Source organism: Sulfitobacter mediterraneus (assembly GCF_003054325.1).
In the GTDB taxonomy this organism is placed as follows: Bacteria; Pseudomonadota; Alphaproteobacteria; order Rhodobacterales; family Rhodobacteraceae; genus Sulfitobacter; species Sulfitobacter mediterraneus.
This window is the reverse complement of the sequence record NZ_QBKU01000004.1, coordinates 111,259-165,499: the sequence shown is the minus strand read 5'-3', so window position 1 is coordinate 165,499 and position 54,241 is coordinate 111,259. Positions and strand designations below refer to the sequence as shown.

Sequence of the window (54,241 nt, the reverse complement as noted above, 5' to 3'; positions counted from 1 at the left end):
CAAATCAAATCGCTTGAAGACCATCTGGGTGCCCCGGTGTTTCGCCGCCTCAATCGCGCGGTTGAGCTCACGGATGCAGGCCGAGCCCTTGCCCCAGATGCCCAAGCCGCCTTTGAGACCCTGACGGCGGGATGGCGGGTCGCCCTGCGCACCCAAGATCACCAAACCCTCACTGTGACCGCAGGCCCGGCCTTTACCGCCAAATGGCTGGCGCCGCGGCTTTATGAATTTGCCCAGGAACATCCGGAGATCGAACTGCGGTTTTCCGCCTCGCTCAGGATGATGGATTTCGCGCGTGACGATGTGGACGTGGCCATCCGGTTTGGACAAGGACCGGATGAGGGGCTGTACTCCCTTCCGTTGGCGGCAGAGTGGGTTGTTCCGGTGATGACGCCAGAGCTTGCCGCGCGACACCCCACAGCGCAAAGCCTGTCTGACGCGGTGCTGATCGTGGACAAGTCCATTGATTTTGTGCGCCCGGTGGTGAACTGGCAAACTTGGTTTGACGCGATGGGCGTTCCCATGACGCCCAATTACGGTCCGCAGTTTTCCCAAGCCGACCATGCCATTGACGCCGCCCTCGCCGGGGTTGGCGTGGCGCTGGGCCGGCGTGCCTTGGTGATCAAGGATCTGGCGGACGGGCGGCTGGTCGCCCCTTACCCCTTTGTTCTGCCCACAGGCGGACGGTTTCGCTTTATCTGCCCTTTGGGCGCAGAAACCCGTCCGCAAGTGCAGGCCTTTCAAAACTGGATATTGCAAGAGATCGAAAAAACCGCCCATATCGCGGATGCAATGACCGCGCTGGAGCCGCCAAACCAATGACCCGCCCTCAAGCCACTGCAATCGGCTTTGTCGCTGTTCTCCTTTGGGCGTTGCTGGCGCTGTTCACTGTAGGGTCGGCCCCCACGCCGCCATTTTTGCTCAATACGCTGTGCTTTGCCATCGGCGGCTCGCTGGGCCTAATCTGGGCCGCTGCCACGGGCGCGCTTCCGCGTCTGCGCGACGTTCCACTGCGCGTCTATGTTTTTGGCACGATAGGGCTTTTTGGCTACCACGCACTGTATTTTTCCGCCCTACGCCTTGCCCCTGCGGCTGAGGCGGGGCTAATCGCCTATCTGTGGCCCCTGCTGATCGTGATCTTTTCAGGCCTCCTGCCCGGAGAGACCTTGAAGAAAGGGCATATCATCGGCGCTTGTTTTGGCTTTGCGGGGGCTGCGTTGATCATCACGGGCGGCGGTGCGGGGTTCTCTGCCGCCTATGCGCCCGGATATGCACTGGCTGTGCTTTGTGCGCTCACTTGGTCCGGTTATTCGGTTTTGTCGCGCAAGGTTGGCACGGCGCCCACCGCATCTGTAGCGGTGTTTTGTCTGGCCAGTGCGGCCCTGTCCCTGCCCATGCATCTCATCTTTGAGGAAACGCTATTGCCGCAAACAACGCTCGGCTGGGCCGCCATAGCAGGCTTGGGGCTTGGCCCCGTAGGTCTGGCGTTTTTTGTCTGGGATATCGGGGTAAAACAAGGGGATATTCAACTGCTCGGCACCAGCTCTTACGCTGCGCCCCTGCTGTCCACCTTGGTGCTTGTGATCGCTGGTGTGGCCGCGCCCAGCTTTACCTTGCTCTGGGCGGCGGCCCTGATCACCGGCGGCGCCGCGATCGCAGCACGCGCCAGCCTTCGTCAATAAATTACAAAATCGTCAACTCGATAAGCGCGCAATTTCCTCTTTCAGGCGCAGCTTTTCCTTTTTCATCGTCGCAACTTCCAGATCATCAACTCCGGGGGCGCGTTGGGCGTTTTCGACAGCATCGCTCATCGCCTGGTGTTTCCGCTTCAGGGTCTCCAGATGTGCGTTAAGGGCCATGTATTCCTCCTTGATGAATGTTTAGATCTTGAGTGGACCACACTCCCGCAAACATGTCACGCCGCCCTGCAGCAAATCTGTTACATCGGTAAATTTCTGCTTAAGGGCATTCAAAAGCGCAGTGCAGCGCCGTTTCTTAAAACACCATCAATTTCAGGCGTATACCGCCTACCATCTTGGTCGTGATGCGCCCCTTCGTGCATGATCTTCGCCGCATGGAGACGAAACGCCGCACGGCCGTTTTTGCGGGCCCGTACGATCACCCTGTCAGGGTCGCGCCCCGCGCGGGCCGCCAGCGGCAAAACCTCAACAGACCCAAGATCATGCGGCATCGCCCGCAGCAGATCCGGCAGCCGCTCTATCCGGTGGACAAAATGCGCCTGCCCTTTGGGCGCCAGCCGTTTGGCGGCGGTTTTCACCCATTGCGCAAGCGGCGTGTCCTCGCCATGGGCGCTTTCCCGTGCCGGATCATCAGAGGCAACAGAGGCCGCGCGATCAAAATAGGGTGGATTGGCGAGCACATAGTCAAATTGCCTTTGCCGCAGGTGCAAAGGCATCTTGCGCAGGTCCGCCGTGACCACCTCAAGCGCATCACCGCCGTTGCGCAGGGCCAGTTCCGCAAAGGCCGGCTCTCGCTCGATTCCGGTCAGTCGCAGCGCAGGCACCCGCGCCCCAAGGCAAAGAATCGCCGCGCCAACACCGCAGCCAAGCTCAAGTACGCTTTGCCCTGCCTGCGCCGGAACAGTAGCGGCCAAAAGTACCGGATCAACGCCAGCACGGTATCCGTGACGCGGCTGATACAGATGCAGCAACCCGCCCAGAAAGGCATCACACGTCAGTTCGTTGTCGCAAAATCCCGTCACAAACCCAGCGGGATGTCGTTGTCCCGCAGCACCTGCACCGCATCCTCGTGAACATTGGGATGCACCATCAACCGGCGCGGAAAGATACCGATGCCACCTTCCAGCACGCTCATGTTTACGTCCATTTCAAAGCAGTCTATATCCTCGCCCTGAAGAAGGGCCGTGGCAAAGGCGATGACCGTCATGTCTGTGCTGCGCAAAAGTTCCTTCATACCAAAGATGTGGGACAGGCAGACCGGATTGTCGAGCCTTGGGTGGGATCATATTCATGAAAAACGGCAACGCATTGAAACCCCATGACCGCCTTGCGGCCTATCTGGCCGATGATATGGCCGCGGTTGGGGATTTGATCCGAGAACGGATGGCCTCGGAACATGCGCCGCGCATTCCCGAAGTGACCGCGCATTTGGTTGAGGCTGGTGGCAAACGTCTGCGCCCGATGATGACCCTCGCCTCGGCGCGGATGTGTGGCTATGACGGGCCCTATCATGTGCATCTGGCCGCCACGGTTGAATTTATTCACACCGCGACCCTGCTGCACGATGACGTGGTGGACGAAAGCGCACAGCGGCGCGGGCGGCCCACGGCGAACCTGCTCTGGGACAACCAATCATCGGTATTGGTTGGAGACTATCTGTTTGCCCGCAGTTTCCAGTTGATGACTGAACCTGGCTCCATGCCGGTGATGCGCATCCTGTCCAATGCTGCCGCCACGATTGCCGAAGGCGAAGTGTTGCAATTGACCGCCGCGCAAAACCTTGCAACGGGCGAAGACATTTACCTGCAAGTGGTGCGCGGCAAAACCGCCGCTTTGTTCTCTGCCGCGATGGAAGTCGGCGGGGTGATTGCCGGGGCCGATGATGCCACTGTAAAGGCCCTGTTTGACTATGGCGATGCGCTTGGCATCGCCTTTCAGATTGTCGATGACCTGCTGGATTACCGGGGTGAGCCGAACGCGACTGGTAAGAACATCGGGGATGATTTCCGCGAACGCAAACTGACGCTGCCGGTGATCAAAGCCGTGGCCAAAGCCGACGCCGAGGAACGCGCCTTTTGGGAGCGGACCATCGAAAAAGGCAAGCAGGAAGACGGTGATCTGGATCACGCCCTTACCCTGCTGGCCAAACATGACACCTTGAGCGCGACGCAGGCCGATGCGCTGGATTGGTCCAACAAGGCCAAAGCGGCGCTGGCCTCCCTGCCCGATCACGATGTCAAAGAAATGTTGGTCGATCTGGCCGATTACGTGGTCAGCCGCATCAGCTAAGCACGCAGGGGCGCACCCACCACTCGGGCTGCGCAGCTGCGATGGTTTGTGCCGCGCTTGCGGCATCTTGCGCTGTGTCCATCAATGCAAAACAGGTCGCGCCAGACCCCGACATCCGCGCCAGGCGGCACTCCGGCAAGCCCTTGAGCGCGGTTAAGACCGAAGTGATCACAGGCGCCACGGATTGTGCCGGGGCTTCAAGATCGTTGCGCTGGTCTTGCAAAAAAGCGACTACTTCCTCTGCCGTTGAGAAATCCATGGGATCGGCTGAAATCTCAGGATTGTCTTTTTGGGTCAACGCTTTGAATACGTCTGGCGTCGCGATCTCCACCCCCGGATTGACCAAAACAGCATGCAGCGCGGGCCAGCCAGATAGCGGCGTCAGAACCTCGCCGATCCCCTGCATCCGCTGCGCTTTGGCCGCTTTGCAAACCGGCACGTCCGCCCCCAGCGCCGCGCCGTCACCGGCATAACCGCAATGGCGCAGCACCGCCGCCGCATCGGAAGATCCCCCTCCAATACCGGCGCCATGGGGCAGATTTTTCTCCAACCGGATTGTGCCGCAAAACCCTGCCAGTTCTGACGCCTGCCAAACCAGATTGCGCCTGTCCACAGGCACCCCATCGGCAAATGGCCCGGTGACGGAAATCGCCATGTCTTTAGCCGGTGAAAACCAAAGCCTGTCGCCGACATCCGCAAACATCACAATGGAATCAAGCAGATGATACCCGTCACCCCGTTGGCCGGTCACATGCAGCGCAAGGTTGATCTTGGCCGGCGCGAATGCCTCAGATGTCATTGGCAACCTTGAGCGGGGGCGCGCCTTCTTCCTCCAGAACAACGTCAAGCCCAACCTCAAGCTTGCGCCGAATGCGGTCTGGATCCGCCTCTGTGTCGATGTCGTCTTCGTCTATGAACGACAAGGCCCTGCTCCACTGAAACTCCGCCTCGCGGAAACGGCCCACGGCCCAATAGACATCACCCAAGTGGTCATTTACGACTGGATCAATCGGGATCAATTCAACCGCGCGCTCCATCTGGCCGACAGCCTCATCATAGCGGCCAAGCCGGTAAAACACCCAGCCCAGCGAATCGACGATATAGCCACTGTCCGGGCTTGCTGCGACAGCCCGTTCGATCATATCCAGCGCCTCGTCCAGATTGCGCTGCTGCTCCACCATCGAATAGCCGAGATAGTTCAACACTTGCGGCTGTTCGGGATTGATCGCCAAAGCGGCACGGAAATCGGCCTCTGACGCGGCCTCATCCCCGATGCGTTCATAAGCAATGCCGCGAGAATAAAGCAGAACCCAACGAAGCCGGGCGGTGTCCGAGACACGTTCAATGGCACGGTCATAGGCCGCAATGGCACCTTTGAAATCGTCCTGCCCGCGCAGAACATCCCCCAATGTGGAATGCACAACCGCCAAATCCCCATGGCTGCGGGCTAATTGTTCCAAAACTTCGATGGCTTGATCCGCCTTGCCGGACCGGCGCAGCGCATCCGCGCGGCCCAATTCAGCCGCGTGATACGTCGGGCTGTCTGCGGGCACATCTTTGTATTCTTCGATCGCCAGATCCTGCTGCCCCAACCCTTCCAAAAGGTTGGCCGTCAGCAAAAGCGCATCCACATGATCGGGGCGCAAATAACGAGCCAGCCGTGTGTACAGCAGCACGTAATAATCCCCCGCCGCCTCACTTTTCAGGACCGCGGCAAAGGTAAAGAACACCTCGGCGATGCCGGATTTTGCACCGCGCACATGGCTGAAGGGCACGGCCTCTTTCGCATTGAGCGCGGCAATCAATACATCCAGCTCAGGGTCCGTACTGCCGCCAAAGCTGGCCTCAATCACTTGCAAGGCATCACTATGGCGGTCCAGCTGCGCCAAAATTTCCGCGTGGGCCATCACGCCGCGGCGGGTTTGACCTGCGGCCCCGGCAACCTGATCACCAAAGATCTTTTCCGCGCCTTCAAAATCACCGACACTCGCAAGGGCCAAGGCCTTGTGATACATCACAAACCCTTGCATGCCGGCCTCTTTGCTGAGCGTGTCAAAGGCGGCCATTGCGGCGCGTACATCGCCTGTGCCCATCAGCGCCCAAGCCTTGACCAAACCATCCACCCAAGGGCCAATGCCGCTGCTGTCGTCTTCGCTGCTTAGGATCGCTTTGTAGTCTTCGGCCTGCGCGTGTCCGGCGGTCAGCAACATCCGCGCGACCTGACTGCGTTGCTTTTTCGCTTCAAGAACACGGGCCAACGGCAAGGCGCGTTCAACTTCTCCCAACGAAAGATAGGACAATGCCGCGCTTTCCATCAATTCGACGTTCTGCGAATCCCGTGCCAAGGCTTGGGCGTAATATCGCGCGGCCTCTGAATAATCGCTGTTTACCGCCGCATGACGGCCTGCCAGATAGGGACCAGCAACGGATTGAGCCTGCACCGGCGCATTTGCCATTCCCGCCAGCGCCAGAACGGCGGCCATTCCCAAAGCTTTGCGCATCATCACTGATCGTCCTCATCGCGTTTTTTCAAAGGCTATCAGACCAGCGGCCAAGCGCAATGGTGGCAAAGGCAGCTCAAGGGGTTGTGAGGGCCTGTCGGCGGAAGCCTGCAATAAAAAAGGCGGGGTTTCCCCCGCCTTTGGTTTGTTTGCGCTGACCGGCTGATCACATGTTTGGATAGTTCGGCCCATCGCCGCCTTGCGGCGTTGTCCAGGTGATGTTCTGGCTCGGGTCTTTGATGTCGCAGGTTTTGCAATGCACACAGTTCTGGAAATTGATCTGGAACTTGGGCGCACTGCCCGGCTCTTCGACAAATTCGTAAACGCCTGCCGGGCAATAGCGGGCCGACGGGCCGGCAAATTTGGCAAGGTTCACGTCTACCGGCACAGAGGCATCTTTCAGCTTCAGGTGCGCGGGCTGGCTTTCCTCGTGATTGGTAAAGGAGAACGCCACATTGGTCAGACGATCAAAGCTGAGCGTGCCATCGGGTTTGGGATAGTCGATCGGCTTGTGCTTGTCCGCAGGTTCCGTCGCTTCAGCATCGGATTTGCCGTGCTTGAGCGTGCCCAGCAAGGAGAAACCGAAGGTGTTGCACCACATGTCAAAGCCGCCAACAGCCAGACCGCCCAACAAACCAAAGCGGCTGTTGAGAGGTGCCACATTGCGCACTTTCTTGAGATCTTTGCCAACCGGGCCAGAACGCAGGGCGCTATCGTATTCATCCAGCGTATCACCGGCGCGGCCGGCCTGAATGGCGGCATAGGCAGCTTCAGCTGCTTGGCGGCCCGAGTGCATGGCATTGTGGTTGCCCTTGATGCGCGGCAGGTTCACCAGCCCCACGGAACACCCCAAAAGCGCGCCACCGGGGAAGGCCGCCTTGGCCATAGATTGTGTGCCGCCCTTGGTCACGGCGCGTGCGCCATAGGCCACACGTTTGCCGCCCTTCAGCAGTTCGGCAACCATCGGATGATGCTTGAAACGCTGGAATTCCATGTAAGGGAACAAATGCGGGTTCTTGTAGTTGAGATCGACGATCATCCCCACATAAACCTGATTGTTATCAAGGTGGTAAATGAAAGTACCGCCTGTGTTCTTGGTGCCCAGCGGCCAACCCATAGTATGGGTCACTTCGCCTTCGTTGTGTTTGTCCGGGTCGATTTCCCAGATCTCTTTCATGCCAAGGCCGAATTTTTGCGGATCGCTGTCATTGTCGAGACCGTATTTGGCGATCACTTCCTTGGACAGGCTTCCGCGTACGCCTTCGGACAGGAATACATATTTGCCGTGCAGTTCCATCCCTGGCTCTGTGTTGGGCCCGATGGTGCCATCTGCCTCAAGGCCAAAGACACCGGCCACCACGCCTTTCACTTCACCGTTGTCGCCAAACACCAGCTCGGAGCAAGACATGCCGGGGAAAATTTCCACGCCCATTTCTTCGGCTTGCTCGGCCATCCAGCGGCAGACGTTGCCCATGGAAACAATGTAGTTGCCGTGGTTGTTCATCAATGGCGGCATGATGAAATTTGGCAGGCGCATCTGGCCCGCCTCGCCCATCACATAAAAGTTGTCCTCTTTCACCGGAACGGTGATTGGCGCGCCTTTCTCTTTCCAGTCGGGGATCAACGCATCCAGACCGCTGGGATCAAGGACCGCACCCGACAGGATATGCGCGCCCACTTCGGAGCCTTTTTCCAGCACAACAACGTTGCAATCCGGGTCCAACTGCTTGAGCCGGATCGCGGCTGACAGGCCCGCAGGCCCCGCACCAACGATCACAACATCGTATTCCATTGCTTCGCGTTCAATTTCAGCCATTGCAAAGGCCTCCCTCAGGGCAAAATCGGTTTGAAGTTGGCTAAACTACGCCAAGCGTCATTGCAATCGGGACGATACGTTAATTGCTGCATTCGCAGCATGTTTGCACGATTTGTTCGTCGCCAATGCAGAAATGACCCCAAACAAAGGCCAAAAACGACCTGCCAACGGCACTGGAAATGGGCATCACTGCGTCACGCTTCAGGGCTATCGCCCATCAAATAACGCGGGCCGGGCCCTTTTTCGGCGGCGCGATCCACCGGATTGTACATGGCGCAAACATCAAGGCTGAGGCAGCCGCAACCAATGCAGCCGTCCAGATTCTCGCGCAGTTTTGTTAGGGTCTCAATCCGCTGGTCCAATGCATCGCGAAAACTTTCGCTGATCCGCGCCCAATCCGCCTTGGTGGGCGGTCGCTTGCCCGGCAATTGATCCAGCTCTGCCTTGATCTGCGGCAGGGTGAAACCAAACTGCTGAGCGATCATGATGAAACTGAGCTTGCGCAGATCCGCCCGTTCAAAGCGCCGCTGACCGCCCGCGTTGCGCCAAGGTTTAATCAGGCCCTGCGCCTCGTAATAGCGGATGGCCGACACTGCCAGCCCGGTCCGCCCTGCCAGTGCCCCAATCGAAAGCCCATCATTTACCGCCATATCGCCTCCCGAAAAAAATGCTTGATCTAAAGTTAGGTTTAGAAATTATACCAAGAGGCAGTCAAGCAAAACCAAAGAGGAAAAGACATGCCTGCACTTTTGGAACACACCAATTTCACCGTGGCCGACCCCCATAAGACCGCTGCCTGGATGGAGGCGCTGTTTGGATGGAAAATCCGCTGGCAGGGCGATTCCCTTGGCGGGGGTCTTTCTATTCACGTGGGCACCGATGCGCAGTACCTCGCGCTTTATACCCCACGTGCGCCGATGGATGCCAAGACCAACACCTACACGCAGGTCGGCGGCCTCAATCACATCGCTGTGGTGGTGGAAGACATCGACGCCACCGAAGCGGCCGTGATCGCCCATGGTTTCAAAACCGGCAATCACGCCGATTATGAACCCGGCCGGCGGTTTTACTTCCACGATGATGACGACATCGAATACGAAGTTGTTCAATACGATTGACGGCTGATCCCTGCCAATTGCACCGTCCATCCCTCTTGCAATCCAACGTCAATTTGGGTCAGGTAATGGTCAACTAATTTTGAAAACGGCCGCCCCCGTGGTTTTGCGGGTGCGGCCCTCATTACGTGGACAGACCACCCATGGATAAGATCCCCATGACCCGTGCGGGCCACACCGCATTGGAAACAGAGCTCAAGCAGCTCAAGACAGAAGAACGCCCTGCGATTATCAAGGCGATTGCCGAGGCCCGAGAACATGGGGACCTGTCCGAAAATGCCGAGTATCACTCGGCCAAGGAAAAACAATCCTTCATCGAAGGTCGTATCAAAGAGTTGGAAGGTGTGATTTCGCTGGCCGATGTGATTGACCCGGCCAAATTGTCCGGCGCGATCAAGTTTGGCGCGCGGGTCACTTTGGTGGACGAAGATACCGATGAGGAAAAAACCTATCAGATCGTTGGCGAATATGAGGCCAAGATCGAAGATGGCCTGCTGAACATCAAATCCCCCATTGCCCGCGCGTTGATCGGCAAGGAAGAAGGGGATTCGGTCGAAGTACGCACACCGGGGGGCGAGAAATCCTATGAGGTTCTCAAAATCGTCTTTGCCTGATCGGGACGACCGGCATGGCTGAACAACCCGAAATCGAAGCAGCAGCTGACAACGCGGCCCCGGCCCGCCCGACACCGCTTGGCATCTATGACAAGCCCAAACCGCAAACCGTAACCGGCATTGAGGTTGTGGCGATTGCACTCAGCGTGCTGTGGCTGCTTGGTGCTGTGGTGTTTTTTGTTGTCTTGCCGCAAGACCCGCAAGGCGCGGGTGGCGGCAGTGCTGATGGGCTGCGTTTTCTGATGACGATGCTGGCGGTGTTTATGCCCGTTGCCATGATCTGGGTCGCGGCGACCGCCGCGCGGGCCAGCCGGGTCATGCGCGAAGAGAGTCAACGTTTGCAGACGGCAATTGACGGCATTCGGCAGGCGTACATCGCCCAACAGCAAGGGCATGGGCTGCAATCCGGTTCCTCCTCCGTGGCCCGCAAGCTGGATGAAATCGCAACCACCGCCCGCAAGACCGAAACCGCACTGGCCACCTTTCAATCGCGCCGCGAGGAACAGGCCCGCAAAGCCCCGCAGGTGGCGGCGGTGCCAGCGGATGATCAGCCCACCTTGGCCCTTGGCACACAGGCGGCAGACCTCGCGCCGATGCTGTCCAATGACGATTTCATTCGCGCCCTGAACTTCCCTGAAACCGCCGAGGATGAAGTTGGGTTTGCCGCACTGCGCCGCGCGCTCAAGGACCGGTCCGCCGCCCAACTGGTACAGGCCGCCCAGGACGTGCTGACGCTGATGTCCCAAGACGGCATCTACATGGATGATCTGCGCCCCGACCGCGCCCGCCCCGAGATCTGGCGGCAATTTGGTCAAGGCGCACGTGGCCGTCCCATTGCACCGCTTGGCGGTATCAGAGACCGCTCATCGCTTGCGCTGACCAATGCACGGATGAAACAAGACCCGATCTTCCGCGACGCCGCGCACCACTTTTTGCGCCGCTTTGACAAGACATTTGCAGAATTCGAAGAACGCGCCAGTGATGGTGAAATATCTGCGCTGGCTGACACGCGCACCGCCCGCGCGTTTATGTTGCTGGGTCGCTGCGCCGGTACGTTTGACTAGGTCAAATGGGGCGGAAAGTATCCTCTCCGCCCAATCTGTTATTCAGGTTTTTGGTAGGTCAAACGAATTTCCACCTGACCTGAGGGCGGATGCACGGCCTCCTGATCCCCGGTAAATCCGTAGGCTTTGTAAAAGCGCCGGCCAATCGGGTTGTCTTTGAACACTCCCAGCGTCACCGCACCGCCACGCAGCGCGACCGCGTGATCCATCAGCGAACGGCCCAATCCGCGCCCGTGATGGTCTGGGTCCACAAAGAACCCGCCAACCTCATCCCCCAGCAAGGCGATGAAGCCGGTGATGTTTCCGTCCTCTTCCGTGACCCATGTTTCGGCATGAACCAGATAAATGTTTCTGGTGTTGTCCGCCTCGCTTTGCAAAAACGCATCGCTGAGAAACGGATGGGCAAGGTGGCTGGCCCGCAGCCAAACGTCGATAATGGCTTCGGTGTCTTCGGTTTTGAATTTTCTGATCATTGTCAGAGCATGCTTTCTTTGATCGAACAGCCCGATTTGGCACTGTTCGTTGTCTTGATTGAATATGGTTATTGCGCAAAGAACCCTGCCGCCAAGGCGGTCAAATCAACGGTTGTCTGCACAAGGGCCGCACAGTGCAGCCCGCAACGATCAGGACATCAAAGCTCCATTTTGATGGATCTAGTATGACAGCCTCGCCGCAGTTCCCCAAGGGGTGGGCAAGCGGCCATCAAGGCGCGATGCAAAACCGCATCACCCGGCAAGGCCAAAACTGCCAAACGGTATATAGCGAACCATATCGCCCGGTTTGATTTCGGCAGCAGGTTCCGGCAATTCCACCAGACCTTCGGCCCAACTCAACCCGCTGATCCGCCCTGACCCTTCGGAGGCAAACACCTCTGCCTGGCCATTTCGCAAGCGTGCGCGAAGGTATTCCCGCCGACCTGCTTTCTTGGATTTGGCAAAGGCGGCGGGCACCTCAAACCCCTGCGGATCAGACCAGCCAGCCCCGGCCAGAACCGCCATAGCGGGCCGCGCAAAGATCAACGCGCAGACCAATGCTGCCACGGGATTGCCGGGCAGCCCAAAAACCGGCACGCCCTGCCACAAACCCAATGCCAAAGGCCGCCCCGGTTTGATCGCCATACGCCATAGTGCCATGGAACCTGCCTCTTCCAACAGGGCCGAAACGTGGTCTTCGTCCCCTGCCGAAGCACCCCCACTGGTCAGAATGACATCCACGTCTTGCGCCGCATTGTCCAGCCGCCCACGCAAGGTTTCACGGTTATCCGGCACCCGGCCCAGATCCACCGGCACATGGCCAAACTGTTCTGCCAACGCCAGCAACATCGGCCGATTTGCGTCATAGATCTGCCCGTCCCGCGCAGCCTCACCCGGCTCAACCAGTTCATCCCCTGTGGAGATCACACCAACCTTCAGCCGTCTGCGCACCGCGACGTCAGACACACCCGTTGCCGCCAAAAGCGCCAGATCAGCAGGCGTGATCTTGCGCCCTGCCGTGACGATCTCTTGCCCCGCGACCACATCCTCGCCTGCCTTGCGGGTGTTTGCCCCGGCCTTTACCCGGCCGGAAAACCGGACCGACCCATCCGTCAACACCACATCTTCCTGCAAAATCACGGTATCGACACCATCTGGCAGCGCCGCACCTGTCAGCACCCGGATCGCCTGCCCTTCAGGCACCGCACCCGGCGCATCGCCCGCCGCCGCACGCCCCGCTACCAAAGGCAACTCATGCGTGCCTGCGCCGCGTCCTCCGGCAAAGCCATATCCATCCACTGCGGTGTTGGGCAGCGGCGGATTGGCCCGCGCCGCGTTCACCGCCAGCGCGGCAATCCGGCCCGTTGCCTCAACAAGCGGCACTGTCTCGGTCCGTGTCACCGCTGACAGCCGCTGTCTCAACAGGTCATGCGCCTCGCTGACCGGCGTCCAATGCACGCCGGGCGGCAATGCAAAACAATCGTTCCGCAAGGGGGGCGGCGCATCTGCCCGCAATTCATCCTCATGTCCCAAACCGAAAATCCACCCTTCTTCTGGCGCATCCACATCAAGCATTGCGGCAAGCCTGTCAGCTGGCAATTGCGCCACCTGCCGCGCGATTTCTTGCACTTGCCATGCGTCTTTGATCATACCCTCAGGCGCGGGTCCGGCAGTAAGGGATGGCCAAATCTCAACGAATGCGATGGGCGCAGTCAGCGCCTGAAAAGGCCAGACCGCGACCTCAAACTTGCGCCGCAGCCGTGCCAATACCGGCAGGCCCATCATCACCTGTCCGCCAACCGCGCCTGCACCGCCCATCTGCCAACAGGTAAACGCACCTTTGGCCAGATCCTCGCACCGCCGTTTTTCGGAGAACGGATTGGCATAACCATCCTTGTTGCGCGGCAGCCCGTCAATATCGCGCGACAGCGTGTTGAACCAAAACGGCCCCTGCCCCGACCCAAGGCCAAGGTTGATTTCGGCGGCCAGATCAAAACGGTTGTTGGCCTTTGGATCATCCTCAATCCGGGCCTCGAACCAATCCCACAAGTCCAGCGGATCAGATGACCCGCACAGCGCCTCGGCAAAGCCAGCCGGATAACCGAACGGGAAATCAAAGCCGACCAGAACGCGCCGTCCCTCTGCACGTTCAGCCGTCAGAAACGCCTCCAACCAACCCTCCGCCTCTTGCCGATTGCGCTGGTAGACAGGCTCCTCAGCCGCTGCGCCCTGCTGCACTCCGATCCAAATCGCGTCCTTCGTCGGGCGCGGCCCACGGTCGTTTCCGGCCGACCAATCGACCATCACAACCGCGTCGAACAAGGTCAAAGCCCGACCTCGGATAAAATGAAATCGGCAATGGACGCGGTGTCATTCAGATCAAACACCGGCCGATCCAGATCTAGCGGCACATCCGCCGCCACCGCCCGGACCGTTGGATCGCCGGGGGCAATCAAAGGGTTGCCCGTCACCGCCCTATGCGCCTCGACCTTGGGATGGTCGTCGCGTTTGTATCCTTCGATCAACACCAGATCGACCGGGCTGAGGCGGGTCAGCAACTCTGTCAAGGACGGCTCTTTGGCGCCGCGCAATTCATGCATCAAGGCAAAGCGGTTGCCAGAGGCCAGCAACACTTCTGACGCGCCTGCCGTGCGGTGGCGAAAGCTGTCTTTGCCGGGGTGGTCCACATCAAAACTGTGATGCGCATGTTTTACCGTCGACACGGTGATGCCGCGCCCGGTGATCTCTGTCACCAGCCGTTCCATCAGGCCGGTTTTGCCTGCGTTTTTCCAACCGACAACGCCAAATAATCTCACAACATTTCCTCCGCCCGCGCCAGATCATCGGGTGTGTTCACATTAAAGAAAGCCGCTTCGTCCGGGAACAACGCCTCGCGTCCGCCATGTTGGTCTGTCCACATCACAACCTTGCGCAAACCGCCTTGCAACGCCGCCCGCAGATCATCGCGCAGCGCCACAGGCCATAAGCCAAACGTAGGATGCCGCGCCTGTCCGCGCTTGGCATCTGGTGTTGCGGCCAAGACCAAGGGATGCGCCATGCCTTCACTGTGCAACAAAAGTTGCGGCACCAGATCGCAAGGGAAAAACGGCGTATCAGCGGCGGCGGTTACGATGGCATCTGCCCCCTGATCCGCCGCCCAATCCAACCCGGCCAGCACGCCAGCGAGCGGTCCGGCAAACCCTGCAATGCTGTCTGGCAACACCGGCAAATCAAACCCCGAAAACCGCGCGGCCTCGCCATTGGCGTTCAGGGCCATCCCGCCCACCTGCGGCTCCAGCCGGTCGATCACCCGCGACAGCAGGCTTTGCCCGCCCAGCGCTAGCAACCCTTTGTCGCCGCCGCCCATGCGCGTGGCCTGCCCGCCCGCGAGGATCACGCCCAATGGCTGCTTCATCCCTTGCCCCCCTTGCGGCCTGATTTACGCGGCTCTTCAGCCACCTGCGCGGGGTCCGCATCGCGGATCAGTCGGGCCTCGCCGCTGAGACAGACAAAGCGCTTGCCTTTCATCCGGCCAATCAGAGTCAGCCCGATCTGCTGTGCGATCTCGACGCCCCAAGCGGTAAAGCCTGAACGTGATACCAGCACCGGAATGCCCATCATCGCGGTTTTGATCACCATCTCAGAGGTCAACCGCCCGGTGGTATACAGGACCTTGTCATCTGCCTTGACCCCTTCGGACATCATCCAGCCTGCGATCTTGTCCACCGCATTGTGGCGACCAACGTCTTCCATATAAACCAATGGCTTATCCTCTTGGCACAGCACTGTCCCATGGATCGCGCCTGCCTCAAGGTACAGCGATGGTGTGCGATTGATCTTGGCCGACAGAGTATAGAGCCATGAGCTGCGCACCTGCGAATCTGCCAGCACGACCTCGTCCAGCCCCTCCATCATATCGCCAAAAACCGTGCCAACGGCACAGCCGCTGGTGCGGGTCTTGCGGCGCATTTTGTCTTCGTAATCCGTGGCGCGGGCGGTGCGAACAACCACCGTTTCAAGCTCCTCGTCATAATCAACGCGGGTGATCTCTTCATCCGGGCGCAGCATGTGTTGGTTGCGCAAAAACCCCAGCGCCAGATATTCGGGATAATCCCCGATGGTCATCGCCGTTACGATTTCCTGACTGTTGAGATAGATCGTAAGCGGGCGTTCCTCGACCACACGAATGGTCGTTTCATTGCCATTGTGATCCTTGCCCGTCACAGGCCGGGTCAGCCGCGCCGCCGCTGGATCTGGTGCAATCAGATATTCGGTCACATCTGGGTCTTGTGCCAATTGTATCCCCCCACCAATGGCGCTAGTCATGGCCGGTAAGTTAGGGATTTCCCATGGCCACCACCACCGCAAAATCAACCTATTTGAAGGGGATCGTTGACAGCTCTCCGTTCATTCTGGTGATCATTCCCTTTGCCTCGTTGTTTGGCCTTGTGGCAACAGAGGCCGGCCTCAGCGTGATCGAAACCCTGACCTTTTCGATTGTGGTGATCGCAGGCGCGGCGCAATTTACCGCGTTGCAACTGATGCAGGAACAGGCGCCGACCCTTGTGGTGATCATCTCATCGCTGGCGGTGAACCTGCGCATGGCGATGTATTCTGCGGCACTGACCCCCTACATCGGCGCGGCCCCGCTGTGGCAACGGGCGCTGGCCGCCTATTTGACCGTCGATCAATCCTATGTGGTCTCGGTCGCCGAATATGAACGCCGCCCCGAGATGTCTATCCCGATGCGGATGGCCTACTTCTTTGGCGTGGTCACACCAATTGTGCCGCTTTGGTACGGGTTTACCTTTGTTGGTGCCTACCTCGGCGCATGGTTTCCCGATGGCTGGGCGCTGGATTTTGCGATTCCGATCACGTTTCTGGCAATGATCGCGCCGATGTTTCGCACGTTGGCCCATGTGGTTGCCGCATTGGTGGCCGTAGTGGTCAGCCTGTTGGCCGCTGGCATCCCTTATTCGCTGGGCCTGATGGTGGCTGGCATTGTCGGGATGATGGCCGGAGCGCAAACGGAGCTTTGGCAGGAACGCAAACGGGGGCGGGCAGAATGATCGACAAAACCACCCTTTGGATCGTGATCATCGCCCTTGGTATCGGCAGTTTTTTCCTGCGCTTTGTCTTTACAGGTTTGGTTGGATCACGGGCCATGCCCGATTGGTTGCTGCGGCACTTGCGTTATACCGCTGTTGCCATTTTGCCCGCCCTTGTCGCGCCGCAGGTGATCTGGCCGCAAGCCACGGGCGGCGAGACAGAGCCGGCCCGCCTTGCGGCGGCCTGTGTCACGCTGTTGGTCGGGCTGCTCAGCAAGAACGTGATCGCGGCGATCCTGTCAGGCGCATTCACGTTGTATGGGCTGTTGTATCTGCTGGGGTGAGGCCGCTTATTGCGCCAACTGGCCAGCCCTCACCGCATCGATCACATCGCCTGCGTCATTTTCATAAAGACGCGTCGTGCGCACTCCGGGAAAGCTTTCGATCTGTTCCATCAGCTTGACCGGATAAAACGTCTGTTTCACGCCCTCAAACCCGTCAATCTGGCTGAGGATCCCGGTCGTCGCATTGGCGCAGAACGCCCCCGGCACCGCGCCATTGGCCTGCACCAGACGCAAGGCTTTTTCCGCCTGTTCCGGCGTGACGACAAATTCCTGACTGACCACGTGATAGGTGCTGCGGGCGTGCGCCGATTTATAAGCCTGAAGCCAACCGGGCGTCACACCGTAAAGCACATCACCCCGTTCGGTGACACGCGGATCACGGAACGATCCTGCCGGATCAAAGATCACACGCTGTGATCCATTGACCATCAACGCGGTGTGTCCGCCACTGCCGGTGCGGTTGTTGACCATAGTGAAGACGGTCAGGGTCTTTGGCCCCGGCGCCTGATAGGCCGCTGCTTGCACGGCTTCGATCGGGCTGTCGGGGCTGGTGTCTGCGGCACATCCCGCCAACAAGGCGACCAGTGCCAGACCGGCAAAATAACGTGTCACAGAAACACCTTTGAGTTTGGCAACCGCCTTAGCGGATAAAGATCGCCATCAGCACCAGTAGAACCAAAATCACAATCACGGATTTGGTTGTAAAAGACATGAAGCCAGCAAAGGTCTTTTCCTGCGCTTCGTAGTTCATGCTGCCATGTTCGTGTTCGGCCATTTTGCGGTCCTCGGTAAATTGGTTTGCGGGTTTGCTATCCTAATTGCACGGCGCTGTCACGCGGTCAAAGCATCAGATCGTCACATCTATGCGCTTACCCCGCTAGGCCGGATCATCGCCGGATTTTTCCAAATCTTCGACCAGCCGGAAACCAATCCGGTTCGGGGCCGCGTTCTGCACCATTTTGGGCAGCGCCCGCAGGACAACATTCAACTGGCTCACATGTTGGATCAGCTGCGTCCGTCCGCCGGATTGATCTGCCCCATAGAACGTCACGATATCGGGGTCAAAATATCCCATCCCCTCGATCCGCAGCACTCCGGCTTCGGTGCCGGTAAAGCCCATGGCGACCTCGTGTTCATTGTCGAGCTGTTCCTCAAAATTTTTGAGATAGAGCACCACACGTTCATAGGCCCATTGCGCAGGCGATTTCTGCGTCACCGGCTTGTCTTTGACGCTTTGCGGGATTTCCTGATCGCAGGCATTGCGGCTGGACGGATCGGAATGCACCTCATGCACACGCGGCATGGCATCCGCCTCAAAGGCTTCGGCGGCGGTCCTGATCTCATCATCCATTGGCAATTTCTAGTCCTCGCGTTGATACACCCATGCACCGTCCGCCTCACGTTTGTCGCGTGTGGCAAGGCCGGTTTGGTAAAGGTGGCTCAAATGCGCGACGGACTCAACCAAGGCCAAGCCATATTCCGCCTCACCTATCGATCTTTTGAACAGCGGCGGGAAACATTCAGAGGCCGCTTTGGGCGTTTCGATAAACGCCAGCAGACGGTCGAGCGCACCATGGTGATTCTCAATCAGCTGCGACATCCGTTTGGGCAATCCCGTAAACGGCAGTTTGTGCCCGCCCAGCACCAGATGATCAGGCCGGGCCATCGGCGCCAACCGCTCGCAAGCCTCAAGCCATTCGCCAATGGGGTCCGCCATAGGTTCGGTCGGGTAGACGCCGACATTGGGGCTGATCGATGGCAGGATCTGATCGCCCGCAATCACCAGATTGTCATCGCGGCTCCAGAATGTGGCGTGTTCGGGGGCGTGGCCGTTACCCATATGCACGTCCCAAACGCGCCCGCCCATGGTGATCGTGTCATCCTGTTTGATCCGCGTATAGCCAAGCGGCAAGGGCGCGACGATATCGGCAAAGTTGAACGGTCGGTCCGTCCGGCGTTTTTCATAGATCTCGTTGTCCATGCCCGACTGGCGGTAAAAGCTCAGCGTTTCGGCAGGGGCGACCTCTTGTTCATCCAACGTCAGCATCCGCGCCGTCAGCCATGCAGTGCGCGTTGTCACCAATTCGGCACCAAATTCGGTCTGAAACCATCCCGCAAGACCCACGTGATCGGGGTGATGGTGGGTCACCACAACCCGCGAGACCGGCTTACCGCCCAGCGGGCCGTCCATGGCTTCTTGCCAGATCGCCTTGGACTTTTTCGATGAAAATCCGGTGTCGATGATGGTCCAGCTGTCACCCTCATCCAGCGCGTAGATGTTCACATGGTCCAGCTTCATCGGCAATGGCATGCGCAGCCACAATACCCCCGGCGCAACCTCGATCGCTTCGGTGCCGTGGGCGGGCGGCGTGTCCCAAGGATAGCGGATACCTTCGGGTGCAAAATCAGCCATTATGCAATCAACTCTTCTGTTGTGAGGGCAAATAAGTCTTTGTCGCCTGCCTGTGCATGCGCCAAAAGGCCCTGATGTTCCGGCAATAGCCGTTGAATATAGAAACGCGCCAGCTTTTCCCGTGGGCCGCCTTTGTCTGCCTTGGCCGACAGCAAATGCAGGTGCCCGCCCAAAACCCGCGCAAAGGCCCGCAGATACGGCACCGCCCCGGCAAACCGTGCATTCATATCGCTCTGTGCCACCATCCAGTCGGTCGCCTCGCGCAGGGTCTCACAGGATTGCCAAACCGCATCGGCCATATTCGGGAAATGCAACCTTGCGCCTTCAATCTCGGCTTCGATTTCATCGAGCAGCCGGTTCGCCGCCTCGCCTCCGTCCATCATTTTGCGTCCCACAAGATCCATCGCCTGGATGCCGTTGGTACCTTCATAGATCGCCGTCACGCGCACATCGCGGCTGTATTGCGCCGCGCCGGTCTCTTCGATGACGCCCATGCCGCCATGCACCTGCATTCCGGTTTGCGCGACCTCGATCCCGACATCGGACCCAAATGCCTTGGCAATCGGGGTCAAAAACGCCGCGCGCGCGGTCCAGTCCGCAGCGCCGGTGGCGCTGCCCATATCAGTCGCATGGGCGCAAGACAGCGCAATCGCCCGCGCCGCATAGGTGTCGGCCTTCATGGTCATCAGCATTCGACGCACATCTGCATGCTCTGCAATTGTGCCCGTGCCACCCGCGCCCGCCCGCCCCTGTTTGCGTTCCATTGCATAGGCCATCGCCTGCTGGCAGGCCGCTTCGGCCACGCCAATCCCCTGCCCGCCAACGCCAAGCCGCGCATTGTTCATCATGGTAAACATCGCGGCCATCCCGCCATGCTCCGGTCCAACCAGCCAACCGGTTGCACCATCATATTGCATCACCGCGGTTGGCGATCCATGCAGGCCCATCTTGTGCTCCAAACTGACCACCGAGAGCGTGTTGCGCGTGCCCGGATCGCCGTTGTCGTCCGGCAAATACTTCGGCACCAGAAACAGACTGATCCCCTTGGTGCCTGCCGGGGCATCCGGCAAACGCGCCAACACTAGATGGCAGATATTGGCGGCAAAATCGTTGTCGCCCCATGAAATGTAAATCTTTTGCCCGGTGATCGCATAGCTGCCATCGCCGTTGTCAATCGCCTTGGACGACAATGCCCCCACATCTGATCCGGCCTGCGGTTCGGTCAGGTTCATCGTCCCTGTCCATTCGCCGCTGATCAGCTTGGGCAGATACAGCGCCTTGATCGCATCCGAGGCATGATGCTCCAACGCCTCAATCTGGCCCTGAGACATCAAAGGGGCCAGTTGCAGTGACAGGCACGCGCCGCTCATCATCTCGTTAACTACGTAGGTCAGGCTCATCGGCAGGCCCATCCCGCCATAGTCCGGGTCCGCTGACATCCCGATCCAGCCCCCATCGGCAATCGCCTTGAACCCCTCGGCATAGCCTGGCGAGGTCCGAACCACGCCGTTGTCCAACCGCGCGGGATGCAGATCGCCGGCCCTTTGCAACGGGGCCAACACCGCGTCACACATCTTGCCGGCCTCAGACAGGATCGCCTTGGACATATCTTGGGTGGCATCGGCAAATCGCGTCGTCTCACTGAGCGCGGAAAAATCAATCACCTGCCCCAGAAGGAAGTCAAAGTCATCGACAGCGGCACGATATGGCATGGGCAATACTCCTGTTAGGGCGTGCAGGCGCTTGGCAAACACGATCCTGCCCTGCTAAGGGCTGCTGGTATTGAGATCAGCATGAAACGGCAACCGCAGTCCCGCAACCTGAACGCGGCGTCACGGACAGAGATGGACATGGACACAAAAATCCTCTCCGCCACGCAGGATGGCATCGCCAGTGCAGCCGCGTTGCTGCGCCAAGGGAGTTTGGTCGCCTTCCCGACAGAGACGGTTTACGGCCTTGGTGCAGATGCCACCAATGGGCAGGCGGTAGCGGGGATTTACGAGGCAAAAGGCCGGCCCAGCTTCAATCCACTGATCGTCCATCTGGCGGATGCAGCGATGGCGCAGGACTACGCAGAATGGTCCGATGCCGCCGAAATACTGGCGAGCGCCTTTTGGCCCGGCCCGCTGACTTTGGTTTTGCCGCTGCGCGATGATCAGGGGTTGTCGCCTTTGGTGACGGCTGGCTTGGACAGCGTTGCCCTGCGCGTGCCGATGCACCCCGCCGCGCGGCGTCTGCTGGCCGAATTTGGCGGGCCGGTAGCCGCCCCGTCTGCCAATCCATCAGGCCGGATCAGCGCCACAACCGCCGATCATGTCAAAGCCGGGCTTGCCGGGCGGATTACGGCGGTACTGGACGATGGTCCCTGTACCGTTGGATTGGAAAGCACGATTGTCGGCCTCACCGGCGAGGCGCCTGTTGTCCTGCGTGCAGGTGGCCTGCCGCAAGAGGCGATTGAAGCCGCGCTGGGTCAACCTGTGCAAAACGCCCAAGGATCCGAGATCATCGCGCCGGGGCAGCTGGCCTCGCATTATGCGCCAGATGCGGCTGTGCGCCTGAACGCGACCTCCGCGCGGGGCGATGAGATCTTGCTGGGCTTTGGACCGGTGGTCTGTGATCTGAACCTGTCGGCCTCTGGTGATCTGACCGAAGCGGCAGCCAACCTCTTTGGGCATCTGCATCAGCTCAACAGCACCGGCCGCCCGATCGCGGTGGCGCCTGTACCGATGCAGGGGCTGGGCCGTGCGATCAATGATCGTTTGCAACGCGCCGCCGCGCCGCGCTGATCCGGCTACTTGGCTAGGCGTGGCCCGCGGTGGCCGAAAGTCCCAAAGGATCAATCCCGATGCTTTCCAGCGCCGCCGCCCATTTCTTGGCATCGGTCATCCCAAACACCAGACCCGGCGGCACATCGCAGGTCAGCCAGCCATTTTGCGCAATCTCGCCCTCAAGCTGCCCCGGACCCCAGCCGGAATACCCAAGCATCAGCAGGCTGCTTTCTGGTCCGTTGCCCTGCGCGATGTCTTCCAGAATATCCAGCGTCGCTGTAAGGGCAAAGCCCGGCGCAATCTTCAGCGTATGGATCGCAGAGCAATACTCATCCGAATGCAAAACAAATCCACGCCCTGTTTCAACCGGACCGCCAAAATGCACCCCATGCAAAGGGCCGCCGGAGGGTGGTGCGCTTTCCAACTGATCCAGCACATCGGCAAGCGACACGCCCGGCGCGGGCTTGTTCACGATCAGCCCCATGGCCCCTTCATCCGAGTGGCTCACAAGGTAAATCACCGAGTGGTCAAACCGCGGATCGCCCATGCCCGGCATCGCGACAAGCAGCTTTCCTGTGAGATCCAGCGCCTGATCGGCCATCAACATTGTCCCCAAATTTCCCGTTCAGGATGCACCCTCACCGCCATCGGGGCAAGGGGCGCGGCACAAAGGCGCGAAACATGGCTGATGCAAACGTGACTTGGCTGTGACGCCGTATTGTCCCATGTAGGGGTATGATCAAACGTCTATTCAGCTCGCTCGCGCTTTGTGGCGCGATGGCCCTCTTTGCGCCCCTGCCCGCAATGGCGCAGGACGCTTTCGAGATCCCGGTCACCGGCGACATTCTGACCGGATGGCAGCAGGCCGACGGCAGCCGCGTGGCCGCGTTGCGATTGACGTTGCTACCAGGGTGGAAAACCTATTGGCGCACCCCCGGCGATGCGGGTATCCCGCCACAGTTCAATTGGTCGAAATCCGGCAATCTCAAAGCGGTGCGGGTGATCTGGCCCACACCAGAGGTCTTCAGCCAAAGCGGGATGCGCACCATTGGCTATGCCCGCGAACTCGTCTTGCCCTTAGCCATCGCGCCGCGCCGGTCAGGCCAACCGATCAATCTGCATGCCACGCTGGACATTGGCGTATGCAGCGACATCTGCGTGCCGCAACAACTGACCCTGAGCGCAACCTTGGACAGCACCTCAACCAAGCCAACCCCGGTGATTGCCGCCGCTTTGGCGTCGCGGCCTTATTCGGCCAAGGAGGCGGGCGTCAAATCCGCCACCTGCGCCCTGCGGCCGACGTCAGATGGATTGCAAATCACCGCCACACTGACCTTGCCCCACGCGGGCGGCAAAGAGGTTGTGGTGTTTGAAACCCCGAACCCCGACCTGTGGATGAGCGAAACCCGCGCAAGCCGGTCTGGCAGAACGCTGACGGTTCAGGCGGAACTGGCCTCGGTCAGCGGCAGCGCATTGGCCGTCAACCGCTCGGAGATGGTGATCACCGTGCTGGGAAAAAAACACTCGGTTGAGATCAAAGGCTGCGCACCAGGTTAAGCGGCCTGCCGCTTGCGTCCACCGATGGTATAAACCGCGATCCCCCCGGCATAGCCCGCCAAGGCCACCACCAACGCACCGGCAACAAACGCCGCCAAGGCCCCGCTCATCGCTTTGAGGCTGGCGAGCATCGGCAACAGCGCCAACACCTGCGGATGCACAGCGCCCTGCCATGCAGCCCAGCCCAGCGTCACCGCCCCCCATGCAGCGATCAACGACCACAGCACCAACAAACCCCAGCGTAGGCTGCGCACCGGCGCTGCCGTTCCGCGCCGCATCGCGGCGATCTGGCGGGCCACGTCATGCTGCGCGGCCACCAGTGCAGGCACCACCAGCAACACCAGCAGCATCCCGAAGCCCAAACCATAAACCAGAGTGATCACCGTCGGTTTAAGGAATTGCGCCTGCTGGCTTTGCTCATACAGCAGCGGCGCCATGCCCAGAACCGTGGTCATCGTCGTCAACATCACAGGCCGCAACCGATCAGCCGCGCCATCAATGATCGACGGGATCAAACCGCGCGTCTTGGCGTATTCGTCAATCGTTGTGACCAAAACGATGGAATCGTTGATGATAATGCCTGTCATTCCCAGCAGGCCAACCACTGTGAACATGCTCAACGGCACCTCCCACAGAGCATGGCCATAGATTGTGCCGACCAATCCAAACGGAATGATCGCCATCACCACCAAGGGCCGGGTCCATGATCCAAAGATCCACGCCAGAACAAGGAAAATCCCGGTCAGACACAGGATCAATCCGGTCAATGCATCGCTCAGGAACGCGTCTTCCTGCTCGCTCAACCCGGCCAGACGGAATTCAACCTGCAATTCGGAGGCAATGCGCGGCAAGATGTCATTCTGCAAGGCCTCACCAATTTCGCTGGCGCGGGCGGGGTCGTCTTCGGAAATGTCGCCGGTCACCGAGATCAGCCGAATGCCGTTCTCACGCCGCACTGTACTGAACCCGGTGCGCCGTTCCACGCTGACGATATCGGCCAGCGGCACGTATTGACCCGCAGGGGTGCGCATCTGGGTACGGTCCAGAAAATCGGCGGTCAGCTCGCCTTTGGGCAGTTCAACGCGGATCGCAGCGGAACGTGGCCCATCGGGATAGGTCGCGGCCTCGATCCCGCCCAAACGGTTGCGCAAGGCCCGGCCCAGCGTGTCGATGGTAAAGCCAAGCGCCTGTCCCTGTGCCGTCAGATCGAGGATCAACTCCTCTTTGTCATAGGCCAGATTGTCCTGAACCGCGCTGACTTCCGGATATTGCCGCAGCGCCGATTGCAGCGCCTCTGATGCGGCCTTGAGCGTATCTGTATCCGCCCCGTAAAACTGCACGTCCAGCGCATCCCCTCCGGGGCCGGACCGCCACCCCCGAAAGCTGACCGTTTCGGCCAGTGGATGCTGCACCACACGGTCCTGAAGCTCTCCGACAAAAGCAAAGCTGGAATAAGGGCGCAAATCGGCATCGATCAATTCAATGGAAATGCCGCCCAGCAGATCGTTGTCTTTGCCATCGGCCACCGCCAGCCCATAGCCCGAATTGCCGCCCGTTTGCGCGATGACATAATCCAGCGGATTCACCCCGTGGCGCTCTTCATACTCTGCGCCAAGAGCCTCTGTTGCGCGCTGCATCTCGCGCATCATCTCAAGCGTATCGGCACGAGTTGCACCCTCTGCCATGGCAAAATTGCCGGTAACAGAGCCACGCTCGGGCGCATTAAAGAACCGCCACTGGACATCACCGTTGATGAACAGCGCCACCTGCGAGGCCAAAATCGCGATCACCCCGGCCAGCACCACATACCGCCCTCGGATCACCCCAGCCATAAACGGGCGGAACAGGTTTTCACGCAGCCAGACAAAGCCAATATTGGTGATACGGCTGGGCAGATCATACCAATGCTGCTTGGCTGCCGCCCGCATGGCGTGGGCCATATGGTTGGGCAGGATCAAGAAACATTCGACCAGCGAGGCCGCCAAAACCGCAATCACCGTGAAAGGAATATCGCGGATCAAATCGCCAAAGCGCCCGCCCACAGCGACCAACCCAAAGAAGGCGATGATGGTGGTCAAAGTCGCCGCAAACACCGGCATTGCCATGCGCCGCGCGGCGTTCTCCGCCGCTTGCATCGCCCCTTCGCCAAGTGCGCGATAGCGGTGATCGGCGTGTTCACCCACCACAATCGCATCGTCCACGACAATGCCCAGCGTGATAATCAGCCCAAAAAGCGAGATCATGTTCAGCGTCAAACCCGCCGCATACATCAGCGCAATCGCCGCCCCCATCGCCACGGGAATGCCTGCCGCAACCCAGAACGCGGTGCGCGCATTGAGGAACAAAAACAGCAGCCCAACGACCAACCCAAGCCCCATTAGGCCATTGTCGATCAGCAAATCCAGACGCCCGGTGATTGCCTCGGCGCGGGTGCGGATCAGCTCCACCGTGACAGAGGCCGGCAAGCCCGCCTGCAATTCAGCGGCGACCTGTTCTACCCGTTCTTGAATGGCGATAGCATCGCCCCTGTCAGAGCGGTCAACCCGGATCGACATCGCCGGGTCCGGCCCGACAAAAAAGCTGCGTTCGCGGTCCACGCCTTGGGTGCGAACGAGCGCGACATCACCAATGGTCAATTTTGACCCGTCAGGATTAGACCGCAGGACAATGCCAGCAATCTCCGCCGCGCTGCGTTTGGCGGTGCCTGTCCGCACCCGCGCGTTCGCGCCGCTCACATCCCCCGCTGGATCGGCGTCGACCTCGGCGGCAATGGCGCTGGCGATATCTGCCATGGACACGTCAAACGCAATCAGCTTGGCCGAGGGCACCTCGACCAATGTTTCTGGCGCGGCGACCCCTTGGATGGTGGTGCGCGTGACGCCCGCCGCAAAGAGACGCGTTACAAATTCATCGGCAAAACGGCCCAGTTGCGCGGGGGCAATCGGGCCGGTGATCACCACATCTGTGACCCTGTCCCGCCAAGCGCCGCGCCGCACGTTGGGGTCTTCGGCATCATCGGGCAGTGTCGTAATGGCATCGACCGCCGTCTGCACATCCGCCGCCGCGCGGGCCATGTCCCAGCCCGGCTCAAAATCCAGCGTCACCACACCGCGCCCTTCGCGCGAGGTGCTGTTGGAACTTTCGACACCCTCAACACCCAGCAAAGCAGGCTCAAGTACCTGCACGATGGCCTCGTCCACATCTTCGGCCCCGGCCCCGCTCCACAGCGTTGTCACAGAGACATTGTCGATGATCACATCAGGAAAGAACTGCGCGCGCATATTGGGCGCGGCGGCAAATCCGGCCACCAAAAGCACCACCAGCAACAGGTTCGCCGCCGTGGCATGGCGGGTGAAATAGGACAGGATGCCCCCTGCCGCAGATCCGATGGGCCGTGCCATAGCTAGCCCCCCATGCGGCTTTCAATGCGAGCCACCATGCGGGCGGGCACCTGCGGTTTTGACAATTGTGCCAACACCCGTGCTTTGGCCTCTTTTGGCATCCGTTTGTTCCCCTCGACAAATGCCACAAGCCGGGCGCGGCGTTCTTCGGTCAACTCAAGCATTTCAGGTTCGTCCGGCGGCGCAGTGGCCGCGCCATCCGCGCCGCGCCGCAATGGTTTCACCGCGATCCCTGCGCCAAGCAGGGGTGAGCGTGCCTCAACAACCTCACGGCCAAGGATCGGCCCGCGCACCAGCACATCATCGCCCTGATTGCGCAGCACCGTAACTTGCACCGCCTCAAGCCGGTCTTCGGCGTTCAGCACCAGAACCTCGCCGCCCGCATCCACCGCCGAGGCGGGCAAGCGCACAACGCCAGGCAGCTCTGGCTCCCGCACCTGAACGGTCACAAAATCGCCCGGCTTGAACCCCGGCGCACTGCCCAGGGCCGCAAAGATCAGGCGTCCAGTAGACCCTTCACCCGCCGCAGCGGCAGCACGGCTGATCCGGCCTTTTGCTGTCAGATCCACACCGGCGACATCCAGAATCACATCCACATCCGCACGGATCAACCCGCCTTGATCATCCAACAATCGCGCAAATTGCGCGGTCGACAGCCGGAAAGACACTTCCAGATCATCGGGATCAATCAGCTCCGCCAGCCGTTCATTGGCAGAGACCAAGCGCCCCACCACGACATTGGTCGAAGACAACGTGCCATCAAAGGGCGCGGTCAAAGTGGTATCCTCAAGCCGCCGCCGCGCCTCGGCCAGCGCAATGCGCGAGCGTGCCAATCCTGTTGCGGCCTGATCCACACGGGTTTGACCCTGCGCCAGCGCCTGCCGCCGTGACAGCACCGCCTGCTGCGCGGCTGAGACCGCCAGTTCAGCGGTTTCGGTTGCTGCTGTGGTGCCCACGCCCCGCTCGGCCAGATCTTGTTGCCGGATCAACGCGCGTTCGCGCAAGCTCGCCTGATCTTCGGCTGCGGCCAACTCATCACGGGCCAAGGCAAGATTGCGATCCGCGTCGCGCACGGCGGCTTCGGCATCGGACAGATCATTGGACGCGCGGTCCACCGCAGATTGCGCATCTGCCGGGTCCAGCTGCACCAGCTCTTGCCCGGCCACAACTGTGCCGCCGTCCTCAAACCCTTCGGCCAACCCGATCACACGGCCACTGCCTGCCGCGCGAAGTTCCAGCAATCGGCGGCTTTGCACCTCGCCAAAGCTTTGCAAAACCGGGGTCACATCCTGTGCCTGTGCCATTTGCACGTTCACGGCAAACACCCGTTCCCGCGCTGGCGGGGCCTTGGCCTCATCGGCAAGGCGTTCGCGCAGGGCACCGCCCACCAAAGACACGGCATAGGCCAGCAGGCCAAACGTCAGCGCCGCCAGAAACAGACCGATCATGCTTTGTCTCAGAAACCGCATCGCTATCCCATCACCTGCGGACATGCGCCGCTCATTTAACCTAGTGGCCCGTACACAAAAGCCAAGTCACAAGGTGATACGGGGGCCCGCGTTACTTCCGTCGTTTGTGTTCATCCAAACGCGGCATAATTTCCACAAAGTTGCACGGCCGGTGCCGATAATCGAGCTGTTTGCACAAAATCTCGTCCCAGGCATCCTTGCAGGCCCCCGGCGATCCAGGCAGCGCAAAGAGATAGGTGCCATTGGACACGCCGCCCGTGGCGCGGCTTTGCACGGCGGAGGTGCCGATCTTTTGCATCGACACAATGGTAAAGACCGTCCCGAAGGCTTCGATCTCTTTTTCGTAAACATCCCGGTGCGCCTCAACGGTCACATCGCGGCCGGTCAATCCCGTACCACCGGTGCTGATCACCACATCAATATCGCCGTCCGCGCACCATGTCCGCAGCTGATCTGCGATCAATTTGCGTTCGTCGCGCACGATGTTGCGTTCTTTCAAGGTGTGCCCTGCCGCCTCGATCCGCGCGGCCAGAACATCGCCGGATTTGTCGTCTGCCAACGCCCGCGTGTCCGACACGGTTAGCACCGCAATACGGACAGGGACAAACTCCATGGTTTCGTCAATTCTGCTCATGTTCGCTCCATCAGGGCCAATCGCGCCGCAAGCGCGACAAAAATTCCGCTGGTGATCCAGCTTAACGCGCGGCTGCCCGAGGCCACACGCCGACCAACACCACCTGCGAAGACGCCGACAGCGGCGTTAATGAAAAAGCCAAACAGCCCGATGATCGAACCAAAAATCAGGAACTGCAGCAAGACGCTGCCCGCTTCGGGCTTCACAAACTGCGGCAAGAACGCCAGCACAAAGAAGATCAGCTTGGGATTGGTCAGATTCACGATAAATCCCGTTGCAAAGGCCCGCGCAGGACGCAGCGCTGCCGCCTTATGCTGCGCTCCACCATGGCTGCGCAGGGACTGCACCGCCAGGAACAGCAAATAGGCCACGCCCGCCCAGCGGATCGCATCAAACGCCCAAGGCACCGCCGCGATCACCGCGCCAAGGCCCAGCCCCGCCAGCAAAACATGCACCATCGACCCCGCCGAAATGCCCGCGCTCGCCGCAACTGCCGCCCTTGGCCCAGAGCGCAGCCCCTGCCCGAGACAAAACATCATATCCGCCCCCGGCGTCAGGTTCAGCGCCAGAGAGGCAGGCACAAACGCGGCCAATGTCAGCAGATCAATCATTTGGTCAATCGCCCCTTCAGGCTTAACAAATCTGCCCATGCCTCCCGCTTGGCATCTGTATTGCGCAGCAGATATGCGGGATGGAACATCGGGATCACGGGCAAGCCCGCCGCCTCGGCCCATTGACCGCGCAAGCGGGTTATTCCGCGTTTGTTCAATAGCGCCTGACAGGCATGATTGCCCACCGCCACCAACACCTCGGGCTTGGCCAGCGCGATATGCCGCAGCAAAAACGGGCGCATCATCGCGATCTCTTCGGGCTTGGGGTCGCGGTTTTGCGGCGGCCGCCAAGGCAGAACATTGGTGATATAAATCGGCGCATCCGCATTGGCCCGCCCCATGTCAATCGCGCCAAACATCCGGTCCAGCAATTGACCGGCGCGGCCCACAAAGGGCTTACCTGCACGGTCTTCGTCCCGGCCCGGCGCCTCTCCCACAATCATCACGCGGGCTCCTGCGATACCGTCAGAAAACACAAGGTTCCGCGCACCTTTCTTGAGATCGCACAGCTCAAACCGGGCGAGCGCCTCTTGCAGTTCCGGCAAGGATTGCGCGGCCTGCGCCGCCCGCTCAGCCTCTGCAACGGCATCCACCTCGACGGGGGCGACGATGCCCGGCTGGACGCCAGCAGCAACCGCTTTTTTTGGCTTTTCAACCGCGGCGGGCACCTCATAGCGGTTGACCGGCGCATCGCAGATCGCCTCTGTCGCGCCCAGTTCGACCTGCCAGTCCAGCAGGGCCAGATCATGATGAAAATTCACTGATTCCATGCACCCAACTTACGCCTGCGGCGACGGGAACCAAAACCCCTGTTCGACATGCGGCAATTTGCGCAGGAACAGGGCCGCCGCCCCTCAATCACCTTGCCGCGCAGGGCAATGCCCGCCTATAAGGCCGCAACGCTGCAAAAGGGTCTGCCCATGTCCTTCCCCCACCGTCACCTGCTTGGCATTGAGCCGCTGTCCCCGCCAGATATCACCGCCATTCTGGACCGCGCCGATTTTTATGCCGATCTGAACCGGCAGGCGGACAAGCACAACGACGTGCTGGCGGGCATGACCCAGATCAACATGTTCTTTGAAAACTCGACCCGCACGCAGGCCAGCTTTGAGATCGCGGGCAAACGGCTCGGCGCGGATGTGATGAACATGGCGATGCAGGCCTCGTCGATCAAAAAGGGCGAAACGCTGATTGATACGGCGCTGACACTGAACGCGATGCATCCCGACCTTCTGGTGGTGCGCCATCCGCAATCGGGCGCGGTTGATCTGCTGGCGCAAAAGGTAAACTGTGCTGTGTTGAACGCCGGTGACGGGCGCCACGAGCACCCGACGCAGGCTTTGCTGGATGCCTTGACCATCCGCCGGGCCAAGGGCCGGTTGCACCGTCTGTCCATCGCGATCTGCGGCGATATCGCCCACAGCCGCGTGGCCCGGTCGAACATCATGTTGCTGGGCAAGATGGAGAATCGCATCCGCCTGATTGGCCCGCCCACCTTGATGCCATCGCAAATCGGTGAATTTGGCGTCGAAGTCTTTGATGACATGGCCGAGGGCCTGAAAGATGTGGACGTGGTGATGATGCTGCGCCTGCAGAAAGAACGCATGGATGGCGGTTTCATTCCGTCCGAGCGGGAGTACTATCACCGCTACGGGCTGGACGCCGAAAAACTGGCCCACGCCAAGCCCGATGCCATCGTCATGCACCCCGGCCCAATGAACCGCGGCGTTGAGATTGACGGCACCCTTGCCGATGACATCAATCGCAGCGTTATTCAGGATCAGGTCGAGATGGGCGTGGCCGTACGGATGGCCGCGATGGACCTTCTGGCACAAAACATTCGGAACGCACGAGCCGCCTAGGCGTTGTGTTCGTGACACCGGACACATCAAAGGAGCAGCGCCATGAGGACGATTGACATCCCCCGCAACGAACACGGGCAGGTCAGAGTGTTCTCGGTTTCGCTGCCTGATGGGGCAGCACAAACGCTTGAGAACCCCGGATCGCTGTCGACAATGCTGGGCGCGGAGGTGGATCCCAAGGGCGTCGAAGTCATCCGCATTGCAGATCTCGATCAAATTGGGCTGCTGGGCTATCTGCGCGAAGGTCTGGACGTACAATCCGAGACGCTGGATCGCGATGCGGCCAAACTGGCCGCGCTGGATGGGTGGGTGATGCTGGTCTATTCCACGGCCTTTCGCGGCAAAGCGGCCGTGCTGAACCCCGCATTGCAACTGACCTTAATTGGCACTTACGGCGAAACAAAACCTGCGCAACCCGAAGGTCCGCTGACCAGCGAGGCCGCCGCGCCTTACAGTGGTCACGCACAAACCACACCGCCTAATCCGGCGGGCGGACGCGGCGCGGGCGCGATGGTCGTGGCCGGATTGATCGTTTTGGGCGCCTTGATTTTGTGGTGGGCGCTGTGACAGGTATCGCACCACTGGCGCAGCGCGGCACATTCCGCTAAGACCTGCCCATGCAAGAACCCAAACCCGATCCCAAAATGTCCGGCCGCATCGCGATGATCGCGCTACTGGTGGCCTTTGGCGTGGTCGGCATGATGTTGTGGATCGGGTAGACCCCATTGCGCAATGGCGGCCCGCGCCCAAAGCGATCCTGCGGCGTATTGCGATTGTCACCGCGCTGACGGCACTCGGGTTGCAACTGCCCGCAGGTCTTGCGCTGGCCTTTTCCGAAACGCCCTATAACGAGATGCTCCGCCTCGGGTCCGGTTGGTCATTGCTTGCGACAGCCGGTCTTGTCGGTGTCTTCGCCATTGAAGATTTGGCCGCATGGCGCAGGCGCCGCCGCGAGGTTTGGCAGCTGACGGCTGCCGCCTTGATTTATGACGGCCCCGAAGGCCATGGGCAGGTGGCCCTGAGCGATATTACAACCCTGCGCAAACAATGGCTGTCGCGTGTTGTCGTGACATTGCGAAACGGCCAGTCTGTCGTGATCCGCGATCTGGCTCACCCTGCCGAGGTCGTGGCGCAGATCAAGGCAGCGCAAACCGCGCTTTGATCATCGCTCACGACATCCCCTCTTGGTTTGAACCGGTTTTTCAGGCAAGAGGGCGCAACTCCATATACGCGAAGGCCCGCCATGACCCTGCATTTCACCAATGCCAAGCTGATTGACCCAGACGCCGGACAGATCATCACCGGGGGTTTGACGGTTTCGGGGGGTAAAATTCTGCAAATTGGCGAGGATACGGCCCCGAAAGGGGCGGACGTCATCGACTGTGGCGGCCAATACCTTGCCCCCGGCATTGTCGATCTTGGGGTCAAAGTTTGCGAGCCGGGTGAGCGTCACAAAGAAAGCTATCGTTCCGCCGGGCAGGCCGCAGCAGCAGGCGGCGTCACAACGATGATCACGCGCCCCGACACAGACCCCGCCATCGACAGCCCTGAAGTGCTCGAATTTGTCACCCGCCGCGCCAATGAGGCAGCGCCGGTCAATGTGGTGCCAATGGCCGCCCTGACCAAAGGCCGCGCGGGCCGTGAAATGACCGAGATCGGGTTTTTGATGGATGCAGGCGCCGCTGCCTTTACCGATTGCGATCACGTTGTGACTGACACCAAGGTGTTTGGCCGTGCATTGACCTATGCCCGCAGCCTTGGCGCCTTGGTCATCGCCCACCCGCAAGAGCCGATCCTGAGCAAAGGCGCCGCTGCCACATCGGGCAAATTTGCCTCGGTGCGCGGATTGCCTGCTGTCTCGCCGATGGCAGAGCGTATGGGGCTGGACCGCGACATCGCCTTGATCGAAATGACCGGCGCAAAATATCACGCCGACCAGATCACCACGGCCCGCGCCCTGCCCGCATTGGAACGGGCCAAAGCCAACGGGCTGGACATCACGGCAGGTGTGGGCATTCACCACCTGACGCTCAATGCGCTGGACGTGGCCGATTACAGGACGTTTTTCAAACTCAAACCGCCCCTGCGCGACGAAGAGGACCGCCTTGCGGTCGCCCATGCTGTCGCCAGTGGTTTGATTGACATCATCTGTTCAATGCACACCCCGCAGGACGAAGAATCCAAACGGCTGCCGTTCGAAGAGGCTGCCTCCGGCGCGGTTGGGCTAGAGACTTTTTTGCCCGCCGCCATGCGTCTGGTTCACGCCGAGGTAATGGATTTGCCAACGCTCTGGCGCGCAATGTCGCTGAACCCGGCCAAGCGGCTTGGCCTGCCCGCCGGACGATTGCAAGCCGGTGCCCCGGCCGATCTGGTGCTGTTCAACCCCGATGCGCCTTTTGTGATGGACCGCAGCTCGCTGCGCTCCAAGTCGCTCAACACGCCATTTGACGGGATGCGGATGCAGGGTAAGGTGCTGAAAACCTTTGTTGCAGGCAATTGCGTATTTGAGGCCCACTGATGCCAGAGATTATCTCCTCTCCCCTTATTCTGACGGTTTGGGCCCTGCTGGGGTATCTGATCGGGTCCATCCCGTTTGGGATGATCCTCGCGCGTGTGATGAACCTGGGAAACCTACGTGATATCGGATCTGGCAACATCGGCGCGACCAATGTCTTGCGCACCGGCAACAAGACCGCCGCGGCGCTGACCCTGCTGTTTGACGGCGGCAAAGGCGCAGTGGCCGTCCTATTGGCCCGCGCAATGGTCGGCGAGGATGCCGCACAGATAGCTGCGATTGCCGCGATGCTGGGGCATTGCTATCCGATCTGGCTCCGCTTTAAGGGCGGCAAAGGTGTGGCGACATTGCTCGGCCTGCTATTGGCACTCGCCTGGCCTGTCGGGGTTGGGTGCTGCATTGCATGGCTGATCGGCGCCTTTAGCACACGAATTTCCTCAATGGGCGCATTGGCAGCGGCGGCGGCATCGACGTTTTTGATGGTCCTGCTCAACTTTGGGCAGATGGTTGTTCTGGGCGTGGCTCTGACCTTGCTGATCTACTGGCGGCACCGCGCCAATATCAAACGCATCCGATCCGGCGAAGAACCCAAGATTGGCCAAAAGGGGTGAAACCCCCCGATGATGTCGCGGCACATCTCGACGCCATTCCCATCGGCGCAGGCACCGGACATTACAACAATCGCCGATATCTCGTAACCCGCAGCCTCTTCGCGGCAGGAAAATCGCAAAAACTGGTGGCACAGGAACTGGGTGGGCCGGACTATATCAGCCTGAATTTCTACGCGCCCAAGGACGGTCCCCGGCTTTACCCTTGCGAAATGCCTGCCGAAAAGGTCATCTCATTCCTGCGCGGCTACCGCCCAGACCCGAAAGAGCCAACATGACTGATGTAAACCTCCCTGTGATCCTCTTTGCCGCGTTTATCGCCGCAGGCAGCCCCGGCCCCGCCACCTTGGCCATTGCAGGCACATCCATGTCATCGGGGAGGCGGTCCGGGCTGGCGCTGGCGTCGGGCGTGACCACCGGATCTTTCATGTGGTCCATCGCGGCGGCCTTTGGCCTTGGAGCAGTGATGTCCGCCAATGTCTGGGTGTTTGAGGTCGTCCGCTATATCGGCGCGGCCTACCTGATGTGGCTGGCGGTGAAATCCGCCCGCGCCGCTTGGATGGGTAACAAGATCACCACCAAGCCGCTGCCCAAAACCACCCCGCGCCGCGCCTATGCCAAGGGGCTGGCCCTGCATCTGACAAACCCCAAAGCGGTCCTGTTTTTCGGGGCGCTATACGCCATCGGCATCCCGCCCGGCACCGCGCCCAGCGCCCTGATCACCGTGATCGCAGCGGTCGGCGTGCAAAGCCTGCTGATGTTCCACCTCTATGCGCTGATCTTTTCATCCGCGCCGATGACCGCCGCCTACACCCGCGCCAAACGAGGGTTTGAGGGGTTCTTTGCACTGGCCTTTGGCGCGATTGCGATCAAGGTGCTCACGACGCGGGTAGGTTAGAGCGGGCGGTTAGTAACTGTACTCGGCATAAATCCGGTCCAGATCGCCGCCCCATTTGCCGTGGTAGTCTTCCAAAAGCTCATCCGCTGGCACCTTGCCGCTTTCGATGCTTTCTTTCAGCGCATTCAGGAAATGTGTCTCATCCGGCACCAGACCACCCGCGCCCGTACGGCGGCGCGCGCGCAGCCCCATATCAGACAACATCACAGCCTCATGGGCGATGTCATGCATCTTGATACCGTCCACTTCGGCTTGCAGTCCGTGCACTGACGCGGCAATGCGCAAGGCATCGCGCTGCTCGGCGGTCCAACCCTTGACCAGATCCCATGCCGCATCCAGCGCGTTCTGATCATACATCAGACCTACCCAGAATGCCGGCAGGGCGCACAGCCGCCGCCAAGGGCCACCATCGGCCCCGCGCATTTCGATAAACTTTTTCATCCGCGCCTCGGGAAAGGCTGTGGTCAGATGATCGGCCCAATCGCTGAGCGTTGGTGTTTCGCCGGGCAAGGCAGGCAATTTGCCTTCCATAAAGTCACGGAAAGACATGCCAAGCGCATCGATATACTGGCCATCGCGATAGACAAAATACATCGGCACATCGAGTGCATAATCCACCCAGCGTTCAAAGCCAAAGCCATCCTCAAACACAAAGGGCAACATCCCGGTGCGGGCACCATCCAGATCACGCCAAACCCGGCTGCGCCAGGATTTGTGGCCATTGGGTTTGCCCTCAAAGAACGGTGAATTGGCAAACAGGGCGGTCGCCACCGGCTGCAGGGCCAGCGCCACGCGCATCTTCTTGACCATGTCAGCCTCGGACCCGAAATCAAGGTTGACCTGCACCGTACAGGTCCGGCGCATCATCACCCGGCCCATGGTGCCAACCTTGGTCATATAGTCGTTCATCAACTTGTAGCGGCCCTTGGGCATCAGATCCATCTGCTCGTGGGTCCAGACCGGGGCCGCGCCCAGACCGATCCAGCCAACACCGATCTCATCGGCCACATCCTTGACCTGCTTAAGATGCGTGTTCACCTCGTCGCAGGTTTCATGAATGGTCTCGACCGGCGCACCGGACAATTCCAACTGCCCTCCCGGCTCAAGCGAGATATTCGCGCCGTCTTTCTCAAGGCCGATCAGTTTACCGCCCTCTTCGACAGGAGCCCAATTGTGCCGGTCGCGTAGCCCTTCCAGCATCACGCGGATGGACCGTTCTCCCTCATAAGGCAGCGGCAAAAGCGTGTCTTTGCAATAGCCAAACTTCTCGTGTTCGGTGCCAATGCGCCAATCTTCCTTGGGTTTACAGCCGTCCGCAAGATATTGCGCAAGCTGGTCGCGATGTTCGATCGGGCCACCGCCGGATTGAGGAATGGACATATTAAAGGCTCCGATATTGGCTCTGTGCTTCCGAAGGGATGCGGGGAATTGCGAGGGGTGTCAATGCAGCTGCTGCGGGTTTTGCCCCGGTGGGCCGCGCCGCCAGATCACAACCGCTTGATGGGAATTTGCGTTCAACATGCTGAGCATCCGCTCGGTGCGCAGCCCCGGCAGCGTCGCAAATGCATCAAAAAGCGCCTCCGCCCCCGCCGCATTCACCGGGATCAACAAGGCAGGCTGCCCTCGCTGGGTCAGTCGCCAATGCGCCGGAAACATCGCCCCGTCCAAGGTCAGGCTGTCCATCTCGCGCAGGGCCACTGTGCCCCCGGTCAACGGGCCAAAATAGCTCACCTGCCCCTCGTCCACCTGCACCGCGCCCGCGCCGCCATCCGCCCCGCGAAACCGCCCGCGCTGCACACCCAGCCAAGCCAGCGCAACACCGCCAAGGATCAAAGCATAACCGGGGATCGCCAGCAAAAGCCCCGGCCCCGCCACCATCCAGATACCGATAAGGACAACACCGGTCGCCGCGATCACTTCGCGCCAACGCCACAGCTGCGCCCGTGCCTCTGGTCTGAAAAAACTCATCGCAAACTGCCCATCTTCATTTGGCTAAAAAAACCTCCACGGGGGTCTGGGGGTGTGAAACCCCCAGTGCTTGCAAAGAATACTTCGCCCTCACGCCCAATCGCCCATGGACTGTTGCCAAAGCGTCATCGCCGCCACCGCCGCCGTGTCCGCACGCAAAATCCGCGGACCAAGGCGCACCGCATGTGCCGCCTCCAGCCGCTGCAACCTGCCACGCTCACGCTCTGAAAATCCGCCTTCGGGTCCAATCAGAATGGCCCAGGGTCCAGTGTCTGCGCCCGCCAGCCCCGCCGCACCGCCGTTTTGTGCCAATGCCTCGTCACAAAACATGATCCGGCGCTCCGGGCGCCAGCCGTCCAGCAGACGGTCGAACTTCACCGCTTCGGCCACCTCGGGCACAAATGTGCCGCCACATTGCTCTGCCGCTTCAACGGCATGGGCTTGCAAGCGATCGCGTTGCACCCGTCCAGCATTGGTAAAATCCGTCATAACCGGCACAATTCGCGCCGCGCCCATCTCGGCGGCTTTTTCCACGATGAAATCGGTTCGGGCCTTTTTGATCGGGGCAAACATCAGCCATAGATCGGGGGGCATCTGCAAGTCCCGCGTTTGCACATCGCAAACCAGAATACCGCCCCGCTTGCCCGCCTCCACTACATCCGCCCGCCATTCGCCATCGCGGCCATTAAACAGCAGCACCTGCGCCCCAACAGCCAGTCGCATCACCCCAAAAAGGTAGTGCGCCTGCGCTTTGTCCAAAGGAACCGATTGCCCCGGCCCCAGTGGGTGATCTACATAAAGTCTGATTTTTGCACTCATGGGCCAAGATATATGCAAGACCACCCGCCTTCGCCAGATGCACCGGACGATCAAACTGTGGCAGACGCCCCGGCAGACAATTGGGTGGACAAATACGCGCCCGCCGCGGCCCGCCCCTATCTACAGCTCAGCCGCGCGGATCGGCCTATTGGAACATGGCTTTTGTTGCTGCCGTGCTGGTGGGGTTTGGCGCTGGCGATCTTGTTTGATCAATCTCTCCGCTGGGAGGATCTGTGGATCTTTGTCGGCTGCGGCATGGGCGCTTGGCTGATGCGCGGTGCGGGCTGCACTTGGAATGATATCACCGATCGCAAATTTGATGCGCAGGTCGCCCGCACCCGGTCCCGGCCGATCCCGTCAGGGCGCGTCACTGCGCGGCAAGCTTTGGTCTGGATGTTTGCGCAGATCATTCTCGCCGCATTGATACTGTTCACTTTCAATCACGCGGCGATCTCGCTTGGGGTTTTGTCATTGATCCCCGTGGTGATTTACCCCTTCGCAAAGCGGTTTACATGGTGGCCACAGGTGTTTCTGGGTGTCGCTTTCAACTGGGGCGCTTTGCTGGTCTGGACAGCACATACCGGCAGCCTCGGATCGCCTGCTCTTTTGCTTTATGGCGCGGGCATCGCCTGGACGTTGTTCTACGATACCATCTACGCCCATCAAGACACCGAGGATGACGCGTTGATCGGGGTCAAATCCACCGCCCGCCTGTTTGGCGAGAACACATCACAATGGTTGCGCCGGTTCTTGATGGCCACTGTTGGCCTGATGGGGCTGGCCGTGGTCTTTGCCGCATTGCCCAATGCCTCGGTTCTAGCGATGGTTATTGCCCTTGCCGGACCTTGGGCGATGGGATGGCATATGGCGTGGCAATTGCGCGGGCTCGACATCCATGATCCCGCAAAAATGCTGCAACTTTTTCGCGTCAACCGCGATACCGGCATGATCCCGCTTGTGTTTTTTGCCGCAAGCCTGCTGGCGTGATTGCACCCCCGCGCCTGCGGGCGTATCAAAGGCTGACCTTGAACTGTACAGAAGTTGACGCATGCGCCTGTCCGCTCTTTTGATCATCAGCCTGACGTTTACCGCTGCGGCGGTTGTTTCGCTGGTTGCCGCCAACTTTTCCGTCAAACTGATTGAGGAATCCTCCGAAATCGGGGTGCGCGATGCGCTGGATGACAATGCCATGACCTGGGCCGAAGTGCAGGCCGATGGCCTTCAGGTCACACTTTCGGGGATCGCCCCGACAGAGGCGATCCGCTTTCGGGCGTTGACCACCGCAGGGTCGATTGTTGATGCCGCGCGGGTGATCGACGAAATGGAGGTAGAAGCCCAAGCTGCTCTTGCAGCGCCCCGCTTTTCTGCCGAAGTGCTGCGCAACGACAGCGGCATTTCCATCATCGGTCTGGTTCCCGCCAGCACGGACCGCGCGGCGACCGTAAAAAGGTTTACCAAAGTGGCCGGAGACGCGGATGTCACCGATCTGCTAGAAGCAGCCGATTATCCCGCCCCACCCGGCTGGGAAGAGGCGCTGGCTTTTGCCATCAACGCCATTGCCCAATTGCCCCGCGCCAAAGCATCAGTTGAGGCCGGGCATGTTTCGATCACCGCCATTTCCGACAGCCCGGAGGCCAAAGCCGCGATTGAAGCCAAGTTGCGCCGCGCCGCGCCGCCCAACCTGACGCTGGTTATGGATATCGCCGCACCGCGCCCGGTGATCACGCCTTTCGCCCTGCGCTTTGGCATTGACGAAAACGGTGCCCGTTTTGATGCCTGTTCCGCCGACACTGAAGAGGCCCGTATCCGTATTCTCGCGACAGGCACCCGCGCCGGTGTCACTGGCACTGCCCGCTGTACCGTTGGCCTTGGCGTACCCAGTCCAAACTGGGGCAAGGCCGTCACACAAGCCATCGAAGCTGTGCAACGTCTGGAAGGTGGCTCCGTCACATTCGCCGATGCCGACATCACCTTGGTGGCCCTGCCCGGCGCCGATCAAGCCCTATTTGACCGTGTTGTCGGTGAGTTGGAAACCAGCCTGCCCGAAGTGTTTGCCCTCAAGGCGAAGTTGCCCAAAGTCGAAGACCCCAACGCCGGTCCGCCCGAATTTACAGCCACGCTTAGCCCCGAAGGCCAAGTGCAATTGCGGGGCCGCGTCAGCGATCAAACCCTGCGCGAACTGGCCGACAGCTATGCCAAAGCGCGGTTCGGGTCTGACAAGGTCTATACCGCCGCCCGTATCGCAGAGAACCTGCCCGGCGACTGGACGCCGCGCGTTCTGACGGGGCTCGAAGCTTTGGCCGCATTGAACAACGGCGCGGTGACCGTCACCCCAGATAGCCTTTCGGTGACCGGCAACACCGGCAACCCTGATGCCAGCACCGAGATTGCCTCACTTTTGTCCGACAAACTGGGCGAAGGGGCCGATTACACAATCGACGTGGCCTATCAGGAAAAACTTGATCCCGTGCTGGGCCTGCCCACGCCGGACGAATGCGAGGCCGAGATCGGCGAAGTGCTGAAGGTGGGCAAGATCAACTTTGAACCGGGCAGTGCAACCATTGATGCCTCGGCCCTTGGCACCATGGATGACATTGCGGAAATCCTCAAACGCTGCGGGGATCTGCCATTGGAAATTCAGGGCCACACAGACAGCCAGGGCCGCGAAAGCATGAACCTCGCCCTCAGCCAAAGCCGCGCAGAATCTGTTCTAAACGAATTGCGGGCCCGCCGCGTTCTGACCGGATCTTTCAATGCCCAAGGCTATGGCGAGGCCACACCCATTGCCGACAACAAAACCGAAGCAGGCCGCGAGGCCAACCGGCGCATTGAATTCAAATTGATCCGCCCCGATACGGTTGCCGTTCCCGAAGAAACAACGCTGGAAAGTATCGCGGAATCGGGCGATACACCGGAAGCATCCGACGCAGAAGGCCCATCCGATGAGCAGAACTGAATTTGTCCTCGCCACCGCGATTATTCTTTTTGTTGCCTTTTGTCTCGGCTGGTTTGCCAATTGGCTTTTGCACCGGTTTACCCGCGTGGCCGCCGGTGACGTTGAACAACTTGACCGGATGAGCCAGGAACTGCACGAAGCGGAAGAGACCCGTGATCAGGCGATCACGTATCTGCAGCAACGTGAGGCAGAGCTGACCAACCAACTGTCCCAGACCGAAGCCGAATTGCGGGCCGCGATGGATGGATTGCGCGATGCGCGTCACGAGGCCGAAGAAATGCGCGCCTATATTGATCGCCAAAAGGGCGCTTGAGCGCAGCAAGGCTGTCACGCACCACAGCCCCCGATCAGGGCAGTTTCACTTGATCAGTCTTTTCCGAACTTCCGGGTCAGGAACAAAACACAGGTTCGCCGTTCCGAACCAACGATACCGGTTGCGCGCTACAAATCGGTAAAGGACGTTCCGCACTGGACGGGGCAGAATCAGAACAACACTTAAGCTGCGCCAGATACCGCCGAGCCGCCGACCCACATGCGCCAAGGCATCCAGCCCGGAATAGGCGCGGCCCTCCTCCAAAAAGAGCCAAGAGTTTGGGTCGTCGGGGTCAAGGCCATAGTGCTGCATCAATGCTGCCCCAAGATCCGATTGCAGTGGGACAATCCGAAACTCACCGCGGTGATCATTGCGGGCAATCCACATCGCACTGCGTGCGCAAAGGGCACAGTTTGCGTCCATAACACAGACCGGCCCCTCATCAGAAAACGCCGGAACATCCTGCGCATCCCGATAGGAATATTGAGTGTTTCTTAGTGTCATGGCCGAACATGTGCCGTGCAACGGCAGAAAAATCAACAACTTTTGGTTGTCCTCACTGCAACCGCTGCAAGATTAACGGTTAGCTGGCTCAAGCAACCGTCAAACAGGCACATTTTGCGTGGTGGGCCACATGGGCCGATGTGCTGCCCATCATCAATGCAGTCAGATTGCCCAAGCCGCGCCGCCCCGTCACAATCAGATCAGCGCCAACCGCATTGGCACAATCCAGCATATCATGTGCCGGATCGCCGCCGCCGACATGAGGCACCAGTTTTGCACCACCTGCCGCATCAGCAATGGACTGTGCCTGAGCGAAGACCTTGTCCGAGGCCTCTTTGATTTCTTCGGGTTTGGGCATCGTCGTCGCCACATGATATCCGGCCACGGCCCCCAAAGCGAAAGCGACCGTTTCATGCACAGGTGTATGTGACAGATGAACTGCCGAACCGTACTTCTGCGCGAGGTCGCAAGCCACTTTAAGCGCATTCTGCGACGGCTCGGACCCGTCAAAACCGACTACGATATTGCTAAACATATTTCATCTCCCTTTTGCTGCGTTATCAACAGTATGCCGCAATAAAGGCGGCATCACCTTGATCCACATCAACAGAGATTTACTATATATTTTTCAGACGCTTGCGCGTTACCAACGGCCCAGCGCATCCTCGTCTTCGTCCTTTGACGCAACCCAATCTGCCCCTTGTGCCGTGACTTCCCGCTTCCAGAACGGGGCGCGCGATTTGAGGTAATCCATCAAGAATTCCGCCGCCTCAAAGGCATCCTTGCGGTGCCGTGCGGCGGTGGCGACCATCATGATCATCTCACCGGGGTACAGCGGCCCATAGCGGTGGATCACCAGAACATCGCCCAGCGAAAACCGTGCAACAGCGGTTTGTGCCATCTCGCGCAGGGCGCTTTCCGTCATTCCGGGATAATGTTCGATTTCCATGACCTCAAGCGGATCATCCGGCAGATCCCGCACAAGGCCTGTAAAGGTCACAATCGCGCCCATATCAGTATGGCCTTGGGCAAAGTCAGTGCTTTCTTTGCCCAGATCAAATGGCGCGTCCTGAACCGAGATACGCATCCGCTAGCCACCCGTCATTGGCGGGAAGAATGCCACTTCGCGTGCGCCGTCCAGCGACGCGTCAAAATCTGTAAGGGTCTGATCGACTGCAACGCGCAGCGCGGTCAGATCGGAAAACGCCAGATCATAGCGATCTTCGCGGGCCCGCAATTCGGCAACCAGATCCGCAACTGTCTTGGCCTCGGTTTCGATCTTCTCGCGCGGCAGGCCAATGCGTTCACGGACCCATGCAAAATACAGAACGTCTATCATTGTCCCTCCCGAAGATGTGGCAGCGCCTTGCGCAGGTAATCAAAACCGGTGACCGCCGTCAGTGCGGCCGCGATCCACAACAACCACAGGCCAAGCCATCCAGCCCATTCCATGCCTTCCAGCTTCCAACGCAAGCCAAGCACGTCCTCTTCCTCGCCGTTCAGAACCGCATCAATCATCGCCTCGTCCATGCCAAAGACCGACATGCCGAGGTAATGTTCAAAAACGCCCTGAGCGAAAAGGACCGTGATCGCGGTCATCTGAAAGGTGGTTTTCCATTTGGCCAGTTGCGTGACCTTCAGCGTCCCCGCCACATCGCCAAGGAACTCGCGCAGCCCCGAGACGAACACCTCGCGGAACAAGATCACGGTGGACGGCAGGATCAGCCAAGGCGACCAGCTTGAAAATGCGATGATCACCATGAGCGCAATCACCACCATCGCCTTGTCGGCAATCGGGTCCAGCATCGCACCCAGCTTGGTTTCCTGTTTCCACGCCCGTGCCAGATAGCCGTCAAACCAATCGGTGATCGCCGCAGACAGGAACAGGATCAGCGCAAACCAATCCGCATAAGGCCGGGTGAAATACAAAAACATCACCGCCACGCCGGGCGCAGCGACCAAACGCAGGACAGTCAGGATATTGGGCAGATTCCACTTCATGTCGGCACCCTACAGTGACCTTTCAGGACGTAAAAGCATCAAGATTGCCCCAAAGGCAGCCAAGGGCACCAGGCCACTACCCGCGCTCATGGAAAAAAGCGTAAATCGTTTCGGCCAAGGCATCTGAAACACCATCAACAGCCTTCAGATCGCTGAGTGCCGCGCGGCCAACCGCCTTGGCCGAGCCGAAATGCGCAAGCAGCGCCCGCTTGCGGGCCGCACCCACACCGGGCACATCATCCAACGGGGTTGCGCCCACGGCCTTGGCCCGTTTGGCGCGGTGCGTGCCAATGGCAAAACGGTGGGCCTCATCGCGCATGCGCTGCACAAAGTACAGCACCGGATCATTGTGGCGTAGGGCCATCGGGCGTTTGCCGACACGGTGGAATTCTTCCTTGCCGGCATCGCGGTCCACACCTTTGGCCACGCCGACCATCGGAATGTCCTCAACCCCGTATTCGCGCATGATCGAGGCAACTGCGCTGACCTGCCCTGCCCCACCATCAATCAAAAGCAGATCCGGCCACATGCCCTGACTGCGATCGGGATCTTCTTTGATCAGCCGTTTGAACCGGCGGGTTAGCACCTCTTTCATCATGCCAAAGTCATCGCCGGGGGTCAGATCGTCACCTCGAATGTTGAACTTGCGGTATTGGTTTTTCATAAACCCGTCCGGCCCGGACACGATCATCCCGCCAACCGCATTGGTCCCTTGAATATGCGAGTTGTCGTAGACCTCGATCCGCTGCGGTGGTTCGGGCAGATCAAAGGCATCCATCAACCCCTGAAGCAGTTTCGTCTGCGTAGCGGTTTCCGCCATCTTGCGGGCCAGAGATTCCCTTGCGTTGCGCAGGGCGCCATCGACCAGATCGGCCTTTTCACCGCGTTTCGGCACGATCAGTTCAACTTTACGGCCCAGCTTACCAGTCAAAGCGTCCGCCATCAGATCGGGGCTTTCAATCTCGTTGCTGAGGATCAATTGGCGCGGCGGCTCGCGGGTGTCGTAGAACTGGCCAATAAAGGCCTCAAGCACCTCGGCCGCATCCACATCGGCACCAACGCGTGGATAATAGTCGCGGTTTCCCCAGTTTTGATTGGCGCGGATGAAAAACACCTGCACACAGGCCTGACCACTGTCCATATGCAGCGCGATGATATCGGCCTCAGACACGCCTTTTGGGTTGATGCCCTGTGCGGTCTGCACCTGCGTCAGAGCTTTGATCCGGTCCCGCAAGGCAGCCGCCCGTTCAAACTCCATCTCTTCGGAGGCGGCGGACATCTCACTGGCCAGACGGGCCTGAATATCGGTGGTTTTGCCCGACAGGAACTTTTCCGCATCCCGCACTGTCTGGCGGTATTCCTCGGGACTGACCTTGCCCACGCAAGGGGCCGAACACCGTTTGATCTGATGTTGCAGACAGGGGCGTGTCCGGCTTTCGAACATGGCGTTGGAACAATCGCGCAGCAAGAACACCCGCTGCAATTGGTTCAACGTCCTGTTGACCGCACCGGCGCTGGCGAAGGGGCCATAATAGCTGCCTTTTTCCTTTTTTGCGCCGCGATGTTTCTTAATCTGCGGATAATCGTGATCTGCCGTCACCAGAATATTGGGAAAGCTTTTGTCGTCGCGCAGCAGCACGTTGAACTTCGGCTTGAGCTGTTTGATCAGGTTCTGCTCAAGCAGCAGCGCTTCTGTCTCTGTCTTGGTGGTCAGAAACATCATCGACGCAGTGTTGGCGATCATTCGCGAAATGCGCCCTGAATGGCCAGTGGGGCGGGCATAGCTGCTGACCCGCGCCCGCAAATTGCGAGCCTTACCAACATAAAGAACACGGCTTTCGCTATCGAGCATCCGGTAAACACCGGGCGATGCATCAATGGTCTTGAGGTACCCCTGAATAACCTCATTTCCAGTTTTTGGAATGTCCGATTCGCTGTTCATTGGCTCCGCCTGATTCTTAGCCTTTGCTGCAACAGGAAGCCGCAGTTAACAAGTGTGAACATACCCACGGAACTTGTGGATAAGTCTGATGATAACTTCTGATCAACGCAGTTTTCTCTTTGTTTTCGGCAGGGTTCGTCGATTTGCCTAAGAATTAGGCACTATGTTAAGGCACTGCAATTAAAGGATATTTTTTTGATCATTCGTCCAAATTATTGAAATCGCTTGATTTTCGCAACAAAACTGCAATCTTTGCGTGTCCGGTGCAGAACTTTCCCGCCGCGTTGGTTACTCGACCCCAAGAACATCCGGTGTTTTCCAGCCCAGATGCTGCCCGCCATCCACACAAAGCAGCTGACCGGTGACCGCAGGCTCGTTCAAAAAGTAGCTGAGCGCCGAGGTGATTCCCTTGGCATCCGCACCGCGCTGCAAAACCGTATTGCGCCGCTGCGCCGCGAAATGCGCGTCGCTTTGGCGGCTGCCTTGCAAGGTAGGCCCCGGCCCGATCGCATTCACCCGGATCGCGGGGGCAAGCGCCTGCGCGGTGGTTTGGGTCATCGCCCAGAGGCCCATCTTGGCCAGCGTATAGGTCATGAACTCAGGCGTCAGCTTGCGCACCCGTTGATCCACCATATTGACGATCAGGCCGGTGGCCTGCGGCTCACCATTCTCATCAAGCTCCGGCGCAAGCTTCTGCGCGGCCATGGCCTGTGTCAGCACAAATGGTGCCCGCAGATTGCTGCCCAAATGCCGGTCCCAGCTTTCAAGCGTCGCGGATTGCACGGTGTCATATTCAAAGATCGACGCGTTGTTGACCAGACAGGTGATTGGCCCACCCAGCGCCTCAACCGCCCGAGGGAAAAGCGACTGCATCTGGTCCTCGTCCAACAAATCCGCCTGCAGCGCCACGGCGCGGCCACCTGCGGCCTCAATCAGCCGAACGGTTTCATCGGCCCCATCCGCAGAGCTGGCATAGTGCACCGCCACGTCAAAGCCCTGCGCTGCAAGCTCAAGCGCCATAGCGCGGCCCAAACGATGCCCTGCCCCTGTTACCAATGCGCCTTTCATGGCGGCCTCCTCAGATCAAAACAACAATCAGATAGAGGGCATATAGGGCGCTTAGGGCAATTCCCCACAGACGGGTGATGTCCATTTTCAAATATACAAACGGGATCAGCAGCAACGATGCGCCCAGCATCACCCACAGATCAAACCGCAAGAACTCAGGATCAACCGAGATTGGCCCGACCAGCGAGGCAATCCCGATAATGGCCAGAAGATTGAACATGTTCGACCCGATGACATTACCCAATGCCACATCGGCCTGACGGCGCAGCGCAGCCATCACTGTTGTCGCCAGTTCCGGCAAGGATGTCCCGATTGCAACAAGCGTGAGGCCAATGACCGTGTCGCTCACGCCGTAGGCCTGTGCAATCACGGTGGCGTTGTCCACCAAGAGCCCCGCACCAACCGGTAACCCGATCAGCCCGAGCACCAGAAAAACCACGATCTGCCATCCCGGCATATCCGGATCTGCGCCTTCGGGTTCTTCATCCTCGTCCGGTTCACCTTTGCAGGCATTGCGGTGCGCTTTGGCATCACGGAACGCATCGGCCAGCACATAGGCCAACCCGCCGAGCAGCACCAAACCGGCCAACCAGTCAAACACACCGCGAAACGCCAGTGCGATAAACAGGATCGAAGCTGCGATCATGAAATTGTAGGTCTTGCGGGTGCGGCATTCGGATGTGTGCATCGTCGCCAAAAGCGCCGGAATACCCAAAACCAATAGAATATTGGCGGTGTTCGACCCCACCACATTGCCCAGCGCAATACCGGGGGCATCGTCCAGAATGGCTTTGATCGAAATCAACAGCTCAGGCGCGGAGGTGCCAAAAGCCACAATCGTCAGACTGACAATCAAGGCTGGGACACCCAGCCGCAGCGACAGGTTCACCGCCCCTTTGACCAGCGCGTCACCCGCAAGCAGCAGGATCAACAACCCCAAACCCGACAGCAGCCATGGCATCACCATCAGCTTTTTCCTCCGCAGCTACAGGGGCCTTTGCCGATGCGATAGCGCCCGCAAGACCGGCATTTGGTCTGCGAAAACCGCTTGCCGCCGATCCAGTGCATTTTGCCGAACCATGCCAGCACGCCCATAAAGACGAGGAAGAGAAGGACGATTTTGAAAACCATGCGTTACAGTCCAAACCGCGCAAATGCGGCGCGTTCCTCTATGCCGTGAACGGCGTCCTGCACCATCTGCATGCCAAACCGTGACATCAATCCGCGTCGAACGCCATAGCGGCGCAGTTTGACCTTATCGCCAAAGCGGTCCTTCAAAACCGGCAGCAGATGGCCAATACCATCTATCAGGCCCAGTTCCTGCGCCCGCCGGGCCAGCCAAATCTCACCGGTAAACAGATCAAGGTCCGCAGGCAGCTTGTCGCCGCGCCGATCTTTTATGTGGTCGATGAAATTGGCGTGAATATCCTCAAGCAAGGTCTTCAGCCGCGCGACATCCTCGGGGTTTTCGGGGCGGAACGGGTCCAGCATGGATTTGGATTTACCGGCAGTATAGACGCGCCGTTCGACCCCGTGTTCCTTGATAAACTCATGCACACCAAAGGAGGCAGAGATCACCCCGATCGAGCCGACAACCGAACTGGGATCGGCATAAATCTCATCTGCTGCCGCAGCGAGCCAATACCCGCCAGAGGCTGCGACATCCTCGACAAAGGCGATCACAGGTATCTCTTTTTCCGCCGCCAGCCGCCGGATGCGTGCGCCGATCAGTGACGATTGCACCGGACTGCCGCCTGGTGAATTCAACTCAAGCGCAACCGCGTCAGGCTTGCCCTTGGCAAATGCTTTTTCAATGACAGGGGCAAGGGTTGCGTCATTCAACGCCCCGCGCCCCTGTGTGCCGATCACGCCAGAGAGGCGGATCACGGCAACAGTCGGATCGGATTTAAGGAAGGGCAGCCATCGTTTCATGACAACCCATGTAGAGCGGCCAGCCGCCGCAAACAAGGCGGCTGGCAAAAGGTTTATTGACGGATGCGCCAGCCGGTGCGGAATATCCACCAAATCACAGTCAGACAAACGCCTGTGAAAAACCCGATTGCCACCAGCGACGTCAGGATCGGAACGTCAGCACTGCCGTAAAAGGACCAGCGGAACCCCGAGATCAGATAAACTACCGGATTGAACATCGAGACCGATTGCCAGATCTGCGGCAACATCGAGATCGAATAAAACGACCCGCCCAGAAAAATCAGCGGTGTGATCACCAGCAACGGCACAATTTGCAACTGTTCAAAATTTCCCGCCCATACCCCAAGGATAAAGCCAAACAGCGAAAAGCTCACGCTGGTCAGCACCAGAAAGGCAATCATCGCGAGTGGATTCTGGATGGAGAAATCGACAAAGAAAAACGCCGTTACCAAAATGATCGCGCCAATGATCAACGCCTTGGTTGCCGCCGCCCCGACATAGCCCAGAACAATCTCGATAAAGCTGATGGGGGCCGACAGGATTTCAGAGAACGTGCCGAGAAACTTGGGGAAATAGATCCCAAAAGAGGCGTTCGAGATAGACTGTGTGATCACCGTCAACATGATCAGTCCCGGCACGATAAAGGCCGCATAGGTGATCCCGTCCACCTCTTGAATGCGGCTGCCGATAGCGCCGCCAAAGACAACAAAATACAGCGAGGTCGAGATCACCGGCGCAAGAAAGCTTTGCGCAATCGTGCGGAAAAATCGATACATTTCAAAGACGTAGATAGATTTGATTGCAGTCCAGTTCATGCCGCATCCTCCTTGACCAGACCGACAAAGATATCCTCAAGGCTTGATTGCCGGGTTTGCACATCGCGCAGGACAAGGCCCGCCGCCGCCACATCTGCCAGCAGCTTGGTGATGCCTGTGCGTTCGGAACGTGTGTCGTAGGTGTAGATCAAGGTTGTGCCATCCTCCGACAGCTCAAGCGCATCTGATTGCAGGGCCGCTGGAATTTCCGTGATCGGATCGGTTAGCAGCACATCAAGCTGTTTCTGCCCCATCCGCGCCATCAGCGTATCCTTATCCTCGACCAGCATCAGCTCACCATTGGCGATCACGCCCACACGGTCGGCAATCGCTTCGGCCTCTTCGATGTAGTGGGTGGTCAGGATGATAGTCACACCGTCGGCCTTAAGCTTGGCCACGATATCCCACATGTCCTTGCGCAGTTCGACATCAACACCAGCAGTGGGTTCGTCCAGAAACAACACCCGCGGATCATGCGCCAAAGCTTTGGCAATCAGAACACGGCGCTTCATACCGCCGGACAACTCACGCACCTGATTGTCTTTCTTGTCCCAGAGCGACAGTTGGCGCAGCACCTTTTCGATGGCCGCATCATCACTTGGTTTGCCAAAAAGGCCACGCGAGAATCGCACGGTGTTGATCACCCGTTCAAAGGGTTCCAGGTTGATCTCCTGGGGCACCAGACCAATGATCGACCGCGCGGCGCGGTAGTTGGCAACAATGTCGTGCCCGTCCACGGTGACAGTTCCCGACGTCGCCGTAGTGATCCCGCAAATCGTTGAAATCAGGGTGGTTTTACCCGCGCCATTTGGCCCGAGCAGCGCCAGAATTTCACCCCTGCGAATGGCAAGGTTGATGCCTTTCAGCGCCTGAAACCCGCCTTTGTAGGATTTGCGCAACTCGTTAATCTGGACAATGTCCGGCATGCTCTTCTCCGCTTGTTGTGGCGGGGAACCTAGACCGGATAAATTAAAGTGAACAGACCCGTTTAGTTTTTCTTCAGCCCGAACCAGCCTTTTTTGCCGCCCTCTTCGGCGTCTGGCGCCTCGGGCTCTTCTGCCGGGCCTTCCAATGCGGTCTGCAGATTGTCAAAAAACTGATCGGCCATCTTTTTGGCAAAACCGTCGATGATCCGGCTGCCAAGCTGCGCCAGCTTGCCGCCCACCTTGGCGTCCACATCATAGCTCAGCTCGGTGCCGCCATCCTTCGCCGCGAGCCGCACATCCGCGCCGCCCTTGGCAAACCCTGCCGCGCCGCCTTTGCCCGATCCGTCGATTTTCATCGCCTCGCCCGGCACCATGTCCGAAATGGTCACCTCCCCCTTAAAGGTCGCCTTCACCGGGCCGACCTTTTGCACAACGGTGGCCTGAAACCCGTCTTCAACGGTACCGGTTACCTCTTGTGCGCCCGGCACGCATTGCTTCAACACTTCGGGGTCGAGCAATGCGGCATAAACCTCGGCCGGAGGGACGGCGATCTGGCGGGTGTCGGACATATGCATGAGGCGGCTCCTTTTGGTGTTGGTCTCACGCTACGCATTTCTCTGGACAGGGGCAACGGGGCTGATAGGTCAAACCTATGACTGAGGGATTTCAAAACCGGGCCGGGCTGGCCATTGCATTTGTATTGGGCGGGGTCGCGGCGATTTCGGTCAATGATATGCTGATCAAACAGCTGTCAGGCGGTTATCCCCTGCATCAGATTGTCTTTTCCCGATCCGCCATTGGCATCCTGTTCAGTTTGATTTTCGTCAAGATCGAGGGCGGCTGGCATCTGCTGAAAACCGATCAACCTGCCTTGCACATTTTGCGCGGGTTGCTGGTGGTTGTGGCCAATATGACCTTCTTTGTTGCGCTGGCCGCCCTGCCACTGGCCGATGCAACCGCACTGTTTTTTGCGGCGCCGCTGTTCATCACCCTGCTCTCCATTCCGATGTTGGGTGAAAAGGTTGGCCCGATCCGAATGGCCGCGGTGTTTGTCGGCTTCATCGGCGTGGTGATCATGCAGCGACCATGGGCAGGCACCGAGACATTGCAGGCCTCACGGTTGGTTCTATTGATGCCGATCATCGCCGCGCTGACTTATGCCCTGAACCAACTTTTGACCCGCAAGCTGGGCGTCAAGGCAAAGGCCTCTGTGCTGTCGGTTTACATTCAAGCAGTGTTCATCGTGGTCTCTGTCGGTTTTTTCATCGTGGCAGGGGATGGCCGCTTTGCCGCAGAAACCGCCAATCCTTCGGTACAGTTCCTGCTGCGGGCTTGGGTCTGGCCGCCGCAAGAAGACTGGCTGGTTTTTGGCGGTCTGGGCCTGAACGCCGCGATCATCGGCTATGCGCTGAGCCAGGCCTACAGGCTGGCCGATGCCGCCACCGTCGCCCCGTTTGAATATGTCGGCCTGCCCTTGGCCGTGTTCTGGGGTCTGGTGATCTTTGGCGACTTGCCAGAATGGGAGGTCTGGGTCGGCATCGCCTTGATCATCGGATCTGGCCTATTTGTTTTCCTGCGCGAACGGCAAAAGGCGCGTCAGGTCAAAGGCCGCGTGCGTGGCCGGTTTTAAGCGTTACGCGACCTGCACCACCACTTTGCCTGTCGCCTTGCGACCGCGCAGCAATTCCAGCGCCTCATTGGCTTGATCAAGCGGCAACACATGGCTGACGTGCGGCTTGACCTTGCCTGCCACATACCAATCAAACAACGTTTTGAAACTGTCCGTCAGCACAGAAGGATTGATCCGCGCATAGCCGCCCCAATAAAGCCCAAGCACGGTGAGATTTTTCACCAACAGGATATTTGCCGGGATCTGCGGCACTTCACCTGAGGCAAAGCCAAGCGGCAGAATGCGCGCCTCGGGGTTGCAGGCCCGCATGGCCGCTTTGAACTGATCACCGCCGATAGGGTCATAAACCACATCCGCACCGCCCAGCGATTTGACGATCTCGCGGATGTCATCGGTTTCTGAGTTGATAAGGTGGTCGGCACCGGCCTTGCGGCAGATCTCAAGCTTGTCTGCGCCGCGTGCGCAAGCGATCACCTCTGCGCCCATCAGTTTGCCCAGTTCTACCGCGGTCAAACCAACGCCGCCCGATGCCCCCAGAACCAACAGACGTTCCCCCGGCTTCAGGTGCGCCTTGTAGTCCAGACCCACGTGGCTGGTGCCATAGGCAATGAGGAAAGCCGCCGCATCAACCGCGTTCATCTCATCGGGGATCGGCACGCAAATCTCGGCGGGGATCGCCACATATTCCCCCAGCCCCCCCTGCCCGGTGTAGGCCGCAATCCGTTGCCCCACCGCCAGATGGTCCACCCCCGCGCCCAATGCGGTGATCTCACCGGCCAGTTCCATGCCCGGCGCATAGGGCAGCGCGGGCTTTTCCTGATAAGTGCCTTTGATCGACAACAGATCGGCAAAATTCAAACCGCAGGTCTCAACCTTGACCAACACCTCACCTGCCTCTGGCGCGGGCATGGGCACGTCCTGCAAGCTGAGCGGGGTGTTGTAAGCGGTGATTTGCATTGCACGCATGTTTGATCCTTCCGAAGTTCCCGGCAAAAGGCCAGAGCGCGGCATTTTTGGCAAGGGTTCACCCCACCCCTGCGTGGCAAAAAACCTGCGACAGATCGCGGCAGATCACCCGCCAAACGGGTCAAATGATGGTTTTGTGACAATTCTGTTCGGTTTCCCTTGAGAAAACCCTTAAACTGAACCAGATAAAGGCAATCTTTCAGGCCCCAAGATCAGGAGTTCGCGTGTCCCTCTTCCTTGTCGTTGCCCTCCCATTTCTGGGGGCCTTGTTACCCGGTTTGATGAATTCCGCCGGCCGTCAGGCCTGCGCTGGCGTCACCTTTACCGTCACTTTGGCAGCCCTCATCGGTCTGCTGACCAACCTGCCTGCCGTTCTGGCCGGAGAGGTCGTGACCACCGGCGTCAATTGGCTGCCGATGCTGGGTCTCAACGTGAACCTGATGCTGGACGGGCTCGGCTTTTTCTTTGCCAGCCTGATCCTGGGGATTGGTCTGCTGATCATCGCCTATGCGCGGTATTATCTGGCGCGTGAAGACAACATGGGTGAGTTTTTCACTTATCTGCTGCTGTTCCAAGGCGCGATGGCGGGCATTGTTCTAAGCGATAACATATTGCTTTTGCTGGTGTTCTGGGAACTCACCTCGCTTTCCTCGTTCCTTTTGATCGGCTATTGGAAACATCTGCCCGGAGGGCGTCAGGGC

61 protein-coding genes (2 of these 61 running past the window's edge) are annotated in these 54,241 nt (G+C 59.4%); 22 read left to right on the top strand and 39 right to left on the bottom strand.

Annotated elements, in window-relative coordinates; genetic code table 11:
* Positions 1-822 carry the 3' portion of a transcriptional regulator GcvA gene (locus C8N31_RS08120; protein WP_025047925.1) on the top strand. 117 nt of this gene lie to the left of the window's left edge, so only the last 822 of its 939 coding nucleotides appear in the window; the start codon falls outside the window, past its left edge; the stop codon is at positions 820-822.
* Positions 819-1,682: an aromatic amino acid exporter YddG gene (gene yddG / locus C8N31_RS08115; protein ID WP_025047926.1), complete on the top strand. Its 864-nt coding sequence runs from the start codon at positions 819-821 to the stop codon at positions 1,680-1,682. The genes C8N31_RS08120 and yddG overlap by 4 nt, the downstream gene beginning before the upstream one ends.
* A 12-nt stretch (positions 1,683-1,694) precedes the next feature.
* Here the strand turns inward: yddG and C8N31_RS08110 are convergent, their stop codons facing one another.
* The 3 genes from C8N31_RS08110 to C8N31_RS08100 form a co-directional block, all read right to left on the bottom strand.
* On the bottom strand, positions 1,695-1,859 hold the full coding sequence (locus tag C8N31_RS08110) for a YdcH family protein (protein ID WP_081785672.1): 165 nt from the start codon (positions 1,857-1,859) through the stop codon (positions 1,695-1,697).
* Positions 1,860-1,969: 110 nt separating this feature from the next.
* Positions 1,970-2,722, bottom strand: a complete 753-nt coding sequence (locus tag C8N31_RS08105; protein WP_025047927.1) for a tRNA1(Val) (adenine(37)-N6)-methyltransferase — start codon at positions 2,720-2,722, stop codon at positions 1,970-1,972.
* Complete coding sequence (locus tag C8N31_RS08100) at positions 2,719-2,934, bottom strand: putative signal transducing protein (RefSeq protein ID WP_025047928.1); 216 nt, start codon at positions 2,932-2,934, stop codon at positions 2,719-2,721. Before C8N31_RS08100 ends, C8N31_RS08105 begins: the two co-directional genes overlap by 4 nt.
* Positions 2,935-2,990: 56 nt before the next feature.
* Between C8N31_RS08100 and C8N31_RS08095 the strand changes: the two genes are divergently transcribed.
* A complete protein-coding gene (locus C8N31_RS08095; protein WP_025047929.1) occupies positions 2,991-3,989 on the top strand; it encodes a polyprenyl synthetase family protein in 999 nt (332 codons plus the stop codon).
* On the opposite strand, the gene C8N31_RS08090 is transcribed toward C8N31_RS08095, so the two are convergent.
* The 4 genes from C8N31_RS08090 to soxR all read right to left on the bottom strand — a co-directional run bounded on the left by C8N31_RS08090 (position 3,982) and on the right by soxR (position 8,956).
* The gene (locus C8N31_RS08090) at positions 3,982-4,788 is read right to left on the bottom strand and encodes a 4-(cytidine 5'-diphospho)-2-C-methyl-D-erythritol kinase (protein ID WP_025047930.1); all 807 of its coding nucleotides are present in this window, start codon (positions 4,786-4,788) and stop codon (positions 3,982-3,984) included. The genes C8N31_RS08095 and C8N31_RS08090 overlap by 8 nt on opposite strands.
* A complete protein-coding gene (locus C8N31_RS08085) occupies positions 4,778-6,493 on the bottom strand; it encodes a tetratricopeptide repeat protein (RefSeq protein ID WP_025047931.1) in 1,716 nt (571 codons plus the stop codon). The genes C8N31_RS08090 and C8N31_RS08085 overlap by 11 nt, the downstream gene beginning before the upstream one ends.
* A 163-nt stretch (positions 6,494-6,656) precedes the next feature.
* The gene (locus C8N31_RS08080) at positions 6,657-8,306 is read right to left on the bottom strand and encodes an electron transfer flavoprotein-ubiquinone oxidoreductase (RefSeq protein WP_025047932.1); all 1,650 of its coding nucleotides are present in this window, start codon (positions 8,304-8,306) and stop codon (positions 6,657-6,659) included.
* A gap of 194 nt (positions 8,307-8,500) precedes the next feature.
* Positions 8,501-8,956, bottom strand: coding sequence for a redox-sensitive transcriptional activator SoxR (gene soxR, locus C8N31_RS08075; RefSeq protein ID WP_025047933.1), 456 nt, complete (start codon positions 8,954-8,956; stop codon positions 8,501-8,503).
* Between the two features lie 87 nt (positions 8,957-9,043).
* Here soxR and C8N31_RS08070 point away from each other — a divergent pair, with 87 nt between their 5' ends.
* The 3 genes from C8N31_RS08070 (at position 9,044) to C8N31_RS08060 (ending at position 11,099) form a co-directional block, all read left to right on the top strand.
* Positions 9,044-9,424 (top strand): VOC family protein, encoded by a 381-nt coding sequence (locus C8N31_RS08070; protein WP_025047934.1) that lies wholly within the window; start codon positions 9,044-9,046, stop codon positions 9,422-9,424.
* A gap of 140 nt (positions 9,425-9,564) precedes the next feature.
* On the top strand, positions 9,565-10,035 hold the full coding sequence (gene greA, locus C8N31_RS08065; protein ID WP_025047935.1) for a transcription elongation factor GreA: 471 nt from the start codon (positions 9,565-9,567) through the stop codon (positions 10,033-10,035).
* A 14-nt stretch (positions 10,036-10,049) separates the two neighbouring features.
* Positions 10,050-11,099: a hypothetical protein gene (locus C8N31_RS08060; RefSeq protein ID WP_025047936.1), complete on the top strand. Its 1,050-nt coding sequence runs from the start codon at positions 10,050-10,052 to the stop codon at positions 11,097-11,099.
* A 38-nt stretch (positions 11,100-11,137) separates the two neighbouring features.
* Here the strand turns inward: C8N31_RS08060 and C8N31_RS08055 are convergent, their stop codons facing one another.
* The 5 genes from C8N31_RS08055 to C8N31_RS08030 form a co-directional block, all read right to left on the bottom strand.
* A complete protein-coding gene (locus C8N31_RS08055; RefSeq protein ID WP_025047937.1) occupies positions 11,138-11,572 on the bottom strand; it encodes a GNAT family N-acetyltransferase in 435 nt (144 codons plus the stop codon).
* Between the two features lie 252 nt (positions 11,573-11,824).
* Positions 11,825-13,876, bottom strand: coding sequence for a molybdenum cofactor synthesis domain-containing protein (locus C8N31_RS08045; protein ID WP_037918324.1), 2,052 nt, complete (start codon positions 13,874-13,876; stop codon positions 11,825-11,827).
* Positions 13,877-13,896: 20 nt separating this feature from the next.
* Positions 13,897-14,388 carry a molybdopterin-guanine dinucleotide biosynthesis protein B gene (gene mobB / locus C8N31_RS08040; protein WP_025047940.1) on the bottom strand — a complete coding sequence of 164 codons (492 nt, stop codon included), beginning with the start codon at positions 14,386-14,388 and terminating at the stop codon, positions 13,897-13,899.
* Positions 14,385-14,987 (bottom strand): molybdenum cofactor guanylyltransferase MobA, encoded by a 603-nt coding sequence (gene mobA / locus C8N31_RS08035; protein WP_025047941.1) that lies wholly within the window; start codon positions 14,985-14,987, stop codon positions 14,385-14,387. Before mobA ends, mobB begins: the two co-directional genes overlap by 4 nt.
* Positions 14,984-15,898, bottom strand: a complete 915-nt coding sequence (locus C8N31_RS08030) for a formate dehydrogenase accessory sulfurtransferase FdhD (protein ID WP_107992358.1) — start codon at positions 15,896-15,898, stop codon at positions 14,984-14,986. The genes mobA and C8N31_RS08030 overlap by 4 nt, the downstream gene beginning before the upstream one ends.
* A gap of 23 nt (positions 15,899-15,921) precedes the next feature.
* Between C8N31_RS08030 and C8N31_RS08025 the strand changes: the two genes are divergently transcribed.
* Positions 15,922-16,641 carry an AzlC family ABC transporter permease gene (locus tag C8N31_RS08025; protein ID WP_025047943.1) on the top strand — a complete coding sequence of 240 codons (720 nt, stop codon included), beginning with the start codon at positions 15,922-15,924 and terminating at the stop codon, positions 16,639-16,641.
* On the top strand, positions 16,638-16,964 hold the full coding sequence (locus tag C8N31_RS08020) for an AzlD domain-containing protein (RefSeq protein WP_025047944.1): 327 nt from the start codon (positions 16,638-16,640) through the stop codon (positions 16,962-16,964). The genes C8N31_RS08025 and C8N31_RS08020 overlap by 4 nt, the downstream gene beginning before the upstream one ends.
* Positions 16,965-16,970: 6 nt before the next feature.
* On the opposite strand, the gene C8N31_RS08015 is transcribed toward C8N31_RS08020, so the two are convergent.
* From C8N31_RS08015 to C8N31_RS07995, 5 genes are all read right to left on the bottom strand, one after another.
* Positions 16,971-17,576 carry a hypothetical protein gene (locus C8N31_RS08015; RefSeq protein WP_025047945.1) on the bottom strand — a complete coding sequence of 202 codons (606 nt, stop codon included), beginning with the start codon at positions 17,574-17,576 and terminating at the stop codon, positions 16,971-16,973.
* A gap of 28 nt (positions 17,577-17,604) precedes the next feature.
* Positions 17,605-17,739 carry an aa3-type cytochrome c oxidase subunit IV gene (locus tag C8N31_RS08010; protein WP_025047946.1) on the bottom strand — a complete coding sequence of 45 codons (135 nt, stop codon included), beginning with the start codon at positions 17,737-17,739 and terminating at the stop codon, positions 17,605-17,607.
* Positions 17,740-17,841: 102 nt separating this feature from the next.
* Positions 17,842-18,315 carry a DUF6173 family protein gene (locus tag C8N31_RS08005; RefSeq protein WP_025047947.1) on the bottom strand — a complete coding sequence of 158 codons (474 nt, stop codon included), beginning with the start codon at positions 18,313-18,315 and terminating at the stop codon, positions 17,842-17,844.
* 9 nt (positions 18,316-18,324) lie between these two features.
* Positions 18,325-19,377 carry an MBL fold metallo-hydrolase gene (locus tag C8N31_RS08000; RefSeq protein ID WP_025047948.1) on the bottom strand — a complete coding sequence of 351 codons (1,053 nt, stop codon included), beginning with the start codon at positions 19,375-19,377 and terminating at the stop codon, positions 18,325-18,327.
* On the bottom strand, positions 19,377-21,089 hold the full coding sequence (locus C8N31_RS07995; protein WP_025047949.1) for an acyl-CoA dehydrogenase family protein: 1,713 nt from the start codon (positions 21,087-21,089) through the stop codon (positions 19,377-19,379). The genes C8N31_RS08000 and C8N31_RS07995 overlap by 1 nt, the downstream gene beginning before the upstream one ends.
* 132 nt (positions 21,090-21,221) lie before the next feature.
* Between C8N31_RS07995 and C8N31_RS07990 the strand changes: the two genes are divergently transcribed.
* A complete protein-coding gene (locus tag C8N31_RS07990; RefSeq protein WP_025047950.1) occupies positions 21,222-22,163 on the top strand; it encodes an L-threonylcarbamoyladenylate synthase in 942 nt (313 codons plus the stop codon).
* A gap of 13 nt (positions 22,164-22,176) precedes the next feature.
* Here the strand turns inward: C8N31_RS07990 and C8N31_RS07985 are convergent, their stop codons facing one another.
* Positions 22,177-22,752, bottom strand: a complete 576-nt coding sequence (locus C8N31_RS07985) for a YqgE/AlgH family protein (protein ID WP_197021510.1) — start codon at positions 22,750-22,752, stop codon at positions 22,177-22,179.
* A gap of 128 nt (positions 22,753-22,880) precedes the next feature.
* Between C8N31_RS07985 and C8N31_RS07980 the strand changes: the two genes are divergently transcribed.
* A complete protein-coding gene (locus tag C8N31_RS07980; RefSeq protein ID WP_025047952.1) occupies positions 22,881-23,702 on the top strand; it encodes a protein-disulfide reductase DsbD domain-containing protein in 822 nt (273 codons plus the stop codon).
* On the opposite strand, the gene C8N31_RS07975 is transcribed toward C8N31_RS07980, so the two are convergent.
* The 5 genes from C8N31_RS07975 to C8N31_RS07955 all read right to left on the bottom strand — a co-directional run bounded on the left by C8N31_RS07975 (position 23,699) and on the right by C8N31_RS07955 (position 30,587).
* Positions 23,699-27,103, bottom strand: coding sequence for an efflux RND transporter permease subunit (locus C8N31_RS07975; RefSeq protein ID WP_025047953.1), 3,405 nt, complete (start codon positions 27,101-27,103; stop codon positions 23,699-23,701). The two genes, C8N31_RS07980 and C8N31_RS07975, sit on opposite strands and share 4 nt — an antisense overlap.
* A gap of 2 nt (positions 27,104-27,105) precedes the next feature.
* On the bottom strand, positions 27,106-28,572 hold the full coding sequence (locus tag C8N31_RS07970; RefSeq protein ID WP_025047954.1) for an efflux RND transporter periplasmic adaptor subunit: 1,467 nt from the start codon (positions 28,570-28,572) through the stop codon (positions 27,106-27,108).
* Between the two features lie 91 nt (positions 28,573-28,663).
* Positions 28,664-29,206 (bottom strand): molybdenum cofactor biosynthesis protein B, encoded by a 543-nt coding sequence (gene moaB, locus C8N31_RS07965; RefSeq protein WP_025047955.1) that lies wholly within the window; start codon positions 29,204-29,206, stop codon positions 28,664-28,666.
* Positions 29,203-29,817, bottom strand: coding sequence for a LysE family translocator (locus C8N31_RS07960; RefSeq protein ID WP_025047956.1), 615 nt, complete (start codon positions 29,815-29,817; stop codon positions 29,203-29,205). Before C8N31_RS07960 ends, moaB begins: the two co-directional genes overlap by 4 nt.
* A complete protein-coding gene (locus C8N31_RS07955) occupies positions 29,814-30,587 on the bottom strand; it encodes a uracil-DNA glycosylase (protein WP_025047957.1) in 774 nt (257 codons plus the stop codon). The genes C8N31_RS07960 and C8N31_RS07955 overlap by 4 nt, the downstream gene beginning before the upstream one ends.
* Positions 30,588-30,737: 150 nt before the next feature.
* Here C8N31_RS07955 and C8N31_RS07950 point away from each other — a divergent pair, with 150 nt between their 5' ends.
* The 7 genes from C8N31_RS07950 to C8N31_RS07920 all read left to right on the top strand — a co-directional run bounded on the left by C8N31_RS07950 (position 30,738) and on the right by C8N31_RS07920 (position 35,700).
* Positions 30,738-31,679: an aspartate carbamoyltransferase catalytic subunit gene (locus tag C8N31_RS07950; RefSeq protein ID WP_025047958.1), complete on the top strand. Its 942-nt coding sequence runs from the start codon at positions 30,738-30,740 to the stop codon at positions 31,677-31,679.
* 42 nt (positions 31,680-31,721) lie between these two features.
* Positions 31,722-32,246 carry a hypothetical protein gene (locus C8N31_RS07945; RefSeq protein ID WP_025047959.1) on the top strand — a complete coding sequence of 175 codons (525 nt, stop codon included), beginning with the start codon at positions 31,722-31,724 and terminating at the stop codon, positions 32,244-32,246.
* Between the two features lie 139 nt (positions 32,247-32,385).
* Positions 32,386-32,841, top strand: coding sequence for a hypothetical protein (locus C8N31_RS07940; protein WP_025047960.1), 456 nt, complete (start codon positions 32,386-32,388; stop codon positions 32,839-32,841).
* An 81-nt stretch (positions 32,842-32,922) separates the two neighbouring features.
* Entirely contained in the window at positions 32,923-34,197 is a 1,275-nt protein-coding gene (gene pyrC / locus C8N31_RS07935) for a dihydroorotase (RefSeq protein ID WP_025047961.1), read from the top strand.
* A complete protein-coding gene (plsY, locus tag C8N31_RS07930) occupies positions 34,197-34,805 on the top strand; it encodes a glycerol-3-phosphate 1-O-acyltransferase PlsY (RefSeq protein ID WP_025047962.1) in 609 nt (202 codons plus the stop codon). The genes pyrC and plsY overlap by 1 nt, the downstream gene beginning before the upstream one ends.
* Entirely contained in the window at positions 34,802-35,080 is a 279-nt protein-coding gene (locus C8N31_RS07925; RefSeq protein WP_025047963.1) for a hypothetical protein, read from the top strand. Before plsY ends, C8N31_RS07925 begins: the two co-directional genes overlap by 4 nt.
* Positions 35,077-35,700 carry a LysE family translocator gene (locus C8N31_RS07920; protein WP_025047964.1) on the top strand — a complete coding sequence of 208 codons (624 nt, stop codon included), beginning with the start codon at positions 35,077-35,079 and terminating at the stop codon, positions 35,698-35,700. The genes C8N31_RS07925 and C8N31_RS07920 overlap by 4 nt, the downstream gene beginning before the upstream one ends.
* A 9-nt stretch (positions 35,701-35,709) precedes the next feature.
* On the opposite strand, the gene C8N31_RS07915 is transcribed toward C8N31_RS07920, so the two are convergent.
* The 3 genes from C8N31_RS07915 to C8N31_RS07905 form a co-directional block, all read right to left on the bottom strand.
* On the bottom strand, positions 35,710-37,080 hold the full coding sequence (locus tag C8N31_RS07915) for a glutamate--cysteine ligase (RefSeq protein ID WP_025047965.1): 1,371 nt from the start codon (positions 37,078-37,080) through the stop codon (positions 35,710-35,712).
* A 60-nt stretch (positions 37,081-37,140) separates the two neighbouring features.
* Entirely contained in the window at positions 37,141-37,668 is a 528-nt protein-coding gene (locus C8N31_RS07910; RefSeq protein ID WP_025047966.1) for a hypothetical protein, read from the bottom strand.
* A gap of 90 nt (positions 37,669-37,758) precedes the next feature.
* Positions 37,759-38,487 carry a 16S rRNA (uracil(1498)-N(3))-methyltransferase gene (locus tag C8N31_RS07905; protein ID WP_025047967.1) on the bottom strand — a complete coding sequence of 243 codons (729 nt, stop codon included), beginning with the start codon at positions 38,485-38,487 and terminating at the stop codon, positions 37,759-37,761.
* A gap of 12 nt (positions 38,488-38,499) precedes the next feature.
* Between C8N31_RS07905 and ubiA the strand changes: the two genes are divergently transcribed.
* The 3 genes from ubiA (at position 38,500) to C8N31_RS07890 (ending at position 41,756) form a co-directional block, all read left to right on the top strand.
* Positions 38,500-39,474 carry a 4-hydroxybenzoate octaprenyltransferase gene (gene ubiA / locus C8N31_RS07900; protein WP_025047968.1) on the top strand — a complete coding sequence of 325 codons (975 nt, stop codon included), beginning with the start codon at positions 38,500-38,502 and terminating at the stop codon, positions 39,472-39,474.
* Between the two features lie 61 nt (positions 39,475-39,535).
* On the top strand, positions 39,536-41,443 hold the full coding sequence (locus C8N31_RS07895) for an OmpA family protein (RefSeq protein WP_025047969.1): 1,908 nt from the start codon (positions 39,536-39,538) through the stop codon (positions 41,441-41,443).
* Positions 41,430-41,756 carry a hypothetical protein gene (locus tag C8N31_RS07890; RefSeq protein ID WP_025047970.1) on the top strand — a complete coding sequence of 109 codons (327 nt, stop codon included), beginning with the start codon at positions 41,430-41,432 and terminating at the stop codon, positions 41,754-41,756. The genes C8N31_RS07895 and C8N31_RS07890 overlap by 14 nt, the downstream gene beginning before the upstream one ends.
* A 45-nt stretch (positions 41,757-41,801) precedes the next feature.
* On the opposite strand, the gene C8N31_RS07885 is transcribed toward C8N31_RS07890, so the two are convergent.
* From C8N31_RS07885 to C8N31_RS07830, 12 genes are all read right to left on the bottom strand, one after another.
* Complete coding sequence (locus tag C8N31_RS07885; protein WP_025047971.1) at positions 41,802-42,260, bottom strand: thiol-disulfide oxidoreductase DCC family protein; 459 nt, start codon at positions 42,258-42,260, stop codon at positions 41,802-41,804.
* Positions 42,261-42,348: 88 nt separating this feature from the next.
* Positions 42,349-42,795 (bottom strand): universal stress protein, encoded by a 447-nt coding sequence (locus C8N31_RS07880; RefSeq protein WP_025047972.1) that lies wholly within the window; start codon positions 42,793-42,795, stop codon positions 42,349-42,351.
* A gap of 108 nt (positions 42,796-42,903) precedes the next feature.
* On the bottom strand, positions 42,904-43,347 hold the full coding sequence (locus C8N31_RS07875) for a molybdenum cofactor biosynthesis protein MoaE (protein ID WP_025047973.1): 444 nt from the start codon (positions 43,345-43,347) through the stop codon (positions 42,904-42,906).
* A gap of 3 nt (positions 43,348-43,350) precedes the next feature.
* Positions 43,351-43,599, bottom strand: a complete 249-nt coding sequence (gene moaD, locus C8N31_RS07870) for a molybdopterin converting factor subunit 1 (protein WP_025047974.1) — start codon at positions 43,597-43,599, stop codon at positions 43,351-43,353.
* Positions 43,596-44,261: a CDP-diacylglycerol--glycerol-3-phosphate 3-phosphatidyltransferase gene (pgsA, locus tag C8N31_RS07865; protein WP_025047975.1), complete on the bottom strand. Its 666-nt coding sequence runs from the start codon at positions 44,259-44,261 to the stop codon at positions 43,596-43,598. Before pgsA ends, moaD begins: the two co-directional genes overlap by 4 nt.
* Before the next feature lie 76 nt (positions 44,262-44,337).
* On the bottom strand, positions 44,338-46,203 hold the full coding sequence (uvrC, locus tag C8N31_RS07860) for an excinuclease ABC subunit UvrC (protein ID WP_025047976.1): 1,866 nt from the start codon (positions 46,201-46,203) through the stop codon (positions 44,338-44,340).
* 288 nt (positions 46,204-46,491) lie between these two features.
* The gene (locus tag C8N31_RS07855) at positions 46,492-47,271 is read right to left on the bottom strand and encodes an SDR family oxidoreductase (protein WP_025047977.1); all 780 of its coding nucleotides are present in this window, start codon (positions 47,269-47,271) and stop codon (positions 46,492-46,494) included.
* Positions 47,272-47,281: 10 nt separating this feature from the next.
* A complete protein-coding gene (locus C8N31_RS07850) occupies positions 47,282-48,238 on the bottom strand; it encodes a calcium/sodium antiporter (RefSeq protein WP_231476777.1) in 957 nt (318 codons plus the stop codon).
* A gap of 167 nt (positions 48,239-48,405) precedes the next feature.
* Entirely contained in the window at positions 48,406-49,203 is a 798-nt protein-coding gene (locus tag C8N31_RS07845) for a S49 family peptidase (RefSeq protein WP_025047980.1), read from the bottom strand.
* A 53-nt stretch (positions 49,204-49,256) separates the two neighbouring features.
* Entirely contained in the window at positions 49,257-50,018 is a 762-nt protein-coding gene (locus C8N31_RS07840) for an ABC transporter permease (RefSeq protein ID WP_025047981.1), read from the bottom strand.
* Positions 50,015-50,944 (bottom strand): ABC transporter ATP-binding protein, encoded by a 930-nt coding sequence (locus tag C8N31_RS07835; protein ID WP_025047982.1) that lies wholly within the window; start codon positions 50,942-50,944, stop codon positions 50,015-50,017. Before C8N31_RS07835 ends, C8N31_RS07840 begins: the two co-directional genes overlap by 4 nt.
* Positions 50,945-51,006: 62 nt before the next feature.
* Complete coding sequence (locus C8N31_RS07830; RefSeq protein ID WP_025047983.1) at positions 51,007-51,519, bottom strand: SRPBCC family protein; 513 nt, start codon at positions 51,517-51,519, stop codon at positions 51,007-51,009.
* Positions 51,520-51,596: 77 nt separating this feature from the next.
* Between C8N31_RS07830 and C8N31_RS07825 the strand changes: the two genes are divergently transcribed.
* Positions 51,597-52,574, top strand: a complete 978-nt coding sequence (locus C8N31_RS07825) for a DMT family transporter (protein ID WP_025047984.1) — start codon at positions 51,597-51,599, stop codon at positions 52,572-52,574.
* Between the two features lie 3 nt (positions 52,575-52,577).
* Here C8N31_RS07825 and C8N31_RS07820 read toward each other — a convergent pair whose 3' ends face one another.
* Positions 52,578-53,540 (bottom strand): NADPH:quinone oxidoreductase family protein, encoded by a 963-nt coding sequence (locus C8N31_RS07820; RefSeq protein WP_025047985.1) that lies wholly within the window; start codon positions 53,538-53,540, stop codon positions 52,578-52,580.
* A gap of 224 nt (positions 53,541-53,764) precedes the next feature.
* On the opposite strand from C8N31_RS07820, the gene C8N31_RS07815 reads away from it, so the two are divergent.
* On the top strand, positions 53,765-54,241 hold the start of the coding sequence (locus tag C8N31_RS07815; protein ID WP_025047986.1) for a monovalent cation/H+ antiporter subunit A. 2,397 nt of this gene lie beyond the right edge of the window; the window shows 477 of its 2,874 coding nt (coding positions 1-477); the start codon lies at positions 53,765-53,767; its stop codon lies off the right edge, out of view.

What these genes read in the sequence shown, in the direction of transcription:
- C8N31_RS08070 (WP_025047934.1), top strand. Translation starts at nt 9,044, where the DNA reads ATGCCTGCACTTTTGGAACACACCAATTTCACCGTGGCCGACCCCCAT.
- C8N31_RS08090 (WP_025047930.1), bottom strand. Translation starts at nt 4,788, where the DNA reads ATGACATCTGAGGCATTCGCGCCGGCCAAGATCAACCTTGCGCTGCAT.
- C8N31_RS08110 (WP_081785672.1), bottom strand. Translation starts at nt 1,859, where the DNA reads ATGGCCCTTAACGCACATCTGGAGACCCTGAAGCGGAAACACCAGGCG.
- C8N31_RS07920 (WP_025047964.1), top strand. Translation starts at nt 35,077, where the DNA reads ATGACTGATGTAAACCTCCCTGTGATCCTCTTTGCCGCGTTTATCGCC.
- C8N31_RS07835 (WP_025047982.1), bottom strand. Translation starts at nt 50,944, where the DNA reads ATGCCGGACATTGTCCAGATTAACGAGTTGCGCAAATCCTACAAAGGC.
- C8N31_RS08055 (WP_025047937.1), bottom strand. Translation starts at nt 11,572, where the DNA reads ATGATCAGAAAATTCAAAACCGAAGACACCGAAGCCATTATCGACGTT.
- C8N31_RS07875 (WP_025047973.1), bottom strand. Translation starts at nt 43,347, where the DNA reads ATGCGTATCTCGGTTCAGGACGCGCCATTTGATCTGGGCAAAGAAAGC.
- greA (WP_025047935.1), top strand. Translation starts at nt 9,565, where the DNA reads ATGGATAAGATCCCCATGACCCGTGCGGGCCACACCGCATTGGAAACA.
- C8N31_RS07960 (WP_025047956.1), bottom strand. Translation starts at nt 29,817, where the DNA reads ATGATTGATCTGCTGACATTGGCCGCGTTTGTGCCTGCCTCTCTGGCG.
- C8N31_RS07885 (WP_025047971.1), bottom strand. Translation starts at nt 42,260, where the DNA reads ATGACACTAAGAAACACTCAATATTCCTATCGGGATGCGCAGGATGTT.
- C8N31_RS08100 (WP_025047928.1), bottom strand. Translation starts at nt 2,934, where the DNA reads ATGAAGGAACTTTTGCGCAGCACAGACATGACGGTCATCGCCTTTGCC.
- plsY (WP_025047962.1), top strand. Translation starts at nt 34,197, where the DNA reads ATGCCAGAGATTATCTCCTCTCCCCTTATTCTGACGGTTTGGGCCCTG.
- C8N31_RS08025 (WP_025047943.1), top strand. Translation starts at nt 15,922, where the DNA reads ATGGCCACCACCACCGCAAAATCAACCTATTTGAAGGGGATCGTTGAC.
- C8N31_RS07995 (WP_025047949.1), bottom strand. Translation starts at nt 21,089, where the DNA reads ATGCCATATCGTGCCGCTGTCGATGACTTTGACTTCCTTCTGGGGCAG.
- C8N31_RS07985 (WP_197021510.1), bottom strand. Translation starts at nt 22,752, where the DNA reads ATGTTGATGGCCGATCAGGCGCTGGATCTCACAGGAAAGCTGCTTGTC.
- C8N31_RS08045 (WP_037918324.1), bottom strand. Translation starts at nt 13,876, where the DNA reads ATGGTCGATTGGTCGGCCGGAAACGACCGTGGGCCGCGCCCGACGAAG.
- moaD (WP_025047974.1), bottom strand. Translation starts at nt 43,599, where the DNA reads ATGATAGACGTTCTGTATTTTGCATGGGTCCGTGAACGCATTGGCCTG.
- C8N31_RS07840 (WP_025047981.1), bottom strand. Translation starts at nt 50,018, where the DNA reads ATGAACTGGACTGCAATCAAATCTATCTACGTCTTTGAAATGTATCGA.
- C8N31_RS07820 (WP_025047985.1), bottom strand. Translation starts at nt 53,540, where the DNA reads ATGCGTGCAATGCAAATCACCGCTTACAACACCCCGCTCAGCTTGCAG.
- C8N31_RS07850 (WP_231476777.1), bottom strand. Translation starts at nt 48,238, where the DNA reads ATGGTGATGCCATGGCTGCTGTCGGGTTTGGGGTTGTTGATCCTGCTG.
- mobA (WP_025047941.1), bottom strand. Translation starts at nt 14,987, where the DNA reads ATGAAGCAGCCATTGGGCGTGATCCTCGCGGGCGGGCAGGCCACGCGC.
- C8N31_RS07910 (WP_025047966.1), bottom strand. Translation starts at nt 37,668, where the DNA reads ATGAGTTTTTTCAGACCAGAGGCACGGGCGCAGCTGTGGCGTTGGCGC.
- C8N31_RS08095 (WP_025047929.1), top strand. Translation starts at nt 2,991, where the DNA reads ATGAAAAACGGCAACGCATTGAAACCCCATGACCGCCTTGCGGCCTAT.
- C8N31_RS07990 (WP_025047950.1), top strand. Translation starts at nt 21,222, where the DNA reads ATGGACATGGACACAAAAATCCTCTCCGCCACGCAGGATGGCATCGCC.
- C8N31_RS07975 (WP_025047953.1), bottom strand. Translation starts at nt 27,103, where the DNA reads ATGGCACGGCCCATCGGATCTGCGGCAGGGGGCATCCTGTCCTATTTC.
- C8N31_RS08085 (WP_025047931.1), bottom strand. Translation starts at nt 6,493, where the DNA reads ATGATGCGCAAAGCTTTGGGAATGGCCGCCGTTCTGGCGCTGGCGGGA.
- C8N31_RS07895 (WP_025047969.1), top strand. Translation starts at nt 39,536, where the DNA reads ATGCGCCTGTCCGCTCTTTTGATCATCAGCCTGACGTTTACCGCTGCG.
- C8N31_RS07950 (WP_025047958.1), top strand. Translation starts at nt 30,738, where the DNA reads ATGTCCTTCCCCCACCGTCACCTGCTTGGCATTGAGCCGCTGTCCCCG.
- C8N31_RS07970 (WP_025047954.1), bottom strand. Translation starts at nt 28,572, where the DNA reads ATGCGGTTTCTGAGACAAAGCATGATCGGTCTGTTTCTGGCGGCGCTG.
- C8N31_RS07905 (WP_025047967.1), bottom strand. Translation starts at nt 38,487, where the DNA reads ATGAGTGCAAAAATCAGACTTTATGTAGATCACCCACTGGGGCCGGGG.
- C8N31_RS07980 (WP_025047952.1), top strand. Translation starts at nt 22,881, where the DNA reads ATGATCAAACGTCTATTCAGCTCGCTCGCGCTTTGTGGCGCGATGGCC.
- pgsA (WP_025047975.1), bottom strand. Translation starts at nt 44,261, where the DNA reads ATGAAGTGGAATCTGCCCAATATCCTGACTGTCCTGCGTTTGGTCGCT.
- uvrC (WP_025047976.1), bottom strand. Translation starts at nt 46,203, where the DNA reads ATGAACAGCGAATCGGACATTCCAAAAACTGGAAATGAGGTTATTCAG.
- C8N31_RS08020 (WP_025047944.1), top strand. Translation starts at nt 16,638, where the DNA reads ATGATCGACAAAACCACCCTTTGGATCGTGATCATCGCCCTTGGTATC.
- C8N31_RS07945 (WP_025047959.1), top strand. Translation starts at nt 31,722, where the DNA reads ATGAGGACGATTGACATCCCCCGCAACGAACACGGGCAGGTCAGAGTG.
- pyrC (WP_025047961.1), top strand. Translation starts at nt 32,923, where the DNA reads ATGACCCTGCATTTCACCAATGCCAAGCTGATTGACCCAGACGCCGGA.
- C8N31_RS08030 (WP_107992358.1), bottom strand. Translation starts at nt 15,898, where the DNA reads ATGACTAGCGCCATTGGTGGGGGGATACAATTGGCACAAGACCCAGAT.
- C8N31_RS08080 (WP_025047932.1), bottom strand. Translation starts at nt 8,306, where the DNA reads ATGGCTGAAATTGAACGCGAAGCAATGGAATACGATGTTGTGATCGTT.
- C8N31_RS07915 (WP_025047965.1), bottom strand. Translation starts at nt 37,080, where the DNA reads ATGTCCATTCCTCAATCCGGCGGTGGCCCGATCGAACATCGCGACCAG.
- C8N31_RS07955 (WP_025047957.1), bottom strand. Translation starts at nt 30,587, where the DNA reads ATGGAATCAGTGAATTTTCATCATGATCTGGCCCTGCTGGACTGGCAG.
- C8N31_RS07825 (WP_025047984.1), top strand. Translation starts at nt 51,597, where the DNA reads ATGACTGAGGGATTTCAAAACCGGGCCGGGCTGGCCATTGCATTTGTA.
- C8N31_RS07830 (WP_025047983.1), bottom strand. Translation starts at nt 51,519, where the DNA reads ATGCATATGTCCGACACCCGCCAGATCGCCGTCCCTCCGGCCGAGGTT.
- C8N31_RS07855 (WP_025047977.1), bottom strand. Translation starts at nt 47,271, where the DNA reads ATGAAAGGCGCATTGGTAACAGGGGCAGGGCATCGTTTGGGCCGCGCT.
- C8N31_RS08010 (WP_025047946.1), bottom strand. Translation starts at nt 17,739, where the DNA reads ATGGCCGAACACGAACATGGCAGCATGAACTACGAAGCGCAGGAAAAG.
- C8N31_RS07845 (WP_025047980.1), bottom strand. Translation starts at nt 49,203, where the DNA reads ATGAAACGATGGCTGCCCTTCCTTAAATCCGATCCGACTGTTGCCGTG.
- C8N31_RS08000 (WP_025047948.1), bottom strand. Translation starts at nt 19,377, where the DNA reads ATGGCTGATTTTGCACCCGAAGGTATCCGCTATCCTTGGGACACGCCG.
- C8N31_RS07890 (WP_025047970.1), top strand. Translation starts at nt 41,430, where the DNA reads ATGAGCAGAACTGAATTTGTCCTCGCCACCGCGATTATTCTTTTTGTT.
- C8N31_RS08005 (WP_025047947.1), bottom strand. Translation starts at nt 18,315, where the DNA reads ATGGATGATGAGATCAGGACCGCCGCCGAAGCCTTTGAGGCGGATGCC.
- C8N31_RS07880 (WP_025047972.1), bottom strand. Translation starts at nt 42,795, where the DNA reads ATGTTTAGCAATATCGTAGTCGGTTTTGACGGGTCCGAGCCGTCGCAG.
- yddG (WP_025047926.1), top strand. Translation starts at nt 819, where the DNA reads ATGACCCGCCCTCAAGCCACTGCAATCGGCTTTGTCGCTGTTCTCCTT.
- ubiA (WP_025047968.1), top strand. Translation starts at nt 38,500, where the DNA reads ATGCAAGACCACCCGCCTTCGCCAGATGCACCGGACGATCAAACTGTG.
- moaB (WP_025047955.1), bottom strand. Translation starts at nt 29,206, where the DNA reads ATGAGCAGAATTGACGAAACCATGGAGTTTGTCCCTGTCCGTATTGCG.
- C8N31_RS08060 (WP_025047936.1), top strand. Translation starts at nt 10,050, where the DNA reads ATGGCTGAACAACCCGAAATCGAAGCAGCAGCTGACAACGCGGCCCCG.
- soxR (WP_025047933.1), bottom strand. Translation starts at nt 8,956, where the DNA reads ATGGCGGTAAATGATGGGCTTTCGATTGGGGCACTGGCAGGGCGGACC.